Raw genomic sequence first — 57,358 nt, 5'->3', positions numbered from 1 at the left:
TGGCGCGCCATCCTGGTGGCGACGGTCACCATCGCGCTGCACCATCTGCTGCTCAATTTCCTGCTGCCGCTGGCCGTATTTCCGGGCGGAGCCGACTTCTTCCGCGTCGTGCTGCATGCGGTCATCGTGCTGATCGAAGCCGGCGTGCTGATGTGGGTCTCGCAATATCTGGCGCAAGCGCTGGCCAAAGCCGCGGTTTCGCTCAGCGAAGCGCAAACGGCGCGCCATCAGGCGGAAGAAGCCGCGGCCCATGAACGGGCGACGGATGCCCGGGCCAAGGCCGAGCAGCGCGACGTGCTCTCGCGCATCGCCACCGATTTCGAGCGCGCGGTGCAATCCGTCATCGACGAGGTGACAGCGCGGACGGGACAGGCGGCCAACCTCGCCGGTGGCATGACAAACATCGCACGCGACAATGCCGCCAAGGCGGCGCAGGCGGCGGAAGCCTCGGGTGCGACCACGGGCGATGCGCAGGCGATCGCCGCCGCCGCCGAACAGCTGACCGCCTCGGTCGCAGAAATCCAGCGCCAGGCGCAGCGCTCGAACGAGATCACGGCGCGCGCGGTCGAACAAGCCGGCCTCACCTCATCCTCCGTCGCAGAGCTCACCTCGGCGGCGCAGAAGATCGGCGACATCATCCATCTCATCAACGATATCGCCAGCCAGACCAACCTGCTGGCCTTGAACGCCACGATCGAAGCGGCGCGCGCCGGCGAAGCGGGCAAGGGCTTCGCCGTGGTGGCGGGCGAGGTGAAATCGCTGGCCGGCCAGACCGCCAAGGCCACCGACGAAATCTCGGCGCAGATCGGCGCCATCCAGGCGGCGACGGGGAAATCGGCCGACGCCATCCACACCATCTCCGACATCATCGGCGAAATCAGCGGCATCGCCCAGGAGATCAGTTCCTCGGTCGAGCAGCAGAATCACGCGACGCGCGAGATCGCTAGTTCGGCGCAGAGCGTATCGATGCGCACGGGCGAAACCACGCGGATCATCAGCAATGTGCAGGCGGCCGCCAACGATACCGGCAGCACGGCCACGGAAGTCTCGTCGGCCGTGCAGAGCCTGGTGACGCAATCGGCCCACCTGCAGGAAGAGGTGCGCAAGTTCCTGCGTTCGCTGCCGACCAACTAATCCTTGGGCCGGTTCTTCTCGAAGGCCGCCTGCTTGTCGGCCGACGCTTCCGCCTGATACTTGGCCTTCCATTCGTCATAGGGCATGCCGTAGACGATCTCGCGCGCCGCCGGGTCAGCAAGAGAGATGCCTTTGACCTCCGCCGCCTCGCGGTACCAGCGCGACAGACAGTTGCGGCAGAAACCGGCCAGGTTCATGAGGTCGATATTCTGCACGTCGGTCCGCTCGCGCAGATGCTGCACCAGGCGGCGGAAGGCCGCCGCTTCAAGCTCGGTCTTGGTCCTGTCGTCCATGGGGCGTTCCTCTTAGAAAGTCGTCGTCTCTTCGATGAGCCGGTCGACCACGCGCTGCAGCGCCGCACGCGGATCGAGGCCGGATTGCATGGCCGCATTATAGACCGCGAGCTGTCGGTGGGCACTGGTGCCGCGCGCCAGGATCGCGCGGGCATGCTCCAATTCCGACGAACATCCGAAAAAGGCCGCGTCCTCGCCAAGGAGATCGACCAGTTCATCAATGAGATCCCGCATCGGCACGATGCGGCCCTTGCCGAAATCGACCAGTCCCTCGTCGATGCCGTAGCGCTGCGCGCGCCAGCGGTTTTCGTTGATCAGCATGGCCGCATAACGGCGCCAGCGCTGATTGCCGCGGCGCAGGCGATAGAGCATGCGCAGGATACAGCGGTACATGGCGGCGATGCAGAGCGTGTCGTCGAGCAGCGTACAGGCGTCCGATATACGCATTTCCAGCGTGGGGAAGCGCGCGGAGGGACGCAGGTCCCACCACAGCTTGCTGCCGTCCTCGATGAGGCCGGCGCGGATCAGCACGTCGAGATGGCGCTGATACTCGCCGAAGGAATCGAATATCTCCGGCAAGCCCGTGCGCGGGAGCTCGTTGAAGACCGCCAGGCGGTACGATTTAAGGCCGGTATCGGCGCCGCGCCAGAAAGGCGACGAAGTTGAGAGCGCCAGGAGGTGCGGGAGGAAGTAGCTGGCCTGGCTCATCAGATCGATGCGCAGTTCCGGATCCTCGATGCCGACATGGACATGCATGCCGCAGATGAGGAGGCGCCGCACCGGCCCGCCGATATCCCGCGCCAGCGCGTTGTAGCGTTCCTTGTCGGTATGCTTCTGCCCGCCCCAATCCGCGAAAGGATGGGTCGAAGCCGCGACGATGGCCAGCCCATGCCGGCCGGTGACATCGGCCAGGGTGGTCCGGAAACGGCTAAGCTGGGACCGGGCCTCGGCCAGCGAATTGCAGATGCCGGTGCCGATCTCGATCTGCGAGCGCATGAATTCAGGACTCACATGCGGGCCCAGCGCCGCCTGCGCCTCGGCGAACAGATCCGGATGCGGGTCCGCGACCAGATCGCGGGTCAAGCGATCGACCAGGAGGTATTCCTCCTCGATCCCCAGCGTAAAGGCCGGCTCGCTCATTTCTTCGCCGGTGGAAAGAGAACGGGATCGATGAGCAACCCCTTCAGCGCCGTTTCCAGCTTGGCTGTCCAGCGGTTGACGCCGCCCTCGTCGCTGATGAGGTCCTGGCGGATCTCGATCAAGGCATGCGGCAGGCCTTGCGCCTCGGCGTGGGCGATGATCGAAAAGCCGTGCTCATCGCGACCCGAATAGGGTTCGTTGTCGCCGACGACGACATGCGGCAGCTGGGCCAGGCGCTGCATCAGCGGGATCGGCAGGCGCGGATCGCGGTTCCACAGCACGCCGAAATGCCAGGGTCGCTTGAAGCCGTTCATGACCGGCGTGAAGCTGTGCAGCGAAACGATGGCCGGGATCTGGCCTGCTTCGCGCTTCTTCTTGATGAGGTCAGCCACGGCGAAATGATAGGGCTTGAAAATCTCGTCGGCGCGGCGCGCCCGGGCGAGCCCATCGAGGCCGCGATTGCCGGGCACCACGATGCGGTCGGATTCCTGCGCGATAGAAGTAGGATCGTCGAGGCGTCGGTTACAATCGATCACCAGGCGTGAATAGGCGGCCAGCGCGCAAGGGGCGTCGAGGTTGCGCGACAGGATCGCCGCCACTTGCGCGATGCCGATATCCCAGGCGATATGCTGGTCGAGCTCGCCCGGTGTCAGACCCAGCGCGCCGAGTTTCCGGGGAATGGCGCGGCCGGCATGGTCGCAGAACATGACCAGGGGCGCCTGGCCTTTTTCATTGAGAAGCTTGAAGGGAGGCGGGTCACCGGGACCCAAAAGGCGATCTGATGCTGTGTCTGGCGACATCATCTTGTCATGCATTTCATGCAATTGACCGAAAGTCGGTGCCAGCATAGAAGAGGCGGCAGCCGCTGTCATCCGACGACCGATCCCCGTTCCCAACAAATTCATCATGAAATCAGGCCATTCCGCCGACAGATTCGCCCTGCCGATCCTGATCCTGGGCGCAATCATGATCTCGTTTTCCGGGATCTTCGTGAAGCTGTCCGAGGTCGGGCCGACCATGACCGGCTTCTACCGGATGTTCCTGGCGCTGCCCTTTTTCGCCCTTTGGGTCATGAGCCACCGGCCGGCCCAGCGTTCGGCAGAGCGTCCTGCTCCGGCCGAGCGCCGCCGCGCCCTGAAGATCACCGGCTTTGCCGGCTTTTCCCTGGCGATCGACCTCATCGCCTGGCATTGGTGCCTGCAATTCGCCAGCGTCGCCGCGGCCACGCTGATGGGCAATACTGCCCCGCTTTGGGTCGCGGCGGCGGGCTTCCTGTTCTTCGGCGAACGGTTCGGCTTGCGTTTCATTTCAGGCATGGCGGCGGCCTTCGGTGGCGTCTGGCTGCTGCTGGCCGGCGGCGAGAAGCCGCTCGACATTCATGACAGCCTCGCTTTCATCCTGGGCATGATCGGCGCCATCACCTATGCCGGCTACCTGCGTGGGGGCAAGGAAGCGCGACGGCATCTCTCGACCGCCGAAGTCATGCTGTGGGGATCGCTTGCCGCCAGCCTTGTCCTGCTTCCCGTGGGATTGTTGACCGAGGACCGGCTCCTGCCGCAAAGCTGGACCGGCTGGGGCGCCGTGCTGGGCCTGGCGCTGGTCAGCCAGACCATCGGCCAGAGTCTGATCAACTGGGCAGTGGCGCATCTGCCGGCCGCCTTCTCCTCCCTCACCCTCCTCATCAACCCGCTGGCCTCGGCGGTCTTTGCCTGGATGCTGCTGGGTGAAGGGTTGGGGCCGTGGCAGATTCTGGGCGGCTTCATCGTGCTGGCCGGCATTTTCATGGCCAAACCGGCGCCCGCGGCCCCGGCGGAATAGCGCCTTTTGCCGGGCCGGCGCCGCAGAACGGCGCAAAGAGGTCGCCGCCCTGCTTGACCCGTGGGGTCCCGCGTTTCTACTGTCCCTGCAACTCGCACCAGGGGAAAATCGTGAGCGCTTCCGAAACCGAACTGTTGAGGCGGATGTTCGCCGCCGCCGTCGCCGCCGTCGATCCGCTGCAGATCCTGGCGCCGCACCTGCCGCCGCGCCCTCGGGGTCGCGTCGTTGTCGTGGGTGCCGGCAAGGCGGCCGCCGCCATGGCCAAGGCGGTGGAACTGGCCTGGAGCGGCGGTATCGACGGGCTGGTGGTGACCCGCTATCAGCATGGCCTGCCCTGCCGATCGATCGAAGTCGTGGAAGCCTCGCATCCCGTTCCGGACGCACAGGGGCAGGAAGCGGCCCGCCGGATTCTCACCAGGGTGCGGGGCCTCCGCGCCGACGATCTGGTGCTCTGCCTCATTTCCGGCGGCGCCTCGGCGCTGCTCGCGGTGCCCGGCGACGGCTTGACCCTGGCCGACAAGCAGGCGGTCAACAAGGCCTTGCTGAAATCCGGCGCCAACATTGCCGAGATGAACTGCGTGCGGAAGCACCTCTCCGCGATCAAAGGCGGGCGGCTGGCCGCGGCGGCGCATCCGGCCAAGGTCGTGACCTTGCTGATCTCGGACGTGCCGGGCGACGATCCGTCGGTCATCGGCTCCGGCCCGACAGTGGCCGATCCTTCCACTCGCGAAGATGCCATCGCCGTTTTCGCGAAATACGGAATCGGGATGCCGGCGGCCGTGAGGGCCCATTTGGAAAACCCCGCCTGTGAAACGCCGAAGCCGGGCGATGCGCGTCTAGCAAATAGCGAAACACGCATGCTGGGAACGCCGCAGAATGCACTCGACGCCGCCGCCAAGGTGGCCGAGGCGGCGGGATTCAGGCCGCTGATCCTGGGGGATCTCGAGGGCGAAGCGCGGGACGTGGCGCTGGTCCATGCCGGCATCGCCCGGCAGATCGCCAAGCACGGCCAGCCGGCTCCAGCACCCGTGGCCCTTATTTCGGGCGGCGAGACAACCGTCACCGTGCGCGGCAAGGGCCGTGGCGGGCGAAATGCGGAATTCCTGCTGGCGCTGGCGGTGGCCCTGAACGGGCAGCCTGGAATCCATGCCGCGGCCGGTGACAGCGACGGGATCGACGGGACCGAGGACAATGCCGGCGCCCTGCTGACACCCGGCAGTATTGCCCGAGCCGCCGATAAGGGCTTGAGTGCCAAGGCCATGCTGGCCAACAATGACGGCTACGGGTTCTTTTCGGCACTGGGCGACCTGATCGTCACGGGACCGACACGAACCAACGTCAATGATATCCGCGTCATCCTGGTCAAATAAGAAGAAAGAACCGGTTCAGCTCATGAGACGACAGCGCAAGGCCAAGATCGTTGCGACCCTCGGTCCCGCCACTTCCTCCCAGGCGGAGATCGAAGCCCTGTTCCTAGCCGGCGTCGATGTGTTTCGCCTCAATTTCTCCCATGGCAGCCATGCGGACCACAAGAAGCGCTACGACATCATCCGACATATCGAGCAGACGACGAAGCGGCCGATCGGCGTGCTGGTCGACCTGCAGGGACCGAAACTCCGCGTCGGTCAGTTCGAGAAGGGCTCGGTCATGCTGGAGCCCGGCCAGAAATTCCGCTTCGACCTGGACCCGACCCTGGGCGACGCATGGCGGGCCCCCCTGCCGCATCCCGAGATTCTCACTGCGCTGAAACCCGGCGTCACGCTGCTGCTCGACGACGGCAAGCTGCGCATGCGCGTGTGCAAGGTGGCCAAGGACGCCGCCGAATGCGAAGTCGAGATTGGCGGCAAGCTCTCGGACCGCAAGGGCGTCAATGTGCCGGACGTTGTGCTGCCACTGTCGCCGCTCACCAAGAAGGACCGGTCGGATCTGACCTTCGCGCTCGACCTCGGCGCCGACTGGATCGCTCTTTCCTTCGTGCAGCGGCCCGAAGACGTGGCTGAAGCGAGGAAGCTGATCGCCGGACGCGCCCGCATCATCTCGAAACTGGAAAAACCCGCCGCCATCGAGCGGCTGGAGGAAATCGTCGAACTCTCCGATGCCGTCATGGTGGCGCGCGGCGACCTTGGCGTGGAAATGCCGGCCGAGGACGTGCCGGGCCTGCAGAAGCGCATCATCGCCGCCTGCCGCCTGGCCGGAAAGCCGGTGGTCGTGGCGACACAGATGCTGGATTCCATGGTCAATGCGCCGACGCCGACGCGCGCCGAGGCGTCCGACGTCGCCACCGCGGTCTATGACGGAGCCGATGCCGTCATGCTGTCGGCGGAAACGGCCAGCGGCCAGTTCCCGCTGGAATCGGTCGCCATGATGAACCGCATCGCCGAGCGCGTCGAGCGCGATCCGTTCTACCGGCGCATCCTGGAAGCGCAGCGCCTCGACCATGCCGCCACTGAATCGGACGCCATCAGCCAGGCGGCGGCCCAGGTCGCGCAGACGCTGTCGGCTTCCGCCATCGTCACCTATACGACATCCGGCTCGACGGGCTTGCGCATGGCACGCGAGCGGCCGGCGGTGCCGATTCTGTGTCTCACCTCGAAGCTGGAGACGGCGCGCAACATGGCCTTGGTCTGGGGCACGCATTGCGTGGTGACCGCCGATCTGAAGCGTTTCTCGGAGATGGCGGAGAAAGCCTGCCGCATCGCGCTGCGCGAGGACTTCGCCAAGGCCGGCGAGCGCATCGTGGTGACGGCCGGCGTACCCTTGGGCACACCGGGTTCGACCAACATCCTGCGCGTGGCCTGGGTCGAGGAATAACCCCGCTTACGTCTTCGACTTGAACAGAATCCGCTGATAGAGATAGCCGATGCCGATGAGGGCGACACCGAGGCCGAGGAAGCTCGCGACACGGTAGAGGCCGGTGAGATCGGATGCGTCGGCGAGGCCGGCCTTGAGCACCGTCAGCAGCACGACGACGGCCGAGGCATAGCGCAGCGCCTGGGAGCGCATCTTCACGCCAAGGCCGAGGAGTGCCACGCCATAAAGCGTCCAGGCCGCTGAATAGCCGTAAAGCTCGGCATCGGTGACGCTGCGGCCGCCAAAGAGCGAAACGGCGATGATTTCGCCATGGGCGAGTTGGCGCACGATGAGGCTGACGCAGACGAAGCCGAGGAAGAGGCCGTAGACTCCGGCGATGCGATAGCCGATCTGCCCCTTCTGGCCAAGGTCGGTCCGCCGCATGAGCGTGCCGGCGAAGGCAAGCAGCAGCAGGCAAGGCACGCCGTAGATCAGTGAGATGCGATTGAAGATCGGCGTCGCGCCGACATAGATGTAGTTGAAGAGCGGATGCTCGAAGATGAGCGGGAACACCAGCAGCCACAGCGCGGCGATGCCGGCCACGACCAGAGCCGCGTCGTGAAGCACCGGCGATCTGCGCCGATCGCCGATGAACAGCAGCAGATGCGCGGCAATGAACCAGGCGATGGCCTGCACGCCGTGCGAGATGAAATCCGCGTCGGGCACATCGAGATGCGCATAGAAATGGTCGACCTCGAGCCCCAGCAAGCCGAAGCCGAGGGCCGCCGCGAATATCTGCAAGGCGCGGCGCAGCTTCTGCTCCATCGTCTCGGTGAGGAGATAGGCCGTGACGATGAAGCTGGCAAGCGGGATGCCCATGCCGTAGAGCAGCCAGTTGAAGATGAGCGTATCGCCAGCCGGAAAGCCGGAGAACCAGATGCCGCCCAGGATGAGCGCCATCCCGGCCCAGATGGCCCGGCGCAGCCAGGGAATGTCGAGCCGGTTGGCGATCCAGGCGATGAGCGGCAGTTCAAACGACCAGGCGACCGCGATCCAGGAATTTTCGAGCTGCATCGGAATGGCGATGGCGATGAAACCGGACACGGCGAGACAATGCAGGGCGAAGGCGCCGACATAATGCGCATCCCGGCGCCGCAGATGATCCAGGCGCTGTGCCAGACCCAGATGAATGGCGGCGAGACCCACGGCAAGGATCGGCCAGGAGAGCAGATATTGATGCTCGCGCAGCTGCCAATAGGCGCCGCCGAAGATGAAGCCGGAGCCCAGCGTGGAGAGTGCCGCCCAGCGTGTCGGGTACTTGGCACCATGCGCGAAATACCAGCCGCCGAAAAGCAGCGCGCCGCCGAAGATGAGGCCGGCTACGATCATTTCACTGCTGCGGTCGATGATCGACGCGGTCTCGTGATCCCAACTCTGCGCCGGCCACAAGGCATAGGCGGCGATGAGGATCGCGGTGCCGATATAGGCCGGCAGATCTTCGGCGGTCCAGCGCCGGGCGGCGGCGAGATGCGTTCCCGCAATAAGCAGCGCGAAGCCCCAGTCGATCGGCTGGTAGTCGGCGCTGGCGAGATGCAGCGCCATCAGCGCAAAACACGCCAGCGAGGTGCCGCGCGTGGTCCAGACCATCTCGACCGAGCGGACGGCGCCGCCGCGCGATTCCAAGGCCCAGATCGCCGTCCAGGAGGTCGCGATGAGGAAGAGCGGGATGGCGTAGAGGCCGCCGACCGTGGGATCGCCATCCAATGTCGTGATGGCGAACGCCGCCCAAAGCAGCCCGCCGCCATCGGCGATCGCCGCCTGATACCACCAGCCGCGCTTGTGCAGCAGGACGAGGCCACCCAGCTGCAGCAGATAGAGGAAGCCGAAGAGAACCGGCAGATTGGATTCGCCCGTCGAGACGAAGAGCGGCGTCAGGAAACCGCCGGCAAAGCCGATCATCGCGACGAAGGGGCCTTCACGCAGAGCCAGGGCGATGGCGGCAAAGGTCAGCGCCGCCAGGGTGACGAAGGCAAGCGACGCGGGTATGAGGTCATAGAGTGCCGTCGCCGAAAAGAGGCTGGCATAAAGCACGGCCACTGAAGCCGCCGTCAGCGCCTGGCCCAGATTGTTGGATTGCGTGCGCATCCATTGCGCGACGCCCAGCAGAACGAAGCCGAAAAGGATGCCGAGGCTGACCCGCACCGCCGGCGACAGCCAGCCCTGCTCGATCGAATATTTCACCAGGAAGATGCCGGCAAAGGCCAGAGCCACGCCGCCGAGCCAGCCATAGATGCGCCCACCGAGACGCCCCTCGAAATCCTTCGGCGCTGGCGGTTCCGATACCTGCGGCGTCGGCGCGGCAGCCTCTTCGGCTATGGACACCTCTTCCTCGATGAAGACTGTCGGCGCGGCAGCCGTCACCTGCGGCTGGATTTCATCCGGTACGGCCGGCGGGATTTCGATCGGAACTTCGACGGGAATCTCGGGCGCCACGATTGTCGTGACGGGTGGTGTGTCGCCCGCCGCCTGCTTCTTCAACCATGCCACTTCCTGGCGCAAGCCCGCCAGTTCGCGTTCGAGGCGGAGGCCGCGGCGCCAGGAGACGAAGGAGACGAACGGCATCACCAGCACGGCAATTCCACCGAGCAGGGTGCCGATCAATCCGAGCAGGACCCAGAGAACCTCGTCCATGACAGATACCTTCGCGGGACTATTGATGAGCGCCAGATTAGCACGGCGCCGCGATGGATGCGGCGCCGGCAATGCGAGAGCGATTCACAAACGGGGAATCAGTTGTTGCTGGGCTGCCAGGCCTGCAGCAGGGCCTGGGCGCGGGCCTGCTCCTCCGGCGTCATTTCCGTCGCCAGCTGGTTCATCAGCGCTTGGCCTTCCGGATCGCCTTGCCTCGCGCACAAAGCGGCATAGAGAAAGCTTTGCGCCAGATCCTTCGGCACACCCTGCCCGGCATAGAAGCGCAGGGCCATGAAACGCTGCGACTGGCGAACATTCTGGTTGGCGGCCCGGAGCAGCCAGTAGGACGCCTTCATCTCGTCCTGCGGCACGCCGGTTCCGGTTGCGTAGAGCGCACCGATCTGGGCGCGGGCGCGGGCATTGCCGCCGCCGGCCGCCTTTTCCAGCCAGCTCGCGGCCTGTACCGGGTCCTTGGGCACGCCGTGACCGTCGAGATACATCTGGCCGATGGCGGCCTGCGCTGAAGCCTGCCCCGCCTCGGCCAGCGGCATGAACTCCTTCAGCGCCGTCGCGTAGTCGCCGGCTTCATAGGCCTTGAGACCGGCCACGCCGTCGGCCTGGGCCGACGGCGCGAGACAGGTCAGCAGAACCAGCGCGGCAAGTATTGCCATCCGCCCAATCATTTGCCCAGCTATTTGCCCGGTCATTTGCCGCGCGCCTCGTGCATCTCCGGCTTGCCCGGCGCCACAGCCGGCGCTGCGTTCGAGGCGACCAGCGCTTGGGTGATGGTGCTGGGCAGGCTGGGCAGGTCGTCGTAGCGATAGGCATCCTTGCGGAACTGCATGATGCCGGCTTCATCGACCCAGGCGGTCATGTAAGTGATATGAACGGGAAGCGGGTTCTTGAGCTTCACCAACGTGGTCTTTGCCGTTTTCAGCACCGCGTCGATGCGCTCGGCCGGCCATTCTGCATCGTCCTTGAGCAGGAACTTGGCAAGATCGACCGGCTGCTGGGTGCGCACGCAACCGGAACTGAAGAAGCGGTCCTGCTTCTCGAACAGCTTCACCGTCGGCGTCCCATGCAGGAACACGGCATGGTCGTTGGGAAAGTCGAACTTGACCGGGCCCAGCGCATTCTCCGGCCCGGGCGCCTGCTTCAGCGTGTAGGGGAAGTTGCCGGGCCCAACCTCATGCCAGTCGATCGCATAGGGGCTCACCACATTGCCGCTGCGGTCATAGATGGTGAAGCCCTTGGCCTCGAGAAAGCCCGGATTGGCGCGCTCGCGCTTCACTTCGTCGATGGCGGCGATCTTGGCCGGCGCGGTCCAGTCGGGATTGAGCTTCACCGTGTGGATGACGGAGGAAAGAGTCGGCGATTTGCGCTCAAGCTTGCCGAAGATGGCCTTGGTGTAGAAGGTCACCTTGCCGTCCTCGATCACCTTCACTTCCTGCGAGGGAATGTTGGCGATGAGATGGCGCGCCTCGAACTTCGGCCCTTCCTCGCGCATGCGCTCCATATTGAGCAGGATCTGGCGCACCCGATCCTCGGCCGAAACGTTCATCTCCTCGATGGTCCGGCCACCGATGACGCCATCGTCGTTGAGGCCGTGATTGCGCTGGAACAGTTCCACCGCGGCCGCCAGCTTGGGGTCGTAGACATCGCCCGTCGCCATGTCGGCGGCGGCAAGCTCGCCGGTCACGCTGAGACGGGCACGGATCGCACTCACGGCGGCGTTGCTGTTGCCGGGCTCCAGCTTCTTGACGCTGGGGACACTCGGCCAGCCGCCCTGTTCCAGAAAGGCCACCTGCCTGGGCAGATAGTTGGCCAGCGCCCAGAAACGGTAGTAGGCCGGCAATTGTTCGTCGAGCAGCGTTGCGATGCCCTCGACGCCCTTATCCTGGACGTCGCTGACCTGGTCCATTGCCAAGGCGCCATGCTCGTCGGATTCGCCAAGGCTGGTCGTGGCATCGACCGCGACGCCGATATAGGCCGCGGAGAGCAGCGCTTCCGCCCGCGCCTGTGTTTCGGGCGAGTTCGGGATTGCGATCGAGGCGACTGCTAGCTGGACCGGGCTTGGCAATAGCAGACCGGCGTTCACAGCCTGCGGCAGCCGGGCCTGAAATTGCTGGCCGAGCGGCGAAAGGCCGGTTGGCGTGGTGAACAGGGCAAGGCCGCCATTTTCGGCATAGAAGTTGAGGAGACCGGCCCAGTCGACCGGCACGCCGTCGAACAGCGGCTCCTTGGCCAGCGCCATCAGCGCTTCGTCGAGACCGGCGATATGCGACAAGGCCGGCGCCGTGGCTGGCGTCGCTGCAGGGGCCGGCTGATGGGACTGATATTCGTCCGGGCGTTCGGCCCAGGCCGGCTGGCTTACGCCGAGCGCCAGCGCGATGGCCAGAAAAGAGGCCGAATGCAATGATTTGATCCAACGCGTCATGATGCTTTCATCCCGCTTACGTCATGCAGGCGGGTCTTTCCCGCTGCTTGTCGTCCCCTGCTATATATGAGCAGGAACGGGGCGTCAGCACCAGCCCCGCGACCTTGTGATGCGCCTCACGCGCGACAAGTGCGCGAAACCGGAGATGTGATGCCGCGCACAGGTGGCGAGGCGGAAATTACTCCTGCGCCAAAGCCGGCCGGCCGAAAGCGGTTACGGCCACGAGCGATTCCATGAAGATTCGGAGCCCGCCCGGTTGCTCGAACACTTTATCGTCCCGTTCATGGGTCAGCTCGATATCGCTGGCCCCTGCCCTCTTGGCGAGCGCGCCGGCCTCGGCTGCGGCCGTCTCCCGGGCGAAGGCCACCGCCGCCTCCAGATCGACGAAATCCTTCAACCCGCCGGGGAGGTGAGCGCGGAAGATTCCCTCCGTCGGCTGGGTGATGGTGATCGCCACGCGCTGCATGACGCCGCCGGCTACAGCGCCCACCGCGTTGGATACGTCGGCATGGGGCGGGATGATCAGTTCGGTGCGCAGGCGCCGCGCGATCTCGCCGTAATAGGAGCCGACCGGCGCGCCGATCGCAACCAGCGGAAAGTTCAGTTTCAGGGCCACGTCGATGAGCGCCGTCGAATCCTGCGCGGCGCTCAATGACCGGTCGACCAAATAGCGGCCAAGCGTGCCCCAGTGATGATGATCGATGCCAGCCTGTTCGGCGATCGAGGTTTCGAGAATGACGCGGCCGGACTGCAGCACGACCTGCTCGACGATCGCCCCGGCCAATGCCTTGCCGTCGGCGGGCGGCACCCAGCCGGCATGCGGCGCCCGGCGCAGGAATAGTTCCGCGCCGATTTCGGCCGCCTCGACGCACCAGCTGGTCTGACGGCCCAGCACATGGGCGGCATCGGAAGGCGTAAGGCCGGCGATGATAACAAGACCACGGTCGACCAGCCGCGCGAGATTGCGGCCGATGGCCGGGCTGAAGATGAGGTCGGCCAGCGCCACTGGCCCGTCCGCCAAAGCGTCCCAGACCTTCATCTGGCCATCGCTCAAGCCTTCGGCGCCGGTGTCGAGCGGGCGTTGGCGCAAGGCGAACTGCCCGCGATAGGCCATCATCTCTTCCGAGGCAAACTGCGCCTTCAATGTATCGAGCACCCTTGGATATAGGTGGGCAAGAAGGCTGAGCGCCACGACGCGGCGCGGTCCCACCATGAAGCCGTGATGCTCGTCGACGCGCACCTCGCTGTCGCCACCCAATCCGTAAGTGTGGACCGCAACGGCCTCGACCATCGTGCGCCAGCCGCCGACCACGGCGCCTTCCTTGTTGAGCACTGGCCGTCCCGCGCGCAGCATGGCGATATCGGTCGTGGTGCCGCCCATGTCGGAGACCATGACCGTATCGGCCCCGGAAAGATGCCGCGCTCCCACAAGGCTGGCCGCGGGGCCCGACAGAATCGTTTCCACGGGACAGGTCAGAGCGACCTGCTGATCGATGAGCGAGCCGTCGCCCTTCACCACCATCAGCGGGGCCTTGATGCCTTGCTGTGCCAGCAGGCCGCTCACCGCGCGGATGAGCTGCTGCAATTGCGGAATGAGCCGGGCGTTCAAGGCCACGGTGAGCGCGCGGCGCGGCGCGTCGAGCTTGGATGTCAGCTCATGGCCGCAACTCACCGGCTTGTCCGTAAGGTCGCGGATCATCTGGCGCACGGCGATCTCATGCGCCGGATTGCGCACCGAGAAATAGCCGGAGACGGCAAAGGCCGCGACCTTGGGCGCATGCGCCAGGATCGCCGAGCGGACCGTTTCGATATCGAGCGGCGCCTGCTCGTCGCCCGTCGGCTTATGACCGCCGGCGACGAAAACGACCGGGTCCAGGCCCAGGGCCTGCTTCAAGCCGGCGCGTTCCAGGGATTTGACGTCATAGCCGAGCAGAATGAGGCAGATCGGCGCGCCATGGCCTTCGACAATGGCATTCGTGGCAAGCGTCGTCGACATCGAGACCAGCGCGATATCCGCCGGTTTCGTCCCTTCGGGCAGTCCCGGCAGCACCGCTTCGATGGCACCCTTGAGGCCGATCGCCAGATCATGCTTGGTCGTCAGGGATTTTGCCGTCGCCAGCACACCCCCATGGACGTGGCCATCGGCATGCGCCGCGATCCGCGCCTGATCGAACAAGACGGCGTCGGTATAAGTGCCGCCGGTATCCAGGCCAAGCAGAATGGGCACGATCGATCCTCTCGTGATACGGTTGATGGGCGCATAGTTGAGTGGATTGCTCAGTTATGCCTTGGATATGGCGCGAAGGCGAAGGCCCGGTCAAGCCACGGGGCGGCGCAAATTCGCCAATTCAGGCCGTTTTTGCAACGGCCGCGTGAATTGCCGTGTCCACCAGGCTACCGCGCCGGAACGGCCAAGATGCGGGTGCAGCCGGACGGACGAACGCGTAGAGTGCGTCTCGATATTTCCAATGCAGCGATTCGGGCGGAGGGGGACGAGCCGGCCGGATCGTATTGATCGATTGCGCCACTAGTAGGGGATGGCCTGATGACGCGCGCTCGCCCGCAAGGCAGGGTTCTACCGCCGGCTCTTGCAGCCGGTTTCGCCGGAATTCTCAATCTCATTGTCGCCATGGCCGGTGCCGCGCCGGCAGGTGCCGAAACCGGCGACGGCCTTCCCGACAGCAGATCGGTAACCTATGACCAGATCCTGGCCGATCCCGACAATATCGAGCTTTCCTATCTCTATGCCATCAGCCAGATCCGCAAATCCGATCTGCTCGGCGCTTCGGCAACGCTCGATCGCCTGATCCTGCTGGCACCCAGGGAGCCGAATATCCGCGCCCTGCGCGCGATCGTTCTCTACCGCCTCGACAATCTCAGGGAAGCTCAGAAGGAATTCGCCGATCTGCTGACACTCGAGCTCGACCCCGATCTGCGGCGCGGCATCGAACGCTATGCCGCCGAGCTGGAAAGGCGCGACCAGCACACACGCATGACGCTGTTGACGAGCGTCGGCTATCAGTACGATACGAACCGGTCGGGCGCCCCGAATTCCGGCCAGGTACGCACGTTTCTCGGCACGTTCGACCTGACCGCGGACGGCCGCAAGGAGGACGATCACAGCCTCACCGGCCTGGTCCGCTTCGGTATCGAGCACGATCTGGCAACTCAGAACCGGAACACGCTCTTCGCCTCGGCAAGCGCCTATGGCGCGGATCAATTCCAGCTCGACGATTTCGACACAATCGATCTTTCGGCCCAGGCGGGCGGGCGTTTCGAGTTCGGCGCCATCTTCCTGACGCCGGTCATCACCTACGATCATCTTTTCCTGGGCGGCGACAGCTATATCGACAGCGTCGGCGCCAGCATCCGTGCCGATCTGCGCGTAAACGATCCGGTCAATCTGTGGCTGCGCGGCGACATGAACTGGATCGACTATCACAACACGACGCTTTACCCGGCCGGCGAATTGCAGTCGGGCGGCGATGTCGGCATCACGGTCGGCGCGGATTTCTATATCGGAACGGATCATCGCCTGACCGTCAGCGCAACGCATCACGGCTTCAATTCCGATTCCGACTGGGAGAGCTATGTCGGCGAGCGGCTCAATATCAACCATACCTGGCTGATCGGCGGCGGAGCCTTCCTGATGACAGATCTGTTCGGCGAATACGACAATTACGACATGGCCGACCCGATCACCGGCGAGACCGGACGCGACGACTGGATCTATCGCGCCCGCATGACGCTGGGCGTTCCGGTGCAGACCCTGCTGGGCGCCGAGGAATGGCCGACCGCGCTGGACGGCCTGACGGTTTCCGTCTACGGCGAATATTACCGCGCGGATTCGAACATCACGAACTACGAATACGACAATGCGCGCGGTGGCCTGACCATCAGCAAACGCTGGGAGTTCTAGCTCGAAGCGGTTTCTTGAATCCTCACCCAAGGGAGAGAATGCCATGAACCGGTTACCAAAGGCCCTGTTCGCTGGCTTGTTCGCCAGCCTCGCGCCGATCGGGGCGCAGGCAGAAATCGGCACGCCGGCAGGAATCGCCGGCGCCGTCAGCGGGGATGTCGGGCTGACCTCCCCGGCCAAGCGGATTGCGACACCAATTGCCATCGCCTCCGGCGACGGCATCGTCATGGGAGACGGCATTTCGACCGGCACGGACTCGCGCCTGCAGATCATGTTGCTGGACGAATCGGCTATCACCCTGGGCCCGGATGCGGCACTCACTATCGACGAATTCGTTTTCGATCCGGCCAATACCAGTGCCAATGCGCTGGGCGCCAGCATCGCCAAGGGCGTTTTTCGCGTCGTCACCGGCGCCATCGCGCGGTCCAACCCCGATGGGACGACGCTCAATCTACCCAATGCCGTTCTCACCATTCGCGGCACCACCATCATCGGCGCCTGTGCCGCCACCTGCTTCGTTGCATTGTCGGGCAGCGGCGAGGCCAATACCGTTGGCAAGAAGCCCAGCGAAGCGACGCTGAAGACCCACAAGGGCGAAGTGACATTGAAGCGCGCCGGCTATTTCGTTGAAATCGGCGCGGATGGATCGATCAGCCAACCGCAACAATTGACGGAAGCCGTCGAGCGCAATTTCGCCGGCCTGTTCCTGCCGGCAAACGCGGAAGGATTGGGGTCCGGCGAACGCCGGTTCGGACCCGATGGCCGTGCCATCCTGGCGGCTTCGGGCCAGCCGACCCAGGAAGGCCGCCCGCTTGCCCGAGACCAGCACGATTTCGAGATGGCCGACCATCTCGACGGCAACGATATGTTCGAGGCAACGTCGAATCTTCCGGTACAGCAAGTCCGCTACTATACCAACACCGTGCCCATCGCATTCGCAGGCCCCTCCGGTGGCGGGAATTACGGGATCGACTATACGATCAACCTGGCTGAGCGCAGCTTCGACGGGAATCTGCTGCTCAATTGCGCGACCTGCACAAGCGGCACCTTCACGACGACCATTCCGCTGCTGGTGAGCCCCTTCGAAGAAGGCTTCCATCTGGTCGAAAGCGGATTCGTTCTCGACCCAACCGCCGCCAACGACACGTTCAAGATCAATTATGTCATTGGCCCGAACAATATCGGTGCCGTCGTTCAATATGACGCGGATGGCAGCGGCGGCACATTGCCTTCGGTGGGTGCCGGCGTGGCACCGACTTTCCCGTGACTGCCCGAGGAAGGCCACGCCAGAAATACGACGGGGCTTGCGGGAGGCGTGCCATTCGAGCGATGCTGTACCCTCCGTATCCCAGGAGATGAAACGCATGCGATCGGCAAGACAATTCGTGGCCTGCGCAACCGTCGCGGCGTCGTTCGCCCCCGGCCTTGCCATGGCGGAACTTGGCGATCCCGCGGGCATCGCCGGGGCGGTATCCGGCCAGGTCGATCTCGTCTCGCCCGCCAAGCAGATCGCCACCCCCATGGCGGTTGCGTCCGGCGACGGGCTGGTGATGGGGGACGGCATCACGACGGGCGCCGATTCCCGCATGCAGATCATGCTGCTGGACGAGTCCGCCATCACGCTGGGCCCGCAGGCGGCTCTCACCATCGACGAATTCGTCTACGACCCGGCCAACACCAATGCCAATGCCCTCAACGCCAGCATCGCCAAGGGCGCCTTCCGCCTGGTGACCGGCGCGATCGCGCGACAGAATCCGGATGGAACGTCGCTGGCCTTGCCCAATGCCGTGCTGACGATCCGCGGCACCACCGTGATCGGCTCTTGTGCGGCAACCTGCGTTGTGGCGCTCGCCGGAACCGGCGATGCCAATACTGCCGGCAAGAAGCCAAGCACCGTCACGCTGAAATCCTCCAAGGGCGAAGTCGTTCTGAAGCGGGCCGGCTATTATGTCGAGATCGGGGCCGATGGCGCGATCAGCGAGCCGCGCGAGATGACGGATGAAATCGACCGACGCTTTGCCGACCTCTTCGTACCAGTGGACGCGGCCGCTGCTCTTGCCGGCGGTTTCCGGCCGAATGCCGGCGGCATTCTTGGACAATCCGGCCAGCCGACCCAGGAAGGCAACCCGCTTGTCGTCAATCAGCGCGACTTCGAGGATGCCAACCCGTTGAACGACAACGGTGTCTTCGAAGCCACCAGCAACATGCCGATCGGATCGATCAACTATGCCAGCGGCGCTATCGGTTTTTCCGGCGGCTCCGGGGATGGCGACTATTACCTCACCTACACGCTCGACCTGGCCGCCCGCAGCTTCGACGGCACGCTGAAGATCGATCATACCGATGAGGGTTTCGTATCCGAGATACCGCTGCTGAAAAGTCCGTTCGAGCAGGGGCTGAGCCTCAATGAATCCGGCTCGGTCCCGGGCGCCCTGTTGTCCAGCGCTTCCAATCCGAATGCCACGTTCGACTTCAGCTACACCATCACCCGGGACAATATCAGCAGCAGCTTCGGGTATGACGAGGACGGCGCCGGCACAGCACCCGTCTCCACCGGCGCCGGCAATGCGCCGGCCGTTCCCTGATCCCAACCTTCCAGGACCTTATCATGCGTGATTTCCACAAGCCCGGCCGTTCGCCCATTTACGCGAGCGATGGTGCCGCCGCGACCTCGCATCCCCTTGCCACCGCGGCGGCGATCGCATGCCTCCGGGAAGGCGGCACCGCAATGGATGCGGCGATCACCGCCTCGGCCGTGCTGGCGGTTGTCGAACCGGCGATGACCGGCATCGGCGGCGATTGCTTCGTGCTGCTCTCCAAGGGCGGCGGCGGCGACATCCTCGCCTATAACGGCAACGGCGCCGCGCCCATGAAGGCCGAATTCGGCTATTTCAAGGAACGCGGGCTTACCGAAATCGCCCCGGATTCGATCCATGCGGTCACCATTCCCGGTGCCATCGATGCCTGGTGCCGGCTGGCTGCCGATCACGGCAGGTTCGGGATCGACAAGCTGCTGCGGCCAGCCATCCACTATGCCGAGAACGGCTTCCCCGTCGCCCCGCGCGTCGCCTATGACTGGGCGCAGGAGGAAGAGAAGCTGCGTGCCGACAAGCCCGCTGCCGGCAGCTACCTGATCGGCGGCAAGGCGCCAAGGATCGGCGACAGAGTGCGTCTTCCGCTGCTGGGCAAGACGATGCGCGAAATCGCGGCCAAGGGCGCCGCCGGCTTCTATGAGGGCTGGGTCGCCGAGGATATGGCTGCCTCCATGCAGGCACTGGGCGGCCTGCATACGGTCGAGGATTTCGCGCGCCACAAAGGCGATTACGTGAAGCCGATCGCCACTGAATATAGGGGCGTCGAATTGTGGGAGTGCCCGCCGCCGGGCCAGGGCCTCACGGCGCTCCTGATGCTCAACATCCTCAGCGCCTACGGTGCCGGCAAATCCGGCAGCGATCCGCTGAGTGCGGATCGCTTTCACCTGCAGCTCGAAGCGGCCAAGCTCGCCTACCGCGAACGTAACGCCCATATCGCCGACCCCGCCTTTGCCAGGGTTTCGGTCAGCGGCCTGCTTTCCTCTTCGCATGCGGAGGCGCTGGCCAATCTCATCGCGCCCGACAAAGCGCTCGATCTCGGCTCCATCGGCAAGTTCCCCAAGCATCCGGACACGATCTACCTCACCGTGGTCGACAAGGACCGCAATGCGGTGAGCTTCATCAACTCGGTCTATTACGGGTTCGGCAGTGGCCGCATGGCGGCCAAATCCGGCGTGCTGATGCAGAACCGCGGCGCCTGCTTCGTGGTCGATGCCGCGCACCCCAATTGCATTGGACCGGGCAAGCGCTCGATGCACACCATCATTCCGGCCATGGTTACCAAGGACGGCAAGGCGGTGATGCCCTACGGCGTGATGGGCGGCGACTACCAGCCGGTCGGCCAGGTGCATGCGCTGACGAATATGTTGGATTATGGCATGGACCCGCAGGAGGCCCTCGATACTCCGCGTGCCTTCTACGATGACGGGATCCTGAGCGTGGAATCCGGCATTCCGGCAGCCACCGTCGCGGCGCTGGCCGCCAAAGGGCACCGGGTGCAGGCCGCCGAGGATCCGCTGGGGGGTGGGCAGGCCATCTGGATCGACTGGCAAAAGGGGATTCTCGTCGCCGGCTCCGACCCTCGCAAGGATGGCTGCGCCCTGGGTTATTGATATCGCCTCGTCCCTCCCCACTCCTCGATTTCCAAGAGAATCCAATGGGATGGGGCGATTTCGTATATTTTACTTTGCATTTGCAGCAAGGCTGTGTCAGCTTTGGCGCATACCGGTGTCCAAAGCCGGGCGGTTATTGGGGATAATTTCAATTTTGTGAGGAGAAACCCGGTCCGACCGGGTCTATGGCGTGGAGATCGTGGGGACGATTCGCGCCGGTCTTACCTAGCAACGCGAGCAAAGTGGCCTCCGGAGGCGTTCCGGGCGCCTAGGGAGATTGGAAAGAGATGTCATCACGTCACGAAACGGCAAAGACCCTCGGCCGTCGTTCCTTCCTCGGTCTGGGTCTGAGTGCCGGCATTGCCGGCGCCGGCGCCCTCACCTTCCTGCCCCGTGCCGTCATGGCAAAATCGACCGCCAATGACAGCCGCACCCTCGGTTTCTTCAACACCCATACCAACGAAATCCTGAAAGCCACCTATTGGCAGAACGGCACCTATGACCGGGCCGCGGTGGACGACATCAACTACATCCTGCGCGATCACCGCAGCGGCGATGTCTTCGCGATGGATATCAAACTGTTCGACCTGCTTACGGCGCTGCACCGCCGCACCGACAGCAAGAAGCCGTTCGAGATCATCTCCGGCTATCGGAGCCCCGCCAGCAATGCCAAGCTCGCTTCGGCCAGCAACGGCGTCGCCAAGAAGAGCATGCATATGCAGGGCAAGGCGATCGACATCCGCCTGCGCGATGTGAAACTTGCCGACCTGCGCCTCGACGCCATGGCGATGAAGGTCGGCGGCGTCGGCTTCTATCCCAAATCGGATTTCGTGCACGTCGATACCGGACGCGTCCGCTCCTGGTAATTCCGGCGAATGGGCACCGGGGAAGCCTTTTTCCTCGACACCGGGCGGCCCGCATCACATCATTGATGCGGGCCTTTCGTTTGTCAGAGGTGGGAATGAGCGACGAACTTGACGACCTCAAGGCACGTGTGGCGGCGGCACGCGATCGCCTCGCCAGCGATGTCGATTTCGCCCAGAAGGTCGAGCTGCGCCTCAACGACCTCGCCCGCATCGTCGAAGGTTCCCTCGCCCGGCAAGGATCGGAACTGGAAAGCGCCAAGAGCCGCATCGGCTTGCTTGAAACCGATCTGGAACGCGCCTTGGCCCGGGCCGAGCAGGCCACTGGCGAGGCCTCGCGCGCCGAACGTCTAGCCAAGGAGAATGGCGAGCTGCGCAGCATGGTCATGACCCTGCTGGAAATCATCGAAGGGCGGCGGAAATCCTCGCTCACCAGCGTGATGCAGCAGCTCGAGGAGAATGTGGCGGCCCTGGTCGATACAGCGCCAGCTGCCGCCGCACCGGCCGCCGGCGACACCGCGTGGGACACGCCGCTCACGGCGGAAGCCCCCGCCGACATGCCGGCCGAGCCCGAGGTGGAGACTGAACCGGCGGCGGAAATCGAACCGGAGGCCGGAACCGGGTTGGAAGCGGAGGTGGACGATCCGGAACCCGAGCCGGCGCTCGAAATGGAGTTGGAGAGCGAGCCGCAGCTGGAAGCCGAGGACGAAACCATCGACGCTGAACTCGACGAGGCCGCAAGAAGCAGCGCCGCGCAATTGGAAGACCTCAGTGAAATCGCCCTCTACGATGCCGCCGACGAAGTCATCGACCCCGGAAAGCCCTGAAGGGAAACACTGGGGTGTTGCTTCACAGGGCCGGAATCAAGGGTTGAGGGCGCAGTAGACCTTCTTGGCCTTCAGGGCTGCGCAGATACGGCCGATCTCGGCAGGTTCCGCGCCCGTCGCATAGAGCCGGATGACCTCGCCCTTGCCCGGCACGTCGACCGTCACGTAAAGCGGCGAGAGCGGGTCCAGCTCGTCATATTCGCCCAGCAGGATTTTCCAGCCGCGCTTGGCGGCGCTCTGCCCTTTGTAGGAGGCCAGATGCAGCGCCGTGCCGGGCGCCGGCAGGTTTGCGGGCGCACCGGCCGAATGAGCTTTGGCAGCCGGCTCGGCATGGGTCTCGGCGACAGGTCCCTCGGGTATCGGGGCAAGAACCTCGGCCTTCGGTGCCGGCTCGACCTTTGGCGCCAGTTCGACCGGCGCCGCGTGGGCCGTCTCGGTCGCGGGCACCTCGGCGGCATGGCCTTCGGCGGCGGGCATTGCATGGGCGGCGATCGGTTTGCCGGCCGGCCGCGCCGCTTCCGCCGTTTCGCTGGGACTGCGGTGCTGCAGGGACGCTGCCTGTTCGAGGAGATAGAGCCCTTCCTGCCGCTGCTGCATCAGAGCCGGGCCCTCGCCGGCGCGGTCCGGCAGGCGCAGATAGGTGGCGAAGGTCTTGCCATCGCAGGTGACGACGAGCCGATCCCATGGACCCTCGCCGCCCTTCAGGCCGATCGCGGCTGCATCGACCTGGTCGCCGGCAAAGCCGGGTGCGATGCAGCGCTGGCCGTTGACGTCGCTCACTTCGCCTTCGCCGATGGCGAGCGCCGCACCCAGATGCGGATCGGCTATGCTGGCCCGCACCGATGCCGCCGGGAACACGCCGCTGACATACCAGATGCCGGCAAAGCGCGGATCGAGCGCGGGCGATGCAGCCTCGTCGGGGATCGGCGGCGTTGCGGCAGCCTGTTCCTCGACCGGCTTGGCGGTGCCGCAAGCGTTCAGGGCCAGCAAGGCGATGGCCGAAATCCCGGCTGCCAAATGGCGTTGCATATCCGGCCTCCTCAGAACAGGTCCAACGCGATGCCGCGCTGGAAGCCTTGCTGCAACGGACGCGCATTCATCGGGAACAGGCGGGCGAAGCTTTCGATCTGGCCGACGGATGCCTCGACGGGTTCCCGGAACACGATCCAGCTGACGATCTCGCTGCAAGGCGGGGTGGTGAGCGACCCGGCATAGCGGTAGGTCGCGGCGGAGGCGGGCTGGAACCGGCTCATATCGACCGGGCGCGCCATCGGTCCCTTGCCCTTGCTGCCCGGCGCCTGCGCCAGAACGGCGCCAAGAACGTCGTTTTCGCGGCCAGGGCGAAAGAAGATGCCGACCACGGCCAGATCGCCCGCCGCGCTCTTGTGCACCATGTGCACCTCGAGCGGCCACCGGCCGCCGGCTACGGCATGCTCGCTGGGATGGTGAAAATGGAACTGCAGAAAGGCATACGTCTTGCCACCGAGGGTAAGCGCGCTCTCCGTCCCCTCCCTCGCGGCAACCTGCAGGGTATGCCCGTTATTCTCGACATTGGCGGCGTAAGGCTGCCAGGCGAGGCTCAGGTCGGCGGTTTCGTCCAGCCCCGCACCGGCCAGGTCGATCGGCGATTGCCGCTGACCGCTGCTGCAAACGCCGAAATCCGGGGAAAGATCTCCCCAATGTTCCGGCCCGCCATGTCCTTCATAGGTCCAGTGCGGAGCCTCCTCGGCCCGCCCCAGGCGCGGCCAGGCCCAACCGAACCCGGCGATGCCGGCACCGATCGCCAGCGACCCCGCGGTCATTTTTCCAAGCAAAGAGCGGCGGCTCAACGAACGGCCAGTCATCGGCAAATCCCCTGTTTCGCGAACTGTAGCCAAGCCGTTCGATTCGCCCCAAGGCCGTTTCCCCCTGGCTCTTTTGTCCTGCAGCGCCCGCCAGCGGCGGTCATTGGAGAAATAACCGGCGTTTCGTCGCGGGGAGCCGTCAAAATACATTTTCTGTTAACCGCGTTTGGCCCATTCTCCGCTGATGAATGGACGCTGGCGAGGCTTCGGGCTGAAGACCAGGGTGGTGCTGGCATTGGCCGTCGTCATCCTGGCGATTCAGGCCGCCTATGTGGTTCTGGAAGACAGCCGTTTCGTGGACCGGCAATCGGCGGCGCTGCAGGACAGTGCCGACAATCTGGCCTTGCTCTATGCCGGCGCCGTCGCCAATGCCGTGTGGGAATATGATCGCGAGGCCGCCAAGGGCCAGCTGCGGGCGATGCGCGTCATCGGCGGATTCGCCCGTGCCGTGATTCGCGAATCGAGCGGGCTTGAATTCATCGCTGTCGACGCGGCGTCCGATGGCGGCCATGCGGGACCGCCCGCGGCCGGCGGGACGGTCGAGGGGCACGCGGATATCCTGGTCGAGAGCCGCCCGGTCGGCACGATCAGCGTGACGCTCTCGAAAGACCTGCTGGAGAGCGCTCGCGCCGCCTATCTGCGCTCGCTCCTCGTTACCAACGGCGCGCTGGCCATCGTCCTGCTCGGCCTTACGCTCTTGGCATTGCATCTCGTCAGCAGGCCGCTCGACCGCATGACGCTGCTGATGCAGCGCTTCTCGGCCGGCAATCTCAACTCGCTGGTGCCCTATACCGACCGCACCGACGAAATCGGCCGCATGGCGCGGGCCCTCGAAGTGTTCCGTAGCAATGCCATCGAACGGCGCCTGGCCGAGGAAGCGTTGACGCGGCGCAGCGAGGAACTCGCCGTTCTCAACCAGGATCTTAGAAAAGCGCGCGATGTCGCCGATACCGCCAACCGCATCAAGTCGGAGTTCCTCGCCTCGATGAGCCATGAAATCCGCACGCCGATGAACGGCGTCATCGGCATGGTGCATATGCTGAAGAACACGGCGCTCGATGCCGATCAGCAGGAAAAGCTGCTGACCTTGGAAAGCTCGGCGCGCGGGCTCCTGTCGATCCTCAACGACATCCTCGATATCTCGAAGATCGAAGCCGGAAGGCTCGACCTCAACATGGCGCCCTTCTCGGTCACCGACCTCATCGACGATCTGATTGCCCTTTGGCGGCCGTCAGCTTTATCCAAACAGCTGGAACTCAGGTACGAAATCGCGCCGCATGTGCCGTCGGCGCTGTACGGCGATTCCGCCCGCATCGCGCAGGTGCTGGCGAACTTTCTCGGCAATGCCGTCAAATTCACCCACAAGGGCAGTATCCTGGTGAAGGTCGACGCAGTCCCGCAGGAACACAGATACTGGGACCTCGAGATCGTCGTGTGCGACACGGGTATCGGCATCGAGAAGGATGTGCAGTCGCGCCTGTTCCAGAAATTCACCCAAGCCGATGCGTCGATGACACGCCGCTATGGCGGTACCGGGCTTGGTCTGGCGATCTGCCGCGAGCTGATGCAACTGATGGGCGGTTCCGTCGGCGTCGACTCGCAGCCTGGGCAAGGCTCCAATTTCTGGATGCGCTTGAAGCTCAGGGAAGCGGACACCGTGCCGGAAGCGACGAGCAGGTTCCGCATCAAGGATCAGGCCCTGCTGGACCATCCTGGCGATCGCCGCCTGCGCCTCCTGGTGGCCGAGGACAATCTGATAAATCAGAAAGTCATCTGCGCCATGCTGGAAGCCGTCGGCCATGAAATCGAGCTTGCCGGGGACGGTGTCGAGGCCGTGGCGGCTGTGCAGCGCGGCGCGTTCGACGCCGTCTTGATGGATGTGCAGATGCCTAATATGGACGGCATCATGGCGACACGCGAAATCCGCAATCTGGGCGGCGGCTACCTGACACTGCCGATCATCGCGCTGACCGCCAACGCCATGGCTGGCGACCGCGAACGCTATCTGAGTGCCGGCATGTCGGCTTATGTTTCGAAGCCGATCGACGCCAAGCTGTTATCGCTGGCACTGCGCCAGACCTGCGGCAGGGATGTCGCCATCCTACATGGCCCGGCGATCCCCGCGGCCAAACCGGACCCGATCATCATGCCCTCCGCCGAGCAGGAAGCGGCACTTTCGACCCTCCTGTCGAAACTCTAACCGCACATATCCCGAAGACGCAGATAGGCGATCCGGTGCACCTGGTCGAGGGCGGTACGCAACTCATGCGCCGCATCGTTGTTCGCGCGCGCTTCGAAGGCCGCCAGAATCTCGCCGCGCGTCTTACCCCTGACGGCCAGGATGAACGGGAAACCGAAGCGTGCCGTGTAGAGCCGGTTGAGTTCCTGAAAGCGCGCAAACTCGGCCGGCGAACACCGGTCGAGCCCGGCACCGGCCTGCTCGCCGTGCGATTCGGCGGTAAGGTCGCCCGCCACCGCGAGCTTTCCGGCAAGGTCGGGATGCGCTTTCAGCAATGCCAGTTGCCTGGCTTCTCCACCGGCTTCCACAATGGCGCGCATGGCGGCGGCGAGGATATCGAGCGATTCATGCTCGGGCCCCACGCCGCGCGCGAACATGGCCTCGGCGATCCAGGGGGAATGTTCGTAAACACGGCCGAACAGGGCGACGAAATCAGCGCGGGCCAGAAGGTGCGGTGCTTGCTGGAAGCGCATGATCATTCCGCTCCATGTGTCGCGGCGCCGGCGATCCAGGCGCCGAGCAATGCACGTTCCTCATCCGTCATGCCGGTCTGGTTCCGCAGCGGCATCATCCTGGTCTCCACGGCGACGCGGGCGATCATCGGCGCATAGCGGCGGATGTCCGCAGCGCTGTCGAAGGCGATACCCTTGGGCGGCGCCTTGAAGAAGGCATCGGTGGGCGTCGCGGAGTGGCAGGCGAGGCAACGCTGCTGGATGATGGCAGCGGCCTCGACCAGATCGACCTCGCGGCCGACGGCGATTTCGGGCCCGTTCTTCAACGCCGGCAACGCGGAGAGGACGAGGCCTAGCCCGGTGGCGATCACCAGCAGATAATCGACCTTGGCAATCTTAACTCCCGCATGCCGGGCATTGGCATAGGCGCGGAGCAAGCCACTTAAGGTCACGGCGCCCATGACGAAGAGCCAGCGATAGGCGCTCTCGTACATGATCGGATAGTGATTGCTGATCATCATGAGGACGACCGGCAGGGTCAGGTAATTGTTGTGCAGCGAGCGCTGTTTGGCCTGCTTGCCCAAGGCCGGGTCCGGCGCCTCGCCCGCCAGCAATGCCTTCACGACCTTCTTCTGGTTCGGGATGATGATCATGAAGACATTGGCCGCCATCATCGTGCCGATGAAGGCGCCGACATGCAGATAGGCGGCCCGCCCGCTGAACAGTTCCGTCGAGACGTAAGCGGCAAGCGCCACCAGAAGAAAAACGCCGACCGCCAAGGCACCCGTGCTGCGCCCGATCGGGCAGCGGCAGAGAACGTCGTATAGAACCCAGCCGCCGGCAAGGAGACCCAGGCTGACGAGGATCGCCTGGCCGGCGCCGAGATCGCTCACCGACGGGTCGATCAGGTTCTGCTCGGCGCCGTAGTAATAAATGAGCGCCAGTAGCAGGAACCCCGAAACCCATGTGAAATAGGCCTCGTATTTGAACCAGTGCAGTTCCTGTGGCATCGACCCCGGCGCCACCAGGAACTTCTCCACCGCATAGAAACCGCCGCCATGCACCAGCCAGCTTTCCCCGGCGATCCCGGGCTTGGGCGCTGCGTAATGGCGCAGGCTGGCATCGAGCCAGATGAAGAAGAACGAGGTGCCGATCCACATGATGCCCGTCATCACATGGACCCAGCGTATGGCGAGGCTCAGCCATTCGGCCAAGATCGGGTCCATGCGGCGCTCCATCCCGTGGGAAAAGGCAGGATAACAAAGCTCCCTTGGCCCCGCCGACCTTGCCAGACCGGTTCCCATGGATAATGATCTTCAAGAAACCGGATAAAATAGGGTGCCATGCCGCATACCGAGGATCTTGCCATCTTCGCCCGGGTGGTCGAATTGGGCAGCCTGTCGGCGGCCGGCCGCGACCTGCGCCTTTCCCCGGCGGTCGTCTCCAACCGGATTGCCCGGCTGGAAGGCGATCTCAACGCCCGGCTCCTCAATCGCACCACCCGCCGGGTCAATCCGACCGAGGAAGGGGCGGCCTTCTATCAGCATTGCCTCTCCATCCTCAACGAATTGGAGCAGGTCGAAAACCTGCTCTCCCAACGCACCGACGAGCCGCGCGGCCCCATCAAGGTTTCATTGCCGGTGGCGTTCGGGCGCCGCTATGTGGCACCGCATATGGGGGCATTCCTCGCCCGCTATCCGCAGATGCAGGTGCGGCTGCAGCTCACCGACCGCTTCTCCGACCTCATCCAGGAACGCATCGACCTTGCCATCCGTGTCGGCGTGCTGGAGGACTCGTCGGCGATCGTGCGTAACCTCGCCACCGACCGGCGTGTCATCGTGGCGGCACCTGCCTATCTCGAAGCGCGCGGAACGCCGCAAACGCCGGAAGATCTGCTGGAGCACAATTGCCTGCTGCTGCGCTTTCCGGGATCGAAGCAATATCGCTGGACCTTGAACACACCCGATGGGCCGCAGCTCCTGCGCGTCGCCGGCAACATGGACAGCGACAATAGCGAAGTCCTGCTCGACTGGTGCCTCGCCGGCCACGGTCTGGCGCTGAAGTCGGTCTGGGAAATCGTCGACTATCTCAACGAAGGGCAGCTGAAAATCGTGCTGAGCGGCTATCCCCCGGTCTCCGACGCCATTCACGCCCTCTATCCGCACGGCGCCCATGTGCCGACACGCGTGCGCGCCTTCATCGATTTCCTGGTGGAGATTTTCGGGCCGAAGCCAGTCTGGGAGCGCGAGTTGAAGGCGAGAATCTGACGAAAAGAGCCCCGCCAACCACTCCGGCCGGCGGGGCTCCTTTCAAACAGGTCCGCTCACTTCGGCAGATCGCCTTCGACGCCTTCGGCGAGCCAGTTCATGCCGGCGATTTCGCCATCGTTGAGCATCTGGCCGTCCGCCACTTTCGGGCTACCGTCCTGGGCGCTGATCGGCCCCTTGAAGATGGTGAGCTTGCCGGTCTTGATGGCCTCTTCGGTTTCCATCGCCAGCTTCTTCACATCGTCCGGCATGTTGGCGTATTCGGCCATCTTCAGCATGCCGGTGTCGAGACCGTGCCAGACATCCTCGCTCTTCCAGCTGCCGTCCATCGCCGCCTTGCAGCGCTCGGTGTAATAGCCGTCCCAATGGTCGATCGAGGAGGTGAGCTGGGCATTGGGTGCGAACTTGATCATGTCCGAAGCCTGGCCGAAGCCCTTGAGGCCCCGTTCCGCCGCGACCTGCAGCGGCGCCGGCGAATCCGTGTGCTGCGCCATGATGTCTGCGCCCTGGTCCAGCAGCGCCTTGGCGGCATCCGCTTCCTTGCCCGGATCGTACCAGGAATTGATGAAGACCTGCTTCAGCTTGGCGTTCGGGTTGACCGTGCGCATGCCCAGGATGAAGGCGTTCATGCCCATGATGACTTCGGGGATCGGGATCGAGCCGATATAGCCGACGATTCCGGCCTGCGACATCTTGCCGGCGATGACGCCCTGGATATAGCGGCCCTCATAGAAGCGGATGTTGTAGGTGGCGACATTGTCGGCGCGCTTGTAGCCGGTCGCATGTTCGAACTTCACGTCCGGATAGTCGCGGGCGACCTTGAGCGTCGCGTCCATGAAGCCGAACGAGGTGGTGAAGATGATGCCGTGGCCGGTATCGGCAAGCTCGCGGATGACACGTTCGGCATCGGCCCCTTCCGGCACCTTCTCGACATAGGTCGATTTGATGCCGAGCGCCTTGTCGGCGGCAAGGCGGCCCTGATCGTGCTGATAGGACCAGCCGAAATCGCCGATCGGGCCGACATAGATATAGCCGGCCTTGAACTCATCGGCACGCGCCCGCCCGGGGACGAGCGGCAAGGCGCCGGCGGCCAGGCCCGCACCGGCCGTCTTTAGGAAGGTTCTGCGTTTAATCGACATATCGGATGCCTCCTCTTTTTTGAATGGCGAATACTGGATCGGAACGGGACGGAAAGACCATCAAATTCCGCGTGATCGGCGCCGGACTATCCGGTGACGTGGAAAGGCCGCCCCAGGCAGGCCGGGGCATTCAGCCGAATCTTGGAACGGTCGGTGGAAATGACCACCAGCACGGCGATGGTGGCAAGATAGGGCAGCATCGAAACCATCTGCGCCGGAATGCCGAGGCCCATGGTCTGGACGTGAAACTGCAGGATGGTGATGCCGCCGAAGAGATAGGCGCCGAGCAGCAGCCGCAACGGCCGCCATGTGGCGAAGACCACCAGGGCCAGCGCGATCCAGCCGCGCCCGGCGGTCATGTCCTCCGCCCACATCGGCGTGTAGCTGAGCGACAGATACGCCCCGCCAAGCCCGCTCATCGCCCCGCCGAAGAGTGCCGCCCCATAGCGGATGGCGATAACGGGGTAGCCGATGGCATGGGCGGCATCGGCCGAATCCCCCACCGCGCGCAGCACCAGCCCGGCATGGGAGTGAAACAGGAACCAGATCGTGCCGCCGAGTGCGACAAAGGAAAAATAGACCAGCCCGTCCTGGCCGAACAGAATGCGGCCGATGACCGGCAGGCCGGTAAGGAACGGTATATTGAGCGCCGGCAGCCGCTCGACAGGCTGGCCGACATAGGCCGCACCCATCATCGCGGCAAGCCCGATGCCGAAGATGGTGAGCGCCAGGCCCGTCGCCACCTGGTTGGCCAGGAAGGTCAAGGTGAGGATCGAGAAGATCAGCGCCATCGAAGCGCCCGCGACGGCGGCGGCCACGATACCGACCAGCGCGCTGCCTGTGCTGAGGGTCACGGCAAAGCCGATCACGGCGCCCACCAGCATCATGCCTTCGACGCCGAGATTGAGGACGCCGGATTTCTCCGTCACCAGTTCGCCGGTCGCCGCCAGCAGCAGCGGGGTCGAAGCGGAGATGACCGAAAGGACCACCGACGTGAAGACGACACTGTCCATCACACGGCGCCCCGTGCCGGGCTGACGATCGCCACGCGATAGCGGATGAGGAGATCGCAGGCGAGAAGATAGAAGAGCAGGATGCCCTGGTTGATCTTGGTGACCGCCGCCGGCAGGCCCAAGGCGATCTGCGCTTTCTCGCCGCCGAGATAGGAGAGCGCCAGCACGAGGCCGCCGAAAAGAACCCCCACCGGATGCAGGCGCCCAAGGAAGGCGACGATGATGGCGGTGAAACCGTAGCCGGTCGGGAGTGCCGGCGTCAGCTGGCCGATCGGCCCCGCCACCTCGAACATGCCGGCGAGGCCCGAAAGCCCTCCGCCCACCAGCATCGAAAGCCAGGTGAGCGACTTGGTCGAGAAACCTGCATAAGCGGCGGCGCGCGGCGCCTGCCCCGCCACCTTCAGCTTGAAGCCCAGCAGCGATTTGGAGAGCAGGAACCAGCCGATGCCGACAATGACGATGGCCATCAGCACCCCCACATGAATGCGCGTCCCGGGAATGAGGTGCGGCGAGCTTGCCGCCGCGGTAAGCAGGCGCGATTGCGGGAAGCCGTAGCCTTCCGGATCCTTCCACGGCCCCACGACAAGGTAGAGCAAGGCGAGGCTCGCCACATAAGTCAGCATCAGGCTGGTGAGAATCTCGCTGGCATTGAAGCGCGTTTTCAGGAATGCCGGGATGGCGCCCCAGAACATGCCGCCGAGGATGCCGGCCGGGATCATCAGCACCCAGACCGGGAAACTTTCGACATCGTAGAAATAGAGCGCCACGCCCGTGGCGAAGATGGCGCCCATGACATACTGCCCTTCGGCGCCGATGTTCCAGACATTGGCGCGAAAGCCCAGCGACAGGCCGACGGCGATCATGACCAAGGGCGCCGCCTTGACGAAAAGTTCGGAAAAGCCGCGCTTGGTCAGCAGCGGATCGATCCACATCACGCGCAACGCTTCCAGCGGATCCTTGCCGAGGAGCAGGAAGATGATTGCCGCCGTGCCGAGTGTGAGCAGAATGGCCAGGGCCGGCGAGGCATAGGTCCAGAGTTTCGATCTTTCGCCGCGCGGTATGACCTCAAGACGCATGGGCGGCCTCCGCTGGCGGCACCGCGATGCCCCCCATCAGGCGGCCGATCTCCTCGACCGTGACCGAGCCCACCGGCATGGCCGGCGACAGACGGCCGCCGGCAATGACGGCGATGCGGTCGGCAATGGCCATGATCTCGTCAAGATCCTGGGAAATGACGACGATGGCGGCCCCTTGCGCGGCCAGATCCAGCAGGGCCTGGTGAATGGCGGCGGCGGCGCCGGCATCGACGCCCCAGGTCGGCTGGGCGACGACGAGCACGGCGGGCTTTTGCAGGATCTCGCGCCCGACAATGAACTTCTGCAGATTGCCGCCGGAAAGCGAGCGCGCCTCGGCCTTGGGGCCAGTTGTGCGCACATCGAAGCCCTTGATCACCTCGCCGGCAAAACTCGTGGTGCGGCTGTCATCGATGACGCCCACCTGCACCAGCCCGCGGCGGCGATAGCCGGAGAGCAGCGCATTCTCGGCCAGCGTCATATCGCGCACTGCGCCGTGGCCGTTGCGTTCTTCCGGCACGAAGCAGCCGCCCGATGCGCGGCGCCCATCCGGCCCCAGCTTGCCCACCGCGACCCCGTCGAGGGAAATCGTCCCGGCGGCCGGAGACAAGGTTTCGCCCGAGAGAGCCGCCATCAATTCGTTCTGGCCATTGCCGGCGATGCCGCCGATGCCGAGGATTTCGCCGGCCCGCACCGCAAAACCGATATCCTTGAGATCCGTGCCGAATTGCTGGTCCGATTTGACCGAGAGATTGCGCACGTCGAGCCGCGTTGCGGCGCTCTCGTCGGCCTGCCGGCCATGGATCGGTGCCTTCAGCGAAGTGCCGATCATCAGCTCTGCCAGTTTCCTGGCGCTTTCCCGGCGCGGATCGCATTCGGCGACGACACGGCCCAGACGCATGATGGTCGCCCGCTCGCACAGCGCGCGGATTTCGTCGAGCTTGTGACTGATATAGAGAATGGCACAGCCTTCGCCGGCGAGGCGCCGCAGCGTCTCGAACAGTTTCTCCACCTCCTGCGGCGTCAGGACCGAGGTCGGCTCATCCATGATGAGCAGCTTTGGATCCTGCAGCAGACAGCGCACGATCTCGATACGCTGCCTTTCACCGACCGAAAGATCATGCACTGCACGATTGGGATCGAGCGGCAGCCCGTAGGCCTGCGACACGTCGACGATGCGGTGCGCGAGGTCCTTGCGCAGCTTCTTGTCGTTGATGCCGAGCGCGATGTTCTCGGCGACCGTCAGCGCCTCGAACAGCGAGAAATGCTGAAACACCATGCCGATGCCGAGATTGCGCGCATGCGACGGACTTGCAATCGCCGTCTTCGCGCCATGCCAGGAAATCTCGCCCGCATCGGGTTGCAGCACGCCATAGATGATCTTGACCAGCGTCGATTTGCCGGCGCCGTTCTCCCCGAGCAGGGCGTGGATTTCACCCGGCATGATCGCAAGATCGACATGATCGTTGGCAAGGCAGCCCGGGAACTGCTTGACGATACCGGACAGACGCAGCAATGGCTGTGCCATTGGCGCACGCTCCGCATCTCCGCGTTCCACCGAAACCATCCCCGATCCTCCGCCCGATTCGCCCGGAAAAATCACCCGAGCCGGGTCTTTCGCATGCGCCGATCTTATAGGCGATCAGCCGGCCATTTGCACCCCCGTCACGGCATTTACCTGCACCAGCAGATCGGCCGCCACGGCGACGGCGATCGCCGCCGGAATCTTGCTTTTGATACCCGGAATGCCGACCGGGCACTGCAGCCGCGCCAGCCGCGCCTCTGGAATATCCAGCTCTCGCAGGCGCTGCAGGAACCGTGCCTTCTTGGTATCGCTGCCGATCAAGCCAAGGCCGGCGAAGCTGCCTTTGGCCAGAATCGCCGCGACCAGCTCGAAATCGAGCGCGTGGCTGTGGGTCATGACCAGAAAATGGGCATCCGCTGGCGCGGTCTTGATCAGTTCCATCATCTGTCCGCCGGCATCGGCGGCGACATTTCCAGGAATCGTGTCCGGGAAAATTCCGTCGCGCGCATCGCTCCACACCACATGGAACGGCAGATCGCCCAGCAGCCGGACCAGGGCCCGCCCGACATGGCCGGCGCCGAAAAGATAAAGCTGCGGCCAAGGCATGCCCGACGTTTCGACGAGGTGGACCCCGTCGCCCGATTTGCACAGGCGTGCCGAGCCGGGCTCCGGCGGCGATTCGGCACGAAGACTGAGGGTGCGCGCGGCACTCGGCGCGCCGATGGCAAGGCGGCTTTCCCAGAACTGGCCCTCCCGCTCCCAGGACATGGCCTGCTGCAACCAGGCGTCCGAATCCGGTGTCAACGGCTCCAGCACGATATCGAGCGCGCCACCGCAGCATTGCCGAAGATCGGGCCCCAAGATGAAATGCTCGCATGCGCTGGCGACGATGCCCTGGGACAGCAAAGTGCGCGCGCGGACAATGATCTCGAATTCCAGCCGGCCGCCGCCGACTGAACCGACGATTTCGTCGGCATCGACCAGCATGCGCGTGCCGGGAACGCGGGGCGTCGATCCCCTGGCCGCGGCGATGGTGACCAGCATGGCGGGCCGGCCCCGCGCCACGCGGGCGAAGGCCGCGGAAAGAACCGTGTCGGCGGGCCGTGCGCTCATGCGGTCCTCGCGCGCATTTCGTCAATGGCGGCCAGCACCCGTTCCGGCGTGGCCGGCGCATCGAGCCTGGGCAGATGGCGATAGTCGCCGAGGCCGGCGATGGCATCGGAGATGGCGCGAAAGACGGAAATAGCCAGCATCAGGGGCGGCTCTCCCACGGCCTTCGATCGATGGATCGACTCTTCGACATTCTCCGCAAAGTCCTGCAGCTTCACGCGAAAATCGGGCGGCCGGTCGGCGACCGTCGGAATCTTGTAGGTGCTGGGCGCATGTGTGCGCAAGCGACCGCTACCGTCCCACCACAATTCCTCACTGGTCAGCCAGCCCATCCCCTGGATGAAGCCACCTTCGACCTGGCCCAGATCGATCGCGGGATTGAGCGACCGGCCGGCATCGTGAAGAATATCGACGCGCGTCACCCGGTATTCGCCGGTCAATGTATCGACCGCCACTTCGCTCGCCGCGGCACCGTAGGCGAAATAATAGAACGGCCGTCCGCTCGACATGGTCCGGTCGTAATGGATCTTGGGTGTCTTATAAAAACCGGTCGCCGACAATTGCACACGGTCCAGATAAGCGAGCTTCACCAGCGCGTCGAAGCTGATCTCCTGGCACCCGGCGCGGATGCGATTGGGCATGAAGGCGACATCCGACCGCGCCACCTGGAAATGCCGCGCCGCGAACTCGATGAGCCGCTCCTTCAGGACAATCGCCGCCGCCTGTGCCGCCTTGCCGTTCATGTCGGAGCCGGATGAGGCTGCCGTGGCGGAGGTGTTGGGCACCTTCCCCGTATGGGTCGCGGATATCTTGATGCGGTCGATGTCGATCTGCAGTTCCTCGGCCACCACCTGCGCCACTTTCTGGAACAGGCCCTGCCCCATTTCGGTGCCGCCATGGTTGAGATGCACCGAGCCGTCATTGTAGATGTGGACCAGTGCACCGGCCTGGTTGAGGTGGCTCGTCGTGAAGGAGATGCCGAACTTGACCGGGGTCAATGCGATACCTCGCTTGACGATATCGTTCCCGGCATTGGCCGCGACGATCGCCTGGCGCCGCGCGCGGTAATCGCTGCTCCGTTCCAGTTCCCCAACCAGTTCGCTGACGATGCAATCCTCGACCTTCATATGATAGGGCGTCACATCCCGTTCGCCCTTGCCATAGAAATTGGCCTTGCGGATGTCGAGCGGGTCGCGCCGCAGATGACGCGCGATGGCATCGATCGCTTCCTCGATCCCCAGCATCCCCTGCGGGCCGCCGAAACCGCGAAAGGCGGTGTTGGACACCGTATGCGTCCTGCAGCGGTGCGACAGGATGCCGGCATGCTCCAGATAATAGGCATTGTCGGCATGAAACATGGCCCGGTCGGCAATGGCGCCGCTGAGATCGGCCGAGAACCCCGCACGCGCCGACTGGACGAAATCGACCCCCGAGATGCGGCCCGTGTCGTCGAAACCGACCTGCCAGTCGATGATGAAATCATGGCGCTTGCCGGTCATCACCATATCGTCGTCGCGGTCGAGGCGGAACTTGGCCGGTCGCCCGGTCTTCACGGCCGCGAGTGCCGCCAAGGCCGCCCATTGCGTCGCCTGCGATTCCTTGCCGCCGAAGCCGCCGCCCATGCGCCGCACTTCGACCGTCACGGCATTGGCTGGGCGGCCCAGCACCTGGGCCACATTCATCTGCACTTCGGTCGGGTGCTGGGTCGAACAATGGATATGCACATCGCCATCCTCGGTGGGAATGGCAAGCGACACCTGTCCTTCGAGATAGAAATGATCCTGCCCACCATGGCGGAAGCGGCCTGAGAGCCGATGCGGCGCAGCGGCAATCGCCGCCGCCGCATCGCCTTTGCCCAGACGCTGATCGTCCAGCACGAAACTCTTGGCCGCAAGCGCTTCCTCAACGGTCAGGATCGCCGGCAAGTCTTCATACGCGATTTCCGCCAGTTTGACGGCGGCCCGCGCCGCCGCGCGCGTTTCGGCGGCGACGCAGAACAAAGGCTGGCCCCAGAACATCACTTCGCCCGCGCATAGAAGCGGATCGTCATGGGCATGAATCGGGCTGACGTCATTGGTGCCCGGTATGTCGGCAGCCGTCAGGACGCAGACCACGCCAGGGGCATTGCGCACCCGCGCAAGATCGAGCCGGACAAGCCGCGCATGTGCGCGCTCGGCACCCCGCGCGCAAAGATGCAGGCAGCGGGCCGGCTCCGGCAGATCGTCGACATAAAGGGCCGTGCCGGTCGCATGCTTGCGCGCGGAATCGTGCGCCCTTGCCTCGCCGACGCTGCCCACGACCCGCGTTGGCAGGATATCAGCCATGGGCCTGCCTGCCAGCAAAGACGACGCGGCTCTCCATTTCGGGCTGCGTCAGTTCGAGATGGAATTTACGCAGCAGATTTCGAGCTATCTTCCCGCGATAGGCGGCGCTGGCCCGCATATCGCAGATGGGCTGATAGTCGATATCAAAGAAAGGCAGCGCCTGCGCGATCGTCGCCCCCGACCAGGGCTTGCCGCGCAAGGCGGCCTCGACCGCCAGGGCCCGTTTCGGCGTACCCGTCATGCCACCGAACGCGATGCGGATATCCGCAATGCGGCCGGCTTCATGTTTCACGTGAAACGCGCCGAGCACCGCCGAGATGTCCTGGTCGAAGCGTTTCGAAATCTTGTGGGCGCGGAAATGCCAGCCTGGCTCGGGCTTCGGCACATGCACGGCTTCGACGAACTCGCCCGGCCGCCGGTCCTGCCGGCCGTAGGCGATAAAGTAGTCCTCCAGGGGCATGCAACGATGATGGGCTCCCCGCCGCAGGATCAGTGTCGCCCCCAGTGCGATGAGGCAAGGCGGCCCGTCGCCGATTGGCGAACCGTTGGCAATATTGCCGCCGATCGTCGCCACGTTGCGGATCTGCGTCGAGCCCAGGCGGCGAACGATTTCGGCAAAGTCCGGCCAATGCGGCGCCAGGGTGGGCAGGAGCTGCGCATAGGTGACGCCGGCACCGATGGTGAGATGCGTCGGCGTCTCGACGATCTCCTTCAGGTCGGCGACGGCGCCCAGCGAGATGATCGGATCCAGCCGGCGCTGCTGTTTGGTGACCCACAGGCCCACATCGGTCCCCCCCGCCACCAAGGTGGCATCCGGATGCGCCGCATAGAGTTCGGCCAGTTCCACCGTGCTGCGGGGCGCGAAATAGCCTGGCGCCACCTTTGCCGGCGCGATATGGCGCAGAATGGCAAGTGTGTCCGCATGCGCGATGTCGAACCGGTCGGGCACACGCGCCGCCAGCGACAGTTCGGCCGCCTTGATGACCGGTCCGTAGCCGGTGCAGCGGCACAGGTTGCCCGCCAGCGCATCGGCCGTCTGTTGCGCGTCATCGGCTTTGGCATTCTTATAGCGGGCGAAGAGCGACATGACGATGCCTGGCGTACAGAAACCGCATTGCGAGGCATGCGCATCGACCATCGCCTGCTGCACCGGATGCAGGCTGCCATCTTCCGCCTGCAGATCCTCGACGGTGATGAGCTGCTTGCCGTCGAGGGTCCCTACAAACTGGATGCAGGAATTGACTGCGCGATAGACCAGCGCGCCATCCTCGATCTCGGCCACCACCACGGTGCAGGCACCGCAATCGCCCTCGGCACAACCTTCCTTCGTTCCCATCCGGTGCTGGCGCTGGCGCAGATGGTCGAGCACCGTCTCCGTCGGCGCGGCGGGCTCCACCGTCTGCAGCTTGTTGCCTAGGAGATACTGAATTGCCATGCCTACCCCTCACGATCCGCGATAGGTGGAATAGGCGAAAGGCGAGACCAGCAGCGGCACGTGATAGTGCTGGGCGGCATCGGCGATGCCGAAACGCAGAGTGACGATATCGAGAAAGCGCGGCCGCGGCAGATCGAGACCGCGCGCGGCAAAATAGTCGCCGGCATGGAAGTCGAGTTCATAGGTGCCGGCGGTGAATGCCGCCCCCTCAAGGAGCGGACGGTCGCAGCGCCCGTCAGCATTCGTGCGCCCATCGAGCAGCAGGATGCGCTGCGGTGCCAGCCGATGGAGCATGAACTGCACGCCGGCAGCCGGCACGCCGTGCACCGTGTCGAGCACATGGGTCGTGAGCCGCCCCATCCCATCACCTCCCGCGGATTTCCGCCGATTTTGAAGCCAGCATGGCACAGGGTCATGCCGCCACAATCGCCGGATCGTTCATAAACATTATCAAGGAAGCCTAGATAATGCGGTACGCGCCTATTCGAAATGGCCGGGCACCACCTTGCCGTCGATCACGCTGGGCGGGATGTATTTGCCGCCGGGCTTCTCGGAATCCGCAAACCAGCTGACGACAAGGACGATCACGACCAAGAATACGCCGATCGCGGTGAGCCAGGACAGCGGCACCTCGCGCACCGGCTGCCCGCGCTTTTCCTGGATGTTCAGATAGAGCCAATAGACCAGTGCCGGCAGCAGCAGCGGTATGGCAATTTCAAGAACGGCGCGCATCACGCGGCGGCGCTGTCGTTGTCACCGAGAATCTCGGCGAGATTGTTGAGCATCCCGGCCGTGGCGCCCCAGATGTAATAGTCGCCGTAAGGATAGACATAGAAATAGCGCGTCCGGCCCTGCCAGACACGGCTTTCCATGCGCCGGTTGTCGGGCGCGAGGAAGAAGGCAAGCGGCACTTCGAACACTTCCGCCACCTCGAACGTATCCGGATTGAGCGAGAAGCCCGGCCGCACGAGACCGACCACCGGCGTCACTTCGAAACCCGTCCGCGTCACATAGATGTCGAGCTGCCCGATAAGGTCGATATGGGCGCGCGGCAGGCCGGTTTCCTCCTCCGTCTCGCGCAAGGCGGCAGCGACGGCGTCGGCATCTTCAGGATCGATGCGGCCGCCAGGAAAGCTGATCTGCCCGGCATGGTCATGGAGGTGATCGGTGCGGCGCGTCAGCAGCACGGTCAGCCCCTCCGGCCGGTCGACCAGCGGCACCAGCACGGCGGCCTGGATCAGCTTGCGCCCCTCCATATCCGCCCGCATGTCGGGATTGAGATCGTCGTCGCCCCGAAGCGATTGCTCACCCAGGGCCGCAGGTTCGCCGGGCGCCATGCGCCTGCCGGGCACGGCATCGCGGAAACGCGCCAGGACCAGATCTTTCGGCATCAGGCGGCCTCCATCAGGCCAAGCGGAAAATAAGCGCCGCCGCTCCACACACCCATTTCGGTGCTTCCGTCCTGCTCGCGCGTCTCGGCCAGATCGACCAGCTGATAGAAAACCGCCCGCGAAATCAGCGCGTCCAGCGCGCCGCGTACTCGGATATATGGGCTGGGCTCGCCGCCCGCGCCATAGGCGACGCGGATCGGATGCCCGGCATCGGCCGTTACCCAATCCTCGACATTTGTCCGAAAGGCGAGGCATTGCTCCTCTCCGGCGCCTGTGACCGTCATTTCCACGGCGACGAAGGGGGCATCGTCCACAACGATCCGCCCCCGTTCGACCGGCGTCACCAGCCAGTAGGAGCCGTCATTTTCTCGCCGCAATACCGTGGAGAATAGCCGCACCAGGGGTTTACGTCCGATCGGCGAGCCGCGGTAGAACCAGGTGCCGTCCCGGGCGATGCGAAAGTCGAAATCGCCGCAGGAGGGCAACTTGCTGAAATCGATGCTGTTCAAATCGAGGTTGGACATCGCCCTATACCTGGCGCTACGCTTCTGAAATCTAAAGAAAAGATAAGCCATTCCCATACGAGTGCAAGGAGGCCCGCTTGGCAAGCACCGAATCCAGCCATTCCGCCAATCCCGGCCATAGCCCCGGCGGCATCCCCGCGCTCGATGCGGGCGATCTTGGCGCCGACATCGAGCTTCTGGGCAGCCGCCTGGCCCAGGTCCGCGCCAATATCGGCCAGATCATTTTCGGCCAGGAAGAAACGGTCGAACAATCCCTCATCAGCCTTCTTGCTGGCGGCCACGTCCTCCTCATCGGCGTCCCCGGCCTTGCCAAGACCCGGTTGGTCGATTGCCTGGGCAAGGTGCTGGGGCTCGATGCCAAGCGGGTGCAATGCACGCCCGACCTGATGCCGGCCGACATCATCGGCTCGGAAGTGCTGGAAGAAAGCGACAGCGGCCGCCGCGCCTTCCGTTTCATCAAGGGACCTGTCTTCAGCCAGTTGCTCATGGCCGACGAAATCAACCGCGCCAGCCCCCGCACCCAATCCGCCCTGCTGCAGGCGATGCAGGAGCACAAGGTCTCGGTCGGCGGTCACACGCACGCCTTGCCCCAGCCGTTCCATGTGCTGGCGACCCAGAATCCGCTGGAACAGGAAGGCACCTATCCGCTGCCCGAAGCCCAGCTCGACCGCTTCCTGCTGCAGATCGACGTGCATTATCCCGGCATCGAGGCCGAGCGGCAGATGCTCATCGTCACCACCGGCGCCGCCGATGCCGAAGCCGCGACGGTCCTGAGCGCCGAGGAACTGATGAAAGCGCAGCGCCTGGTCAGGCGCATTCCGGTGGGCGAAAAGGTCGTCGAGGCGATCCTGCGTCTGGTGCGCGCCGGCCGGCCCGAGACCAGCGAGATCGAGGCCGTGAAGTCGAGCCTTGCCTGGGGACCGGGCCCGCGCGCCGGCCAGGCCCTGATGCTGGCCAGCCGGGCCCGCGCCCTGATGCAGGGCCGCTTCAGCCCCTCGATCGACGATGTCGCGGCCCTCGCCCATCCCGTGCTGCGCCATCGCATAGCGCTCAATTACGGTGCGCGGGCGGAAGGCGTCACGTTGGGCAGCATCATCGATCGGCTCATCGGCCAATTGGATTGAGCGCGTGGCTCTGACCGGCACGGCCCAGCCGACACCCGCCGAACTCGCCCACGGCCGCAACAAGGCGGAAGCCTCGGCGGTCGCCGAACGCCTGCCGCCTTTGCTGCTAGCCGCGGAACGGATCGCCGCCACGGTCGAACAGGGCGTCCATGGCCGTAGGCGGACCGGCCCCGGCGAGGTCTTCTGGCAGTACCGCCCCTACTATCCGGGCGACGAGCTGAAGCGGCTCGATTGGCGCGCCTCGGCCAAGACCGACAAGCTCTACCTGCGCCAATTGGAATGGTCGGCTTCGCAGAGCGTCTATCTGTGGTGCGATCTCTCGCCCTCGATGGCCTATGCCAGCCGGCGCGATCTGCCGACCAAGGCGGCGCGGGCGCAGGTTCTCGCCCTGGCTCTCTCCAATGTGCTGGCCCGTGCCGGCGAACGCGTGGGGCTGCTCGGCCATCCCGAACCGCCCAGCGCCGGACGCAATGTCACGGAACGGCTGGCCGAGCGCCTGTTCGTCGATGCCCGCGATCCCGAAAATGCGCCGAGCCTGCCGCCGCCGGCCGATCTGCCGGCCCATGCCCATGCGCTGCTCATCAGCGATTTCCTGTCGCCACTCGATGAGTTGCAGGCCGTGATCGCGCGCCTTGCCGGGCGGAACATCCATGGCCATCTGCTGCAAGTGCTGGATCCGGCCGAGCAGAGCATGCCTTTCACCGGCCGCGTCCGCTTCCTTGGGCTGGAGCGCGAAGGCGATATGCTGACGAGCCGGGCTGAAACCATCCGCGAACAATATATCGCGCGTCTGGCCGCGCATCAGGATGCCATGCGCGATCTGGCGCGCCATGCCGGCTGGAGCATGACCGTGCATGTGACCGACAGCCCGGCGGCCGCCTCGGTGCTGGCGCTCTATCAGTGGCTGGCGGCGGATCGCAGGTTGCGGCGATGAACATCGGCAATCTCAGCATCCTCACCCCGGCCCTGCTCGTGGCCTTCCTGGCGCTACCGATCCTGTGGTGGCTGCTGCGCCTGACGCCGCCCAGTCCCAAGCGCATTCCCTTTCCCGCGATCCGCCTGCTCTTCGGCCTGATTGCGCGCGAGGAAACGCCACACCGCACACCCTGGTGGCTGATCCTGCTGCGCATCGTCATCGCCGCCCTGGTAATCGCGGCGCTGTCGCATCCGGTCTGGAATGCCGGCCAGGGTCTGGGCCGCGGCGGGCCGCTCCTGCTGGTGGTCGACAATGGCTGGGCTGCGGCACCGCACTGGCGCGAAACCGGCCTCACGGCCGACAGTCTGATCGATCAGGCCGCGCGCGAGGGACGCGAAGTGCTGGTCGTGCCGACGGCCCCGGCGCTGGGCCAGACAGGCCTGACGCCGCCCGACAATCTCGCCCCCGCCCAGGCCAAGGCGATGCTCGCCAACCTGACGCCGCTGCCCTGGCCCGCGCGGCGCGATCTGGTCGATGCCATGCTCGCACGCCTGACCCTGCCGCCTGACCTCAACACCGTCTGGCTCAGCGACGGTGTCGGTGTGCCCGGCCCGGGCGACGCCGAGCTTGCCGCCAATCTGGAAAAGCGCGGCAGCCTGCGCATCGTCGGGCCGCGCGACCTGCCGGTCATTCTGCGTCCGGCCAAGATCGATGCCGCCGGCCTCAAGGTGAAGGTGGAACGGCCGATGGTCGGTGCCGCGCAGGAAGTGAACCTGCGCATTCTCGATCGGGAGAGCCGTACGATCAGCCTCGGCAAGGCGCGCTTTGCCGCCAACCAGAATGCCGTCGACGCCGCCATCGCCTTGCCGCTGGAACTGCGCGGGCGGGTTGGCTCGGTTGCCCTGCAGCCCCCCGCCGGGGTCGAAGACAACCATGCCGGCGGCATCGTGCTCCTTGACGATACGGCCGGGTCGAAGCCGATCGGCGTCATCACCGACAATGCCGCGGCCGCGCGCCAGCCGCTGCTGGGCGAACTCTATTATGTCGAACGCGCCTTGGCCCCGGCCAACGAGCTGCGCGTCGGCACAGTCACCAGTTTGGCCAAGCAGCCGCTTTCCGTGATGATCCTGCCAGACGGCAGCAAGATCAGCGACGGCGAACGCGCAACGCTTGCCGGCTGGGTCGAAGCCGGCGGCATGCTCATCCGCTTTGCCGGCGACCGTCTGGCCCTCAACGTCGACGACAATCTGCTACCCGTGCGCCTGCGGCAGGGCGACCGCGTTCTGGGCGGCGCGTTGAGCTGGTCGGAGCCGGCGCGCCTGGCGCCGTTCCCCGCCACTTCGCCCTTCGTCGGTCTCGATATTCCCAAGGACGTGCTGGTCGACCGCCAGGTCCTGGCGCAGCCCGACATCGACCTCGGCAGCCGCACCTGGGCGCGCCTCAGCGACAGTACGCCGTTGGTGACCGGCGCCAAGCGCGGCGACGGCTATATCGTGCTCTTCCATGTCAGCGCCAACAAATCCTGGTCGAACCTCGCTCTGTCCGGCCTTTATGTGGAGATGCTCAACCGGCTGCTGCTGCTGGCGGCTGGGGTCCCCAGCGTGGCACAGGATAAGAAGACGCCCCTGCCTCCCAGCCAGTTGCTCGATGGTTTCGGGCGCCTGGGTCCGGCGCCCACCAGCATCACCGCCATTTCACCCGAGGATCTGCGCGGCCAGATCACGGGACCGCAGCATCCAGCAGGATTCTATGGCCCGGTGCAGGGCCGCCGCGCCCTCAATCTTACCGCCAGTCTCCCTGCCGTGAATCCGATCGCCTTGCCGCTGGATCCCCTGGCGCCCTCGACGGCGGTCGATTGGAAGCCCTGGCTGCTGCTGCTGGCCGCCCTCCTGCTGGCGGCCGATATCGTCATCGGGCTCGTCATGCGCGGCCTGCTTGGCCGCCGCCACGAAGCAGCCGCCCTCGGCCGGTCTGCCGCGGCCCTGTCCGTCCTGCTCTGCCTCGGCCTCATGGTCGCAGCACCCGCCATGGCCCAGGAAGGGGATGGCGCCCCGGCCACCGTGCAGCCGATGGCCGACGAGGAAATCATCGCCGCCGCCGATACCACGCATCTGGCTTATGTGCGCACTGGCATACCCAGCGTCGATGCCACCAGCCGGGCCGGTCTGTTCGGCCTCACCAATCGCCTGCTGGAGCGCACCTCCGCCGATATGGGCGAGCCGGTCGGCATCGACCTCGATGTCGATACGCTCGATTTCTATCCCGTCCTTTATTGGCCGATGGCGGGCTCCATCGGCGCGTTGAGCGAGCGCGCCGTGACCGAGATCAACCGCTATCTCGCCGGCGGCGGCATGATCCTGTTCGACACAGCCGACCAGAATGTCGTCGGCATCACCGGCGGCCTTGGCCCGGGTGCCATGCGCCTGCAGGAACTGACCGGCGGGTTGGAGATTCCGCCCCTGGCGCCGGTTTCGGCCGAGCATGTCCTGACCCGCTCCTTCTATCTGCTCAAGGATTTCCCCGGCCGCTGGGTCGGGGGCACGCTCTGGGTCGACAATTCGCAAAGCCGCCTCAATGACGGCGTGGCCTCGGTCATCGTCGGCAGCAACGATTATGCCGCCGCCTGGGCGATGGACGGCTATGGCCAGCCGCTGTTCCCGGTGACGCCGGGCGGCGAGAAACAGCGCGAATTCGCCTATCGCTTCGGTATCAACCTCGTCATGTACGCGCTTACCGGCAAGTACAAGGAAGATCAGGTCCACGTGCCCGCCATCCTGGAAAGGCTCGGCCAATGAGCGGTCTTTCCTGGAACGGGTTCTCGGTCGTCCTCAATCCGCTGCTGCCGGAAACCTTGCTGATCGCGCTGACGATTCTGTTCGGCGCCCTCTTCCTCCTGTCGCTGTGGCGGCGCGCGCGCGGTGCCGTTCTGCGGCTGCTGGCTTTCTTCAGCCTGCTGGCCGCATTGCTCGATCCCAGCGTCGTGCAGGAAAAGCGCGCCTACCAGAAGGACATCGCCATAATCCTTGTCGACCATTCGCCTTCGCAGTCGATCGGCGCGCGCGCTGCCGACACGGCGCGCGCCGCCGGCGAGATCAGCCGGCGCATCGGCGCGCTCGAGGATATCGAGGTGAAGGTGATCGATGCGGGCGCCGGGCCGGACACGGCTGAAAAAGGCACGCAGCTCTTCGACGCCCTGCGCCGCGGCATGGCGGACCTGCCGCTGGCGCGCATCGCCGGCATCGTCATCGTCAGCGACGGACAGGTCCATGATGCACCGGCGGCCATCGCCGATCTCGGTATCGACGCCCCTATCCATCTGCTGCTCAGCGACGATCCGACCAAGGGCGACAGGCGCATCGAACTGGTCGAAGCGCCGAGCTTCGGCCTGGTCGACAAACCTGTCGAGGTAAAGCTGCGCGTCGACGATCTTGGCCGCAATGCCGGCGCCACCACCAATATCCGCATCAAGCGCGACGGCGTTCCGCTCGCCCCGGTGCCGATCGTAACCGGCAGGGAAGCCACGCTTTCGCTGGCGCTTGAACATGGCGGGCAGACGGTATTCGAGATCGAGGTCGATGACGGGCCTGAGGAACTGACCCGCATCAACAACCGGGCCGTCCTCTCCGTCAACGGCGTGCGGGACGAGCTGAAGGTCCTGCTCATCTCGGGTGAGCCCTATCCCGGCGAGCGCAGCTGGCGCAATCTGCTGAAATCCGACCCGTCGGTGAGCCTCATCCATTTCACCATCCTGCGGCCGCCCAACAAGCAGGATGCGACACCCATCAACGAACTGGCGCTGATCGCCTTCCCCTATGACGAGCTGTTCGACGTCAAGCTGAAGGAATTCGACCTCATCATCTTCGACCGGTTCGAGCATCTGGGCATCCTGCCGGACGAATATTTCCAGCACATCACGGATTACGTGGCCGATGGTGGCGCCGTGCTCGAAGCGGCGGGACCGACGGCCGTGGGCCAGTTCAGCCTGTATCGCACGCCCCTGGCGCCGATCTTCGCCGCCATGCCGACCGGCGAGATCATCAACCAGGGCTTCAAGCCGAGCTTGAGCGATGCCGGCAAGCGCCATCCGGTCACCGCCGACCTCCTGGCGGACCCCGACGCCGCGCCGACCTGGGGCCGCTGGTTCCGCCTGCTCGCTGCCAATGCCCGCCAGGGCGAAGTGCTGATGAACGGCGCCGGCGATCTGCCGCTGCTGGTGCTCAACCGCGTCGGCAAGGGCCGCGTGGCGCAGATATTCTCCGATCATCTGTGGCTGTGGTCGAAGGGTTTCGAAGGCGGCGGTCCCCAGGCCGAACTGGTGCGCCGCACGGCGCACTGGCTGATGCAGGAGCCGGACCTCGAGGAAGAGGATCTGCGCGCCACCGCCATCGACGGCAAGCTGGAAATCGAGCGGCGCAGCCTGACACAGCAGGACAATATCAGCGTCACCGTCACGCGGCCCGACGACACGACCGAAACCGTGCGCCTCAGGGAAGTCGGCCGCGGCCGTGCCACCGCCACCCTGCCTGCCGCCGATCAAGGCCTCTACCGCGTCAATGACGGAACGCGCGATGCCTTTGCGGCCCTGGGTGAGATCAATTCCAGGGAATTCAACGATCCGCGCGCCAGCGTGCAGCCCTTGCAGCCGCTTCTCGTCGCCTCGGGCGGTGGTAGCGCAATCCTGCCCGACCACGATCTTCCGGAATTGCGCCGCGTGGGCAAGAAGGGCGACCGCGCCGGCAATAATTGGCTGGGCCTGACACGCAACGAAGACTATGTCGTGACCGGCGTCGCCCAGGCACCGCTCCTGCCGCCCTGGGCCGCCCTCGCGCTCGCCATCGGCCTCGTACTCGCCGCCTGGCGCCGCGAAGGCCGCTGAGCCTCAGCCGCCACCTTCTTCCCGCTCAATTCCGATCCTATGTGAAGCCCGTCACAAACCGCCGGCCCTGCCCGCGCCACTTACCTGGCAATTAGTCACGATCGCGCCGCCGCGTGCCGCGCCGGGTTTGAGCGGAGAATATCATGGGTATGGTCCTGGATTTCATGTCGGACCCGCGCGTCACCAGATGCAGCGCCGGACCGGCGCTTTCGGCATCTCTGACCGTCCTGCCGCCGGCACCCAGGCGCAGCCCGTTCCTGCGCTTTGCCGACTTTTTCATCGATGGCTGCGACGTGCGTCTCTTTCAGGGCGTGGACTGCCATACACAGGCGGCACTTCCCGACGGAAGCCTGGTGGATCTTGGCGGCATCTTCCGCGGCAGGCAGCGTCCGGCCGATTTCGGCTTCGAATACGGCGCCTAGATATCCTCGGCCTTGGGTTCCTCGCCACCCTCGACATCGATCGGCACGCCGGGATCGCTCTTGGCGGTGCGGATGGCCAGGGCCGATTTCACATGGCTGACATTGGGCGCAGCCGTGAGGCAGGTGGTCAGGAAGCGCTGATAGGAATCCCAGTCATGGGCGACGATCTTCAGCAGAAAATCCGTCTCGCCGGCAAGCATGTGGCATTCGCGCACCTGCGGCCAGGTGAGAACCCGGGCTTCGAATGCTTTGAGATCGGTTTCGGCCTGGCTGGAAAGTCCCACCTGCGCGAAGACCGTGACGCCGAAACCCAGTGCCTCGGCGTTAACGTCGGCGTGGTAGCCTTTGAGGAAACCGGCCTTTTCCAGCGCCCGCACGCGGCGGAGGCAAGGTGGCGCCGAAATCCCGGCCCGCTTCGCCAGGTCCACATTGGTCATGCGGCCATCCGCCTGCAGATCGGCCAGGATCTTGAGGTCGATCTTATCGAGCTTTGCGCGCCGCATGTAATGATCCCCTCGAATCGAAGCTGACCCACGCAATTATATTGCAGGTCATTTTGTTTCGCCAGTCTTGGAAACACGCATTTTCAAGTCATGAGCGCATTTAGTCGTGCCCACGGGATCGCGGGAAAGGCGCGGTCGGTGTCCCCGGGGAACCAGATTCCGCAAGACGGGTTTCTGGAAAACGGGGCTACATTTGCCCATGCCGGGTTTCGGCGAAGAATGACGAGCTGGAAATCCGCCAGGAAGACGAAAGCGGCGCCGCGCGGATCGGTAAAATGCGCCCGCCAAGCGCAAGACGGGCTGGTGCGGCAGGGCCGCTTCATCGCCTTGCGCGAAGACAAGAAGCCGCGCGAGGTGGTACTCGAAATGCCGAAATCAGCTGCCGCTGGCGACCGCATCGCCGGGATCGGATTGACGCATCCCGACAAGATTCTCTTTGCGAGACAAGGTGCCACCAAGCGCGACCTGGCGCTTTACCTGGAACGAGTGGCGCCGCGCATGCTGCCTTTCCTCAAGGACCACCTCGTCAGTCTGGTGCGCTGCCCGGAAGGCCGGTCGCGACAATGCTTCTTCCAGCGCCATGCCGGGGCCGGCCTCACCGACGCATTCCAGCGCCTGAAGGTGCGGGAGAAGGACGGCGGCCACGACGAATATCTATATCTCTCCTCGACCGCGGGCCTCATCGCCGCGGCGCAGGTCAGCGTACTCGAATTCCACGTCTGGGGATCGGCGGTGAGATCGCTGGAGAAGCCCGACCGCATCGTTTTCGACCTCGACCCGGACGAGAGCGTTGCGTTTCCGGCCGTGCGGCGCGCGGCACTGCGCATCCGCGATGTGCTCAAGGCCCTGGGGCTCAAAAGCTATCCGCTTCTGACCGGCGGCAAGGGCATCCATGTCGTGGTCCCCATCCGGCCGCAACGCGAATGGCCAGTGGTGAAGGCCTTCGCCGCGGCGCTGGCCCATCGCCTGGCGGCCGATGCCCCGGACGATTACGTCGCCACGATGAGCAAGGCCAAGCGCAAGGGCCGCATCTTCATCGACCATTTCCGCAACGAGCGCGGCGCCACGGCGATATGTCCCTATTCGCCCCGGGCGCGCGCCGGCGCCCCCTTATCCTGGCCGGTCACCTGGCGCGACCTGCCACGGCTGGAGAGCGCCGCCGCCGTAACGCTCGGCGATTTCGAGGCATGGCTCAAAAAGAAGGATCCCTGGCGCGATTACGACCGCCGGCAAGGGCTCAAGGCAGCTGGCCTCAAAGCCCTCAAGATCGATTTCTGAAATCGATAAAATGCGACATATCGAATGCACCCTTATTCGCCAATGACATAGCTCATTCCGGGGAATTTCCGGCACTTAGCGGCCGTTCTTTTTGCCCCATTCCGCCAATGCATGGCTTGGATTCGGGGCCTCCAGCCCCTATTCTCAATTGATCTTCCGGCAATGTCCCGAGTCTGGCGCTCCGAAATGGCGAAAGGCGGGATCTTTGCGCCGAATTCGCCCAAGGAACGCGCCGCCATGCCCCAGGAAATCAAGACCAAGACTCTCATCATCGGCTCCGGTCCGGCCGGCTACACGGCGGCGATCTACGCTGCGCGCGCCAATCTGAAGCCGATCCTGGTCCAGGGCATCCAGCCGGGCGGGCAGCTCACCATCACCACCGATGTCGAGAATTATCCTGGTTTTGCCGACGTCATCCAGGGGCCCTGGCTGATGGAGCAGATGCAAAAACAGGCCGAGCATGTCGGAACCCAGACCATTTTCGACACGATCCTCGATGTCGACGTGACCCGCCGGCCTTTCCGCTGCACGGGCGATTCCGGCGACGTCTATGTGGCTGAAACCCTGATCATCGCCACCGGGGCCCAGGCTCGCTGGCTGGGCCTTGAATCGGAAAAGAAATTCCAGGGCTTCGGCGTTTCCGCCTGCGCCACCTGCGACGGCTTCTTCTTCCGCGAGAAGGAAGTGGTCATCGTCGGCGGCGGCAATACCGCCGTCGAGGAGGCGATCTATCTTACCAACCATGCCAGCAAGGTGACGCTGATCCATCGCCGCGACCATCTGCGCGCCGAGAAGATCATGCAGGAGCGCATGTTCCGCAACCCGAAGATCAAGGTGGTGTGGAACAGCGTCGTCGAGGAAGTCCTGGGCTCGACCGATCCGCTGGGTGTCACCGGTGTCAAGGTGAGGAACGTCCAGACGGCTGAGGTTTCGACCATTCCCGCCGACGGCTTCTTCGTCGCCATCGGCCATTCGCCGGCGACCTTGCTTTTCAAGGGCAAGCTGGAACTCGATGCCGAAGGCTATCTCCTCACCAGGCCGGACAGCACCGCCACCAGCGTGCCCGGCATCTTCGCCGCCGGCGATGTGAAGGACAAAGTCTTCCGCCAGGCGGTGACCGCCGCCGGCATGGGCTGCATGGCGGCGCTCGAGGCCGAGCGGTTCATCGCCGCCCACGAACACGAGACCGCCCAGGCTGCCGAATAGGCTGCCGCCACGCGACGGCCGGGGGCCGCCGCCACATAAAAAGGGGATTCCGGATTTCGCGGATAACCGCTGCCGGTGAAATCAGATGTCGATGGATTGGGACAAGCTCAGAATCTTCCACGCCGTGGCCGAAGCCGGCTCCTTCACTCATGCCGGTGAAGTGCTGAACCTCAGCCAGTCGGCTGTGTCGCGCCAGATCTCCTCGCTGGAGGAGAGCCTCAACGTCGCCCTCTTCCACCGCCACGCGCGCGGCCTCATCCTCACCGAGCAGGGCGAGCTGCTCTATCGCACGGCGCATGAGGTCTTCTCGAAGCTCGCCATGGCCGAGGCGCAACTCGCGGAATCGAAAGACCGTCCCAAGGGCCAGCTGAAGGTCACGGCGACCCAGGCCTTCGGCTCGTCCTGGCTGACGCCGGTCCTTCTGGAATTCATCGACCTCTATCCGGATGTCGAAGTCGATCTGGTGCTGGAAGACCGCGAGCTCGATCTATCCATGCGCGAGGCCGATGTCGCCATCCGCATGGCGCCGCCCCGGCAGCCGGAACTCATCCAGCGCCACCTGATGACGGTGCACCTCAACATCTATGCGGCACCTTCATATCTCAAGCGTCACGGCATTCCGAAGGTGCCGGAGGATATCGACCAGCACCGCGTCATCGTCTACGGCAACGACATGCGACCGCCGGTCGAGGATATCGACTGGCTCTTGCGCGCCGGCACGCGCAAGGACAAGCCGCGCCGGCCGATCCTGCGCGTCAATTCGGTCTATGCGATCCTGCGCGCGGTGCAATCGGGCCTGGGCCTTGCCAGCCTGCCGGAATTCATGATCACGGAAGGGGCCAGCCTGGTCCGCGTCCTCCCGGAACTGCAGGGGCCGCGCATCGACGCCTATTTCGTCTATCCGGAGGAACTCCGGAACTCGAAGCGCATTCAGGTCTTCCGCGACTTCCTGCTGCGCAAGGTCGCCGAAAGTAAGATGCAGAGCTAGGGCGTTTCCTGTTTCCGGGAGCCCCCACACCCCCCAGCGCAGGGCTTATTGCGGAAGACTGCCTCGCCCCGCGCTAGCGGGGAGAGGGGTGCACGACGCGGAAAAGCTCAATCGCCGTGAACGAAGACCGAGCGCCCGCTACCACCAGCTCGGCTCGGCCGCCTCCTCCCAATCGCCAAGATCCAGGCGCGCTACCACGACAAGGCCGCCCTTGCCGTCGGATTTCACGACAGCGGCCTCGGCATATCTGAGATCTGTCCCGGTCAGTTCGCGCAACTGGAAATCGCTTGCCACGACGACCGTATTGCCATGCTTTTCCGCGGGTTCCAGCAGCAGCGAACGCGTGAAGTCGAGATCGAACAATCGCCGCTCGACCTGCGCGTGGCCAAAGGCAATGATCGCCGTGTCGCGTGTGCGGCATTGCGGACTGGCGACGACGCGCGTCACGGGAATGCGCAGATCGCGCCAGTAATGCCCCAGGCGCCGTGCCTGTTCGCGGCCTTCCGGCGTCAGGTTGCGCTGTGCTCCGCAATTGGCGAAATCGGCCGCCGGCGATTCCAGCGTGAGATTGTCGCGCGGCCCGCTGATACGCGCCGCATGGCGCACATAGACGACCTGGCCGCCCTGCTGCAATTCGGCAATGGCGCGCGCTTCGTCGAATTCGGCATTGATCGCCATCGCCGCGCAAGCCAGGCCCAGCAGCGCGGCACCGGCGCCGGCAAGGCGCAAGGGACCCGCCCACCAGGGCGCAGGCAGCCAGCGGCGGATTGAGGGGATTTTCAGGATCATGATGAAACTCGGAACCGCACACAGAGAGGAAATGTGCCGCCATTCCTACATGCGCTGCGTGACGTAACGCTGACAGGCGCGCGTCAAATCTCCGACAAGATGCGAATGCCGGGCATGATCCGCTGGAAACCCGGTCCCCTATCAACGCGCCGGATTCAAGGCGTCGGGATCAACGCATCAGGCGATCGCCGCCCAGGATCGCGGCTGCCCGCGCATTCTTCCTGACATCGTTGACGACCAGAATTGCATGCAGTGCCGCGATCAGCCACAGCACGAAGCCGGGCGAGCCGCCCAGGAAAAGGCTGAAGATGAAAACGATCCAGGCGAGGCTGTAGATCGCCAGATTGATGATCGCCTGGAATATCTTGCCATAGAACAGCAGGGCCAAGGGCGGCAGGATCAGAGCGACGAGATAGATCATAAGCGGCGACACTCCATCCCAAAACCGGCCATCCCAAAACCGGCCATCCCAAAACCGGCCATCCCAAAACCGGCCATCCCAAACGGGCGGTCCTGATAGATAGGCAAGCCAGGCCGGAGTGCAACCCCGGCGCCTTGAATAGCTTTCCGCCTTTTATGTCCCGGGGGCCATCTGGATGTCCGTCTTGACGGAATTGGCGATGAAGCATTGCTCATGCGCTGAGTGATGCAGTTCCGCTTGCGTTGCGGCACTTGGCGGCTCCCCGGCATAGACGATGGTCGGGTTGAGCTCGACGCGGCTGACGATCAATTTTCCGTCGACCATCTCCATGACACCGGTCGCGTTGTCGGTATAGCTCTCGACGACGATCTGCTTGGGTGCCGCGAGCGAGAGAAAGGTCAACATGTGGCAGCTGGAAATCGCCGCGATATAGGCCTCCTCCGGATCGACATTGGCCTCCACGGAATAGGGAAGCGGCACGATATGGGGCGAGGCTGACGCCGGCACGACCTGGCCGCCGTCAAAGCGCCAAATATGCGCGCGGCTATAGCGCTTGTCGGTGAAGACTGCGCCATCGCGCTCCCAATGCACCTCGACGGTCATTTTCATGGTTAATCCCCTGTATCAATCGTCTGTCGGAATGGAAAGAAGCCTGGCAGTCGTTTGCGTGAGGTGACAGCGAAGATGCGCTGTCGCGGCGGCAAAATCCCGGTTCGCGCAGGCAGCGATGATCGCGGCGTGTTCTTCATAAAAATCGGTACGCTCCTTGGCGCCGCGCTGTTGATGAAAGCATGCCCGCCGGGCCTCTCCTCGCAGTGCCCCCAGGGTTCCCAGCAGCCGTGTGTTCTTGCACCCGCTGTAGAGGGTCAGGTGAAATTGCTGGTCTAGCTCCAGGATCTTCGCCGGGTCGTATTCTGCGAATAGCTCTTCGTTAAGCCTCTCTGCCGTCCGCAGGGCGGAAGGTGAGAGCAAGGGGGCCGATTGCTCCAGGGCGGCGACCTCCAGAATCGCTCGCAGCTCGGAAAGCTCGGCAGCCTCCCTTTCCGAGAAGATGGCCACCGCCAGGCTGCGATCGGGACGCCGCACGACCAGCCCGCGCCCGAGCAGCCGGTCCAGGGCCTGCCGGACTGGCTGGCGGCTGACCCCGAAACGCAGGGCGATCAATTCCTGCTTCAGGACTGAGCCCGGCGCCAACTCACCTCGCTCGATCTCGTCCTGCAGTTCACTGAATATTGACTTTGGATCCATGGATCCAAAGTATGACGGAATCTCGAAACGCGTCAAGCGTCATTGCCCACCCGTTCATGTGCTGGCTGCCTGAGGGTATCTCTGTCTAGAAAAAGGACGCTGCAATGCAGCAAAATCAGGCATTTCTGCGCCGGCGCGACATGCGCGTCGCACCTTGAAAACCCTGCCGACTCGATAGAGAAATCATGGCTGCAACAGTGGCGGCGTTGTCGGAGACCCGCGAAAAGTGCAATCATGGCGCCTGCGACGGATTCGCACGATCCTTGCTTCGGCAGTGCAGCAAATATGCTAATTTGCTGAAATATATAACATTATTCGCTATGCAGATGATGCATGCCGCATCTGTGAATTTGACTCTGGTAGGCTTCGGCAAATTCACTATTCTGCGCCCGTGCCGGTCAGCCACACTGTTGCAAAAATGCAACAAACGGAACGTTTCATTCCGGGAGGGGTTGAATGGTCACGATGGCGCCTTATTTGGCTGACAGAGTGATCGCGGTAACGAGTTTCGAAGCGCGAGCTTCACATCGAATTCGGGCGCGACGCCCGGATGGGGTCTTCGGACCCTACGTCTCCCAGACGTAAAGCCTCCCTGTTTAACTTGCCGGGCCTCGTGCCCGGCAATTTTTTTGCTCGTTTTTTGGCTCGGCTTGCCCAGCTACGGCGCCCAGCTATGGCGATTGCCATTCCTCGATGGCCTTGGCGATCAGGCCTTCCATCGTCTTTTCCGCGGCGAATTTGTGCATGGCCCTGCCGATTTTGCCGCGCAGGGCGCCGGTGTTGCAGGACGAGTCATGGGAGATGGTGAGGTATAGCTCTTCGTTGCTGATCGACTGGCTGCCCTCGTGGAGCGTTTCGATGCCGAGCTTCGCGGCAAAGGCATGGGCTGGCGCGTCTTCGTAGATGAGATAATCGGCCCTGGCATTGGCCACCATCTTCAGCGCGTTTTCCAGCTTGCCCACTTCCTCGATCGACAGATTGTCTTCGGCATAGCGATCGAACGTTTCGCCGAAGCTATTGTTGATCACGGTGACGCCTTGATGGCCGACGAGGTCGGACCATTGCCGGTAGTCGATAGGGCTGCCTGCCGCCGTCAGCACGACCGACCGCGTGACGGCCATGCTGGGATAGGCGTAGTCCATATAATCGAGCCGATCCAGGGTGAAGAACGCCCCGGCGATGAGGTCGACATGGCCGCTCTTCATTTCCTCCTGCACGCGGGCCCAGGAACCGATATAGCGCATCTCGATCGGAACGCCGATCTCCGCCGACAGCTTTTCCATCAGCGCGGCATTGGCGCCGACGAGACGGCTAGGATCTCGCGCATCGCGCCACAGATAGGGGGCATATTCCGGATTGCCGGAGGCGATGAGGCGTTCGCACGATTCGGCCCGCGCGCCCGATGCGCCGAAAACCGCCAGCACCGTGCAGGAAAGCGCGATCGGCACCAGGCTGGGCCGCATCGCTGTCCGGACACGCCGTGACATTCTCGCCTCCACCCAGGTTTTTCCGTCTTCAGTGTAGCAAGACATTGCATTGGAATGGAGACGCATTCTCAACGCCGGCATTCGCTCCTGCCAACCACGCAGTTGCGGCAAACGGCGATCGCCGTTTGCCGCACATCGGCGCCGTCAGGGGAGGATTGCATTCATCGCGCTGGCAGGGCCGAAGTGTTTCAGGCAGTGTGCCGCTCCTTGAGCTAAGGGGCTTCGCGTGACCGACAATCGGACATCCACCGCAGACACCGTCAACTGGCGCAATCTCATTGCCGCCTGCGCCGCGGTCTGTGTCTTTGCTTTCTCTCTTGGCGAGATGTTCCCCCTGCTGGCACTCTCCATGCGCGCCTGGGGCGTCAGCGAAGCCGTGATCGGCCTCAACACCGCCATGGCCCCGGTTGGCATTCTCCTGGCCGGCCTCGTCATCCCGAAGCTCTCACACAGTTTCGGCGCCAAGCCGGTCGCCATTTTCATGGCAATCGCCACCGGCATCCTGTTCCTGCTCTATCCGACCTTTCCCACCTTGTATGCGTGGTTTCCGCTGCGTCTGGCGCAAGGCATCTTCGTGGCGACACTGTTCGCCCTCAGCGAGGCCTGGGTGCTGAGCAACGCGTCCGGCAGCGCGCGGGGCCGCGTGGTCGGAATCTACGCGACCTGCATTTCGGCCACTTTCGGCGTGGGGCCCGGCGTCGTCGCCTGGACGGGGATCGGCGGCTATCTGCCCTTCGCCATCGGTGCCGCCGTCCTTCTTCTCGCGACCTTGCCCATCTCTCAGGTCTCGACCGACGCCGCCAACAGCGCGGACCAGCCGCATGTCTCGATCTTCGCCTTCTTTCCCAAGGCGCCCCTGCTGCTGATCGCGATCGGCGTGCACGCCATGTTCGATGGCGGCATGCTGGGCTTTCTGGCGGTCTACGGTGCGCAGATGGGCATGAGCGAAAGCGTCGCCGCTCTCACCATCACCGCTTTGTCGCTGGGCAATGTCTTCTTCCAGATCCCGATCGGCTGGATCGCCGACCGTACGTCGAAGCGCACGACCATGACCGCCTGTTTTTTCGCCACGGCCCTGGGCCTTGCCCTGCTGCCTTTCGCCATCGCCACGGTCCTGGTCTGGCCGCTGGTGCTGGTGACCGGCGCTGCCGGCTTCGGTATCTACACCGTCGGCCTGTCGGAGCTCGGCGACCGCTTCCGCGGCAGCGACCTCATTGCCGGCACGTCGGCCTTTTCGACCATGTGGGGCCTGGGCGCACTGCTGGGTTCGGTGGTCTGCGGGTTTGCGATGGATCTGTTCGGCCCGCACGGCTTCCCCGGCGTGCTCTTCGTGGTCTTCGCGATCTTCATCGCCGTCCAGGCGGTGCGCAGCTACCGCCAAGCGGGACGGGTGGCGGCGTAGGGCTTCACAGGCGAGAATCATCACCTAAGCCCCCCTCCCGACCTCCCCCTGAAGGTGGGAGGAGAAGAGAGAAAACCCCTCTCACCTTCAGGGGGGAGGTCGGGAGGGGGCGATCCGGGCGGTATAGACCGGAGAGATAGGTAACAGTTTGGACCGGAGAGATGGGTAACAGGTCAACATGGTCGGCAAGGGGGACTTGCCGATGCCTTGGAAAGAGACCTGTGTCATGGATGAGCGTTTGCAGTT

Annotated in this window: 49 protein-coding genes (1 of these 49 cut by a window edge); 21 read left to right on the top strand and 28 right to left on the bottom strand. The window is 64.4% G+C overall.

The window, feature by feature from the left end:
- Positions 1–1,134, top strand: the 3' portion of a protein-coding gene (locus ACE3TY_RS18870; protein WP_374655861.1) for a methyl-accepting chemotaxis protein. 321 nt of this gene lie to the left of the window's left edge; 1,134 of the gene's 1,455 nt are visible here — the last part of the coding sequence; its start codon lies beyond the left edge, outside the window; the stop codon is at positions 1,132–1,134.
- On the opposite strand, the gene ACE3TY_RS18865 is transcribed toward ACE3TY_RS18870, so the two are convergent.
- Genes ACE3TY_RS18865 through ACE3TY_RS18855 form a run of 3 tightly spaced genes read right to left on the bottom strand, consistent with a single transcriptional unit; the run spans position 1,131 to position 3,274 of the window.
- The gene (locus ACE3TY_RS18865; protein ID WP_374655859.1) at positions 1,131–1,427 is read right to left on the bottom strand and encodes a DUF1244 domain-containing protein; all 297 of its coding nucleotides are present in this window, start codon (positions 1,425–1,427) and stop codon (positions 1,131–1,133) included. The genes ACE3TY_RS18870 and ACE3TY_RS18865 overlap by 4 nt on opposite strands.
- Before the next feature lie 12 nt (positions 1,428–1,439).
- Positions 1,440–2,567 carry a carboxylate-amine ligase gene (locus ACE3TY_RS18860; RefSeq protein WP_374655857.1) on the bottom strand — a complete coding sequence of 376 codons (1,128 nt, stop codon included), beginning with the start codon at positions 2,565–2,567 and terminating at the stop codon, positions 1,440–1,442.
- Positions 2,564–3,274, bottom strand: coding sequence for an N-formylglutamate amidohydrolase (locus tag ACE3TY_RS18855; protein ID WP_374655855.1), 711 nt, complete (start codon positions 3,272–3,274; stop codon positions 2,564–2,566). The genes ACE3TY_RS18860 and ACE3TY_RS18855 overlap by 4 nt, the downstream gene beginning before the upstream one ends.
- Before the next feature lie 199 nt (positions 3,275–3,473).
- On the opposite strand from ACE3TY_RS18855, the gene ACE3TY_RS18850 reads away from it, so the two are divergent.
- The 3 genes from ACE3TY_RS18850 (at position 3,474) to pyk (ending at position 7,196) form a co-directional block, all read left to right on the top strand.
- Complete coding sequence (locus ACE3TY_RS18850; RefSeq protein WP_374655853.1) at positions 3,474–4,385, top strand: DMT family transporter; 912 nt, start codon at positions 3,474–3,476, stop codon at positions 4,383–4,385.
- Between the two features lie 110 nt (positions 4,386–4,495).
- On the top strand, positions 4,496–5,755 hold the full coding sequence (locus ACE3TY_RS18845) for a glycerate kinase (protein ID WP_374655851.1): 1,260 nt from the start codon (positions 4,496–4,498) through the stop codon (positions 5,753–5,755).
- 22 nt (positions 5,756–5,777) lie between these two features.
- A complete protein-coding gene (gene pyk / locus ACE3TY_RS18840; protein ID WP_374655849.1) occupies positions 5,778–7,196 on the top strand; it encodes a pyruvate kinase in 1,419 nt (472 codons plus the stop codon).
- Positions 7,197–7,202: 6 nt separating this feature from the next.
- On the opposite strand, the gene ACE3TY_RS18835 is transcribed toward pyk, so the two are convergent.
- The 4 genes from ACE3TY_RS18835 to ACE3TY_RS18820 all read right to left on the bottom strand — a co-directional run bounded on the left by ACE3TY_RS18835 (position 7,203) and on the right by ACE3TY_RS18820 (position 14,530).
- Positions 7,203–9,866 (bottom strand): DUF2339 domain-containing protein, encoded by a 2,664-nt coding sequence (locus tag ACE3TY_RS18835; RefSeq protein ID WP_374655847.1) that lies wholly within the window; start codon positions 9,864–9,866, stop codon positions 7,203–7,205.
- 98 nt (positions 9,867–9,964) lie between these two features.
- Entirely contained in the window at positions 9,965–10,537 is a 573-nt protein-coding gene (locus ACE3TY_RS18830) for a tetratricopeptide repeat protein (protein WP_374655845.1), read from the bottom strand.
- Between the two features lie 32 nt (positions 10,538–10,569).
- Positions 10,570–12,303 carry a murein L,D-transpeptidase gene (locus tag ACE3TY_RS18825; protein ID WP_374655843.1) on the bottom strand — a complete coding sequence of 578 codons (1,734 nt, stop codon included), beginning with the start codon at positions 12,301–12,303 and terminating at the stop codon, positions 10,570–10,572.
- A gap of 178 nt (positions 12,304–12,481) precedes the next feature.
- Entirely contained in the window at positions 12,482–14,530 is a 2,049-nt protein-coding gene (locus tag ACE3TY_RS18820; RefSeq protein WP_374655841.1) for a hydantoinase/oxoprolinase family protein, read from the bottom strand.
- Positions 14,531–14,848: 318 nt separating this feature from the next.
- On the opposite strand from ACE3TY_RS18820, the gene ACE3TY_RS18815 reads away from it, so the two are divergent.
- From ACE3TY_RS18815 to ACE3TY_RS18790, 6 genes are all read left to right on the top strand, one after another.
- Positions 14,849–16,222, top strand: coding sequence for a tetratricopeptide repeat protein (locus ACE3TY_RS18815; RefSeq protein ID WP_374655839.1), 1,374 nt, complete (start codon positions 14,849–14,851; stop codon positions 16,220–16,222).
- A 43-nt stretch (positions 16,223–16,265) separates the two neighbouring features.
- A complete protein-coding gene (locus tag ACE3TY_RS18810; RefSeq protein WP_374655837.1) occupies positions 16,266–17,489 on the top strand; it encodes a FecR domain-containing protein in 1,224 nt (407 codons plus the stop codon).
- A 97-nt stretch (positions 17,490–17,586) separates the two neighbouring features.
- On the top strand, positions 17,587–18,807 hold the full coding sequence (locus tag ACE3TY_RS18805; protein ID WP_374655835.1) for a FecR domain-containing protein: 1,221 nt from the start codon (positions 17,587–17,589) through the stop codon (positions 18,805–18,807).
- A 23-nt stretch (positions 18,808–18,830) separates the two neighbouring features.
- Positions 18,831–20,426: a gamma-glutamyltransferase family protein gene (locus ACE3TY_RS18800; protein ID WP_374655833.1), complete on the top strand. Its 1,596-nt coding sequence runs from the start codon at positions 18,831–18,833 to the stop codon at positions 20,424–20,426.
- A gap of 287 nt (positions 20,427–20,713) precedes the next feature.
- Positions 20,714–21,292: a DUF882 domain-containing protein gene (locus ACE3TY_RS18795; protein ID WP_374655831.1), complete on the top strand. Its 579-nt coding sequence runs from the start codon at positions 20,714–20,716 to the stop codon at positions 21,290–21,292.
- Between the two features lie 95 nt (positions 21,293–21,387).
- On the top strand, positions 21,388–22,116 hold the full coding sequence (locus ACE3TY_RS18790; protein WP_374655829.1) for a hypothetical protein: 729 nt from the start codon (positions 21,388–21,390) through the stop codon (positions 22,114–22,116).
- 36 nt (positions 22,117–22,152) lie between these two features.
- On the opposite strand, the gene ACE3TY_RS18785 is transcribed toward ACE3TY_RS18790, so the two are convergent.
- Positions 22,153–23,145 carry a hypothetical protein gene (locus ACE3TY_RS18785; RefSeq protein ID WP_374655827.1) on the bottom strand — a complete coding sequence of 331 codons (993 nt, stop codon included), beginning with the start codon at positions 23,143–23,145 and terminating at the stop codon, positions 22,153–22,155.
- An 11-nt stretch (positions 23,146–23,156) separates the two neighbouring features.
- Positions 23,157–23,960 carry a carbonic anhydrase gene (locus ACE3TY_RS18780; RefSeq protein ID WP_374655825.1) on the bottom strand — a complete coding sequence of 268 codons (804 nt, stop codon included), beginning with the start codon at positions 23,958–23,960 and terminating at the stop codon, positions 23,157–23,159.
- A gap of 184 nt (positions 23,961–24,144) precedes the next feature.
- On the opposite strand from ACE3TY_RS18780, the gene ACE3TY_RS18775 reads away from it, so the two are divergent.
- Positions 24,145–26,160: an ATP-binding protein gene (locus ACE3TY_RS18775; RefSeq protein ID WP_374655823.1), complete on the top strand. Its 2,016-nt coding sequence runs from the start codon at positions 24,145–24,147 to the stop codon at positions 26,158–26,160.
- On the opposite strand, the gene uraD is transcribed toward ACE3TY_RS18775, so the two are convergent.
- Together uraD and ACE3TY_RS18765 are read right to left on the bottom strand one after the other, a co-directional pair.
- The gene (gene uraD / locus ACE3TY_RS18770) at positions 26,157–26,678 is read right to left on the bottom strand and encodes a 2-oxo-4-hydroxy-4-carboxy-5-ureidoimidazoline decarboxylase (protein WP_374655821.1); all 522 of its coding nucleotides are present in this window, start codon (positions 26,676–26,678) and stop codon (positions 26,157–26,159) included. The genes ACE3TY_RS18775 and uraD overlap by 4 nt on opposite strands.
- Complete coding sequence (locus tag ACE3TY_RS18765) at positions 26,675–27,877, bottom strand: urate hydroxylase PuuD (RefSeq protein ID WP_374655819.1); 1,203 nt, start codon at positions 27,875–27,877, stop codon at positions 26,675–26,677. Before ACE3TY_RS18765 ends, uraD begins: the two co-directional genes overlap by 4 nt.
- 117 nt (positions 27,878–27,994) lie before the next feature.
- On the opposite strand from ACE3TY_RS18765, the gene ACE3TY_RS18760 reads away from it, so the two are divergent.
- Complete coding sequence (locus ACE3TY_RS18760) at positions 27,995–28,918, top strand: LysR family transcriptional regulator (protein ID WP_374655817.1); 924 nt, start codon at positions 27,995–27,997, stop codon at positions 28,916–28,918.
- 56 nt (positions 28,919–28,974) lie between these two features.
- Here ACE3TY_RS18760 and ACE3TY_RS18755 read toward each other — a convergent pair whose 3' ends face one another.
- The 11 genes from ACE3TY_RS18755 to ACE3TY_RS18705 all read right to left on the bottom strand — a co-directional run bounded on the left by ACE3TY_RS18755 (position 28,975) and on the right by ACE3TY_RS18705 (position 40,452).
- A complete protein-coding gene (locus tag ACE3TY_RS18755) occupies positions 28,975–30,057 on the bottom strand; it encodes a BMP family ABC transporter substrate-binding protein (protein ID WP_374655815.1) in 1,083 nt (360 codons plus the stop codon).
- An 86-nt stretch (positions 30,058–30,143) separates the two neighbouring features.
- Positions 30,144–31,070 carry an ABC transporter permease gene (locus ACE3TY_RS18750; protein WP_374655813.1) on the bottom strand — a complete coding sequence of 309 codons (927 nt, stop codon included), beginning with the start codon at positions 31,068–31,070 and terminating at the stop codon, positions 30,144–30,146.
- Positions 31,070–32,146, bottom strand: coding sequence for an ABC transporter permease (locus tag ACE3TY_RS18745; protein ID WP_374655811.1), 1,077 nt, complete (start codon positions 32,144–32,146; stop codon positions 31,070–31,072). Before ACE3TY_RS18745 ends, ACE3TY_RS18750 begins: the two co-directional genes overlap by 1 nt.
- Positions 32,136–33,671 (bottom strand): ABC transporter ATP-binding protein, encoded by a 1,536-nt coding sequence (locus ACE3TY_RS18740; protein ID WP_374655809.1) that lies wholly within the window; start codon positions 33,669–33,671, stop codon positions 32,136–32,138. The genes ACE3TY_RS18745 and ACE3TY_RS18740 overlap by 11 nt, the downstream gene beginning before the upstream one ends.
- Positions 33,672–33,785: 114 nt before the next feature.
- A complete protein-coding gene (xdhC, locus tag ACE3TY_RS18735; protein WP_374655807.1) occupies positions 33,786–34,781 on the bottom strand; it encodes a xanthine dehydrogenase accessory protein XdhC in 996 nt (331 codons plus the stop codon).
- Positions 34,778–37,102, bottom strand: a complete 2,325-nt coding sequence (gene xdhB / locus ACE3TY_RS18730; RefSeq protein ID WP_374655805.1) for a xanthine dehydrogenase molybdopterin binding subunit — start codon at positions 37,100–37,102, stop codon at positions 34,778–34,780. Before xdhB ends, xdhC begins: the two co-directional genes overlap by 4 nt.
- Positions 37,095–38,537: a xanthine dehydrogenase small subunit gene (xdhA, locus tag ACE3TY_RS18725; protein WP_374655803.1), complete on the bottom strand. Its 1,443-nt coding sequence runs from the start codon at positions 38,535–38,537 to the stop codon at positions 37,095–37,097. Before xdhA ends, xdhB begins: the two co-directional genes overlap by 8 nt.
- Positions 38,538–38,546: 9 nt before the next feature.
- Positions 38,547–38,897: a hydroxyisourate hydrolase gene (uraH, locus tag ACE3TY_RS18720; protein WP_374655801.1), complete on the bottom strand. Its 351-nt coding sequence runs from the start codon at positions 38,895–38,897 to the stop codon at positions 38,547–38,549.
- A 120-nt stretch (positions 38,898–39,017) separates the two neighbouring features.
- A complete protein-coding gene (locus ACE3TY_RS18715) occupies positions 39,018–39,269 on the bottom strand; it encodes a DUF6111 family protein (RefSeq protein WP_374655894.1) in 252 nt (83 codons plus the stop codon).
- On the bottom strand, positions 39,269–39,928 hold the full coding sequence (locus ACE3TY_RS18710; RefSeq protein ID WP_374655799.1) for a CoA pyrophosphatase: 660 nt from the start codon (positions 39,926–39,928) through the stop codon (positions 39,269–39,271). The genes ACE3TY_RS18715 and ACE3TY_RS18710 overlap by 1 nt, the downstream gene beginning before the upstream one ends.
- Entirely contained in the window at positions 39,928–40,452 is a 525-nt protein-coding gene (locus ACE3TY_RS18705) for a DUF1285 domain-containing protein (protein ID WP_374655797.1), read from the bottom strand. The genes ACE3TY_RS18710 and ACE3TY_RS18705 overlap by 1 nt, the downstream gene beginning before the upstream one ends.
- 131 nt (positions 40,453–40,583) lie before the next feature.
- Between ACE3TY_RS18705 and ACE3TY_RS18700 the strand changes: the two genes are divergently transcribed.
- From ACE3TY_RS18700 to ACE3TY_RS18680, 5 genes are all read left to right on the top strand, one after another.
- On the top strand, positions 40,584–41,576 hold the full coding sequence (locus tag ACE3TY_RS18700; protein ID WP_374655892.1) for an AAA family ATPase: 993 nt from the start codon (positions 40,584–40,586) through the stop codon (positions 41,574–41,576).
- Between the two features lie 4 nt (positions 41,577–41,580).
- Positions 41,581–42,510 (top strand): DUF58 domain-containing protein, encoded by a 930-nt coding sequence (locus ACE3TY_RS18695; protein WP_374655795.1) that lies wholly within the window; start codon positions 41,581–41,583, stop codon positions 42,508–42,510.
- Positions 42,507–45,287 carry a DUF4159 domain-containing protein gene (locus tag ACE3TY_RS18690; protein WP_374655793.1) on the top strand — a complete coding sequence of 927 codons (2,781 nt, stop codon included), beginning with the start codon at positions 42,507–42,509 and terminating at the stop codon, positions 45,285–45,287. Before ACE3TY_RS18695 ends, ACE3TY_RS18690 begins: the two co-directional genes overlap by 4 nt.
- On the top strand, positions 45,284–47,368 hold the full coding sequence (locus ACE3TY_RS18685) for a hypothetical protein (RefSeq protein WP_374655791.1): 2,085 nt from the start codon (positions 45,284–45,286) through the stop codon (positions 47,366–47,368). The genes ACE3TY_RS18690 and ACE3TY_RS18685 overlap by 4 nt, the downstream gene beginning before the upstream one ends.
- Positions 47,369–47,511: 143 nt before the next feature.
- The gene (locus ACE3TY_RS18680; RefSeq protein WP_374655789.1) at positions 47,512–47,790 is read left to right on the top strand and encodes a hypothetical protein; all 279 of its coding nucleotides are present in this window, start codon (positions 47,512–47,514) and stop codon (positions 47,788–47,790) included.
- Here ACE3TY_RS18680 and ACE3TY_RS18675 read toward each other — a convergent pair.
- Positions 47,787–48,293 (bottom strand): Lrp/AsnC family transcriptional regulator, encoded by a 507-nt coding sequence (locus tag ACE3TY_RS18675; protein WP_374655787.1) that lies wholly within the window; start codon positions 48,291–48,293, stop codon positions 47,787–47,789. The genes ACE3TY_RS18680 and ACE3TY_RS18675 overlap by 4 nt on opposite strands.
- 219 nt (positions 48,294–48,512) lie before the next feature.
- Between ACE3TY_RS18675 and ligD the strand changes: the two genes are divergently transcribed.
- The 3 genes from ligD to ACE3TY_RS18660 all read left to right on the top strand — a co-directional run bounded on the left by ligD (position 48,513) and on the right by ACE3TY_RS18660 (position 51,765).
- Positions 48,513–49,571, top strand: coding sequence for a non-homologous end-joining DNA ligase (gene ligD, locus ACE3TY_RS18670; protein WP_374655785.1), 1,059 nt, complete (start codon positions 48,513–48,515; stop codon positions 49,569–49,571).
- Positions 49,572–49,808: 237 nt separating this feature from the next.
- Positions 49,809–50,777: a thioredoxin-disulfide reductase gene (gene trxB / locus ACE3TY_RS18665; protein ID WP_374655783.1), complete on the top strand. Its 969-nt coding sequence runs from the start codon at positions 49,809–49,811 to the stop codon at positions 50,775–50,777.
- A 91-nt stretch (positions 50,778–50,868) separates the two neighbouring features.
- Entirely contained in the window at positions 50,869–51,765 is an 897-nt protein-coding gene (locus ACE3TY_RS18660; protein ID WP_374309194.1) for a LysR family transcriptional regulator, read from the top strand.
- Positions 51,766–51,903: 138 nt separating this feature from the next.
- Here the strand turns inward: ACE3TY_RS18660 and ACE3TY_RS18655 are convergent, their stop codons facing one another.
- From ACE3TY_RS18655 to ACE3TY_RS18635, 5 genes are all read right to left on the bottom strand, one after another.
- Complete coding sequence (locus tag ACE3TY_RS18655) at positions 51,904–52,554, bottom strand: histidine phosphatase family protein (RefSeq protein WP_374655781.1); 651 nt, start codon at positions 52,552–52,554, stop codon at positions 51,904–51,906.
- Between the two features lie 169 nt (positions 52,555–52,723).
- A complete protein-coding gene (locus ACE3TY_RS18650; protein WP_374655779.1) occupies positions 52,724–52,975 on the bottom strand; it encodes a hypothetical protein in 252 nt (83 codons plus the stop codon).
- A 153-nt stretch (positions 52,976–53,128) separates the two neighbouring features.
- Positions 53,129–53,584: an OsmC family protein gene (locus ACE3TY_RS18645; RefSeq protein WP_374655777.1), complete on the bottom strand. Its 456-nt coding sequence runs from the start codon at positions 53,582–53,584 to the stop codon at positions 53,129–53,131.
- Positions 53,585–53,599: 15 nt separating this feature from the next.
- Positions 53,600–54,259, bottom strand: a complete 660-nt coding sequence (locus ACE3TY_RS18640; protein WP_374655775.1) for a GntR family transcriptional regulator — start codon at positions 54,257–54,259, stop codon at positions 53,600–53,602.
- Between the two features lie 635 nt (positions 54,260–54,894).
- The gene (locus ACE3TY_RS18635) at positions 54,895–55,710 is read right to left on the bottom strand and encodes a substrate-binding periplasmic protein (RefSeq protein ID WP_374655773.1); all 816 of its coding nucleotides are present in this window, start codon (positions 55,708–55,710) and stop codon (positions 54,895–54,897) included.
- Positions 55,711–55,936: 226 nt separating this feature from the next.
- Between ACE3TY_RS18635 and ACE3TY_RS18630 the strand changes: the two genes are divergently transcribed.
- Positions 55,937–57,112: an MFS transporter gene (locus tag ACE3TY_RS18630; protein ID WP_374655771.1), complete on the top strand. Its 1,176-nt coding sequence runs from the start codon at positions 55,937–55,939 to the stop codon at positions 57,110–57,112.
- Positions 57,113–57,358 lie beyond the last annotated feature (246 nt).

This window comes from Dongia sp. (genome assembly GCF_041918875.1).
Classification (GTDB): Bacteria; Pseudomonadota; Alphaproteobacteria; order Dongiales; family Dongiaceae; genus Dongia.
This window is presented reverse-complemented; position numbering and strand designations above follow the sequence as displayed.

What these genes read in the sequence shown, in the direction of transcription:
- ACE3TY_RS18865 (WP_374655859.1), bottom strand. Translation starts at nt 1,427, where the DNA reads ATGGACGACAGGACCAAGACCGAGCTTGAAGCGGCGGCCTTCCGCCGC.
- ACE3TY_RS18860 (WP_374655857.1), bottom strand. Translation starts at nt 2,567, where the DNA reads ATGAGCGAGCCGGCCTTTACGCTGGGGATCGAGGAGGAATACCTCCTG.
- ACE3TY_RS18855 (WP_374655855.1), bottom strand. Translation starts at nt 3,274, where the DNA reads ATGTTCTGCGACCATGCCGGCCGCGCCATTCCCCGGAAACTCGGCGCG.
- ACE3TY_RS18850 (WP_374655853.1), top strand. Translation starts at nt 3,474, where the DNA reads ATGAAATCAGGCCATTCCGCCGACAGATTCGCCCTGCCGATCCTGATC.
- pyk (WP_374655849.1), top strand. Translation starts at nt 5,778, where the DNA reads ATGAGACGACAGCGCAAGGCCAAGATCGTTGCGACCCTCGGTCCCGCC.
- ACE3TY_RS18835 (WP_374655847.1), bottom strand. Translation starts at nt 9,866, where the DNA reads ATGGACGAGGTTCTCTGGGTCCTGCTCGGATTGATCGGCACCCTGCTC.
- ACE3TY_RS18830 (WP_374655845.1), bottom strand. Translation starts at nt 10,537, where the DNA reads ATGGCAATACTTGCCGCGCTGGTTCTGCTGACCTGTCTCGCGCCGTCG.
- ACE3TY_RS18825 (WP_374655843.1), bottom strand. Translation starts at nt 12,303, where the DNA reads ATGACGCGTTGGATCAAATCATTGCATTCGGCCTCTTTTCTGGCCATC.
- ACE3TY_RS18815 (WP_374655839.1), top strand. Translation starts at nt 14,849, where the DNA reads ATGACGCGCGCTCGCCCGCAAGGCAGGGTTCTACCGCCGGCTCTTGCA.
- ACE3TY_RS18810 (WP_374655837.1), top strand. Translation starts at nt 16,266, where the DNA reads ATGAACCGGTTACCAAAGGCCCTGTTCGCTGGCTTGTTCGCCAGCCTC.
- ACE3TY_RS18805 (WP_374655835.1), top strand. Translation starts at nt 17,587, where the DNA reads ATGCGATCGGCAAGACAATTCGTGGCCTGCGCAACCGTCGCGGCGTCG.
- ACE3TY_RS18800 (WP_374655833.1), top strand. Translation starts at nt 18,831, where the DNA reads ATGCGTGATTTCCACAAGCCCGGCCGTTCGCCCATTTACGCGAGCGAT.
- ACE3TY_RS18795 (WP_374655831.1), top strand. Translation starts at nt 20,714, where the DNA reads ATGTCATCACGTCACGAAACGGCAAAGACCCTCGGCCGTCGTTCCTTC.
- ACE3TY_RS18790 (WP_374655829.1), top strand. Translation starts at nt 21,388, where the DNA reads ATGAGCGACGAACTTGACGACCTCAAGGCACGTGTGGCGGCGGCACGC.
- ACE3TY_RS18785 (WP_374655827.1), bottom strand. Translation starts at nt 23,145, where the DNA reads ATGCAACGCCATTTGGCAGCCGGGATTTCGGCCATCGCCTTGCTGGCC.
- ACE3TY_RS18780 (WP_374655825.1), bottom strand. Translation starts at nt 23,960, where the DNA reads ATGACTGGCCGTTCGTTGAGCCGCCGCTCTTTGCTTGGAAAAATGACC.
- ACE3TY_RS18775 (WP_374655823.1), top strand. Translation starts at nt 24,145, where the DNA reads ATGAATGGACGCTGGCGAGGCTTCGGGCTGAAGACCAGGGTGGTGCTG.
- uraD (WP_374655821.1), bottom strand. Translation starts at nt 26,678, where the DNA reads ATGATCATGCGCTTCCAGCAAGCACCGCACCTTCTGGCCCGCGCTGAT.
- ACE3TY_RS18765 (WP_374655819.1), bottom strand. Translation starts at nt 27,877, where the DNA reads ATGGACCCGATCTTGGCCGAATGGCTGAGCCTCGCCATACGCTGGGTC.
- ACE3TY_RS18760 (WP_374655817.1), top strand. Translation starts at nt 27,995, where the DNA reads ATGCCGCATACCGAGGATCTTGCCATCTTCGCCCGGGTGGTCGAATTG.
- ACE3TY_RS18755 (WP_374655815.1), bottom strand. Translation starts at nt 30,057, where the DNA reads ATGTCGATTAAACGCAGAACCTTCCTAAAGACGGCCGGTGCGGGCCTG.
- ACE3TY_RS18750 (WP_374655813.1), bottom strand. Translation starts at nt 31,070, where the DNA reads ATGGACAGTGTCGTCTTCACGTCGGTGGTCCTTTCGGTCATCTCCGCT.
- ACE3TY_RS18745 (WP_374655811.1), bottom strand. Translation starts at nt 32,146, where the DNA reads ATGCGTCTTGAGGTCATACCGCGCGGCGAAAGATCGAAACTCTGGACC.
- ACE3TY_RS18740 (WP_374655809.1), bottom strand. Translation starts at nt 33,671, where the DNA reads ATGGCACAGCCATTGCTGCGTCTGTCCGGTATCGTCAAGCAGTTCCCG.
- xdhC (WP_374655807.1), bottom strand. Translation starts at nt 34,781, where the DNA reads ATGAGCGCACGGCCCGCCGACACGGTTCTTTCCGCGGCCTTCGCCCGC.
- xdhB (WP_374655805.1), bottom strand. Translation starts at nt 37,102, where the DNA reads ATGGCTGATATCCTGCCAACGCGGGTCGTGGGCAGCGTCGGCGAGGCA.
- xdhA (WP_374655803.1), bottom strand. Translation starts at nt 38,537, where the DNA reads ATGGCAATTCAGTATCTCCTAGGCAACAAGCTGCAGACGGTGGAGCCC.
- uraH (WP_374655801.1), bottom strand. Translation starts at nt 38,897, where the DNA reads ATGGGGCGGCTCACGACCCATGTGCTCGACACGGTGCACGGCGTGCCG.
- ACE3TY_RS18715 (WP_374655894.1), bottom strand. Translation starts at nt 39,269, where the DNA reads ATGCGCGCCGTTCTTGAAATTGCCATACCGCTGCTGCTGCCGGCACTG.
- ACE3TY_RS18710 (WP_374655799.1), bottom strand. Translation starts at nt 39,928, where the DNA reads ATGCCGAAAGATCTGGTCCTGGCGCGTTTCCGCGATGCCGTGCCCGGC.
- ACE3TY_RS18705 (WP_374655797.1), bottom strand. Translation starts at nt 40,452, where the DNA reads ATGTCCAACCTCGATTTGAACAGCATCGATTTCAGCAAGTTGCCCTCC.
- ACE3TY_RS18690 (WP_374655793.1), top strand. Translation starts at nt 42,507, where the DNA reads ATGAACATCGGCAATCTCAGCATCCTCACCCCGGCCCTGCTCGTGGCC.
- ACE3TY_RS18685 (WP_374655791.1), top strand. Translation starts at nt 45,284, where the DNA reads ATGAGCGGTCTTTCCTGGAACGGGTTCTCGGTCGTCCTCAATCCGCTG.
- ACE3TY_RS18680 (WP_374655789.1), top strand. Translation starts at nt 47,512, where the DNA reads ATGGGTATGGTCCTGGATTTCATGTCGGACCCGCGCGTCACCAGATGC.
- ACE3TY_RS18675 (WP_374655787.1), bottom strand. Translation starts at nt 48,293, where the DNA reads ATGCGGCGCGCAAAGCTCGATAAGATCGACCTCAAGATCCTGGCCGAT.
- ligD (WP_374655785.1), top strand. Translation starts at nt 48,513, where the DNA reads ATGACGAGCTGGAAATCCGCCAGGAAGACGAAAGCGGCGCCGCGCGGA.
- trxB (WP_374655783.1), top strand. Translation starts at nt 49,809, where the DNA reads ATGCCCCAGGAAATCAAGACCAAGACTCTCATCATCGGCTCCGGTCCG.
- ACE3TY_RS18660 (WP_374309194.1), top strand. Translation starts at nt 50,869, where the DNA reads ATGGATTGGGACAAGCTCAGAATCTTCCACGCCGTGGCCGAAGCCGGC.
- ACE3TY_RS18655 (WP_374655781.1), bottom strand. Translation starts at nt 52,554, where the DNA reads ATGATCCTGAAAATCCCCTCAATCCGCCGCTGGCTGCCTGCGCCCTGG.
- ACE3TY_RS18650 (WP_374655779.1), bottom strand. Translation starts at nt 52,975, where the DNA reads ATGATCTATCTCGTCGCTCTGATCCTGCCGCCCTTGGCCCTGCTGTTC.
- ACE3TY_RS18645 (WP_374655777.1), bottom strand. Translation starts at nt 53,584, where the DNA reads ATGAAAATGACCGTCGAGGTGCATTGGGAGCGCGATGGCGCAGTCTTC.
- ACE3TY_RS18635 (WP_374655773.1), bottom strand. Translation starts at nt 55,710, where the DNA reads ATGTCACGGCGTGTCCGGACAGCGATGCGGCCCAGCCTGGTGCCGATC.